The sequence below is a fragment of the Rhodococcus sp. NyZ502 genome (assembly GCF_041464245.1).
GTDB classification, from domain to species: Bacteria; Actinomycetota; Actinomycetes; order Mycobacteriales; family Mycobacteriaceae; genus Rhodococcus_F; species Rhodococcus_F qingshengii.
In genome coordinates, this window is record NZ_CP167155.1 from 6,118,987 (window position 1) to 6,176,657 (window position 57,671).

At 62.5% G+C, this 57,671-nt stretch carries 50 protein-coding genes (1 of these 50 running past the window's edge); 23 read left to right on the top strand and 27 right to left on the bottom strand.

Going from position 1 to position 57,671, the window contains the following annotated elements:
• Nucleotides 1-92: 92 nt before the first annotated feature.
• Nucleotides 93-1,208, bottom strand: a complete 1,116-nt coding sequence (locus ACBG85_RS28380) for an XdhC family protein (RefSeq protein WP_007735213.1) — start codon at nt 1,206-1,208, stop codon at nt 93-95.
• 282 nt (nt 1,209-1,490) lie between these two features.
• Here ACBG85_RS28380 and ACBG85_RS28385 point away from each other — a divergent pair, with 282 nt between their 5' ends.
• From ACBG85_RS28385 to ACBG85_RS28395, 3 genes are read left to right on the top strand one after another with little or no spacing between them, the layout of a single operon-like run.
• The gene (locus ACBG85_RS28385; RefSeq protein WP_042450600.1) at nt 1,491-2,678 is read left to right on the top strand and encodes a CaiB/BaiF CoA-transferase family protein; all 1,188 of its coding nucleotides are present in this window, start codon (nt 1,491-1,493) and stop codon (nt 2,676-2,678) included.
• Nucleotides 2,679-2,721: 43 nt separating this feature from the next.
• Nucleotides 2,722-3,381: a TetR/AcrR family transcriptional regulator gene (locus ACBG85_RS28390; RefSeq protein ID WP_003946066.1), complete on the top strand. Its 660-nt coding sequence runs from the start codon at nt 2,722-2,724 to the stop codon at nt 3,379-3,381.
• A complete protein-coding gene (locus ACBG85_RS28395; RefSeq protein ID WP_007735215.1) occupies nt 3,378-4,037 on the top strand; it encodes an enoyl-CoA hydratase-related protein in 660 nt (219 codons plus the stop codon). Before ACBG85_RS28390 ends, ACBG85_RS28395 begins: the two co-directional genes overlap by 4 nt.
• Here ACBG85_RS28395 and ACBG85_RS28400 read toward each other — a convergent pair.
• A complete protein-coding gene (locus ACBG85_RS28400) occupies nt 4,005-4,550 on the bottom strand; it encodes a hypothetical protein (RefSeq protein ID WP_372025654.1) in 546 nt (181 codons plus the stop codon). The two genes, ACBG85_RS28395 and ACBG85_RS28400, sit on opposite strands and share 33 nt — an antisense overlap.
• Nucleotides 4,551-4,647: 97 nt before the next feature.
• Here ACBG85_RS28400 and ACBG85_RS28405 point away from each other — a divergent pair, with 97 nt between their 5' ends.
• Nucleotides 4,648-5,379 (top strand): MBL fold metallo-hydrolase, encoded by a 732-nt coding sequence (locus ACBG85_RS28405; RefSeq protein ID WP_003946042.1) that lies wholly within the window; start codon nt 4,648-4,650, stop codon nt 5,377-5,379.
• Here ACBG85_RS28405 and ACBG85_RS28410 read toward each other — a convergent pair.
• Both ACBG85_RS28410 and ACBG85_RS28415 read right to left on the bottom strand, forming a co-directional pair.
• Nucleotides 5,371-6,762 (bottom strand): amidase, encoded by a 1,392-nt coding sequence (locus tag ACBG85_RS28410; protein WP_099696926.1) that lies wholly within the window; start codon nt 6,760-6,762, stop codon nt 5,371-5,373. The two genes, ACBG85_RS28405 and ACBG85_RS28410, sit on opposite strands and share 9 nt — an antisense overlap.
• Before the next feature lie 150 nt (nt 6,763-6,912).
• Nucleotides 6,913-7,224 carry a helix-turn-helix transcriptional regulator gene (locus ACBG85_RS28415; RefSeq protein ID WP_007735219.1) on the bottom strand — a complete coding sequence of 104 codons (312 nt, stop codon included), beginning with the start codon at nt 7,222-7,224 and terminating at the stop codon, nt 6,913-6,915.
• Between the two features lie 91 nt (nt 7,225-7,315).
• On the opposite strand from ACBG85_RS28415, the gene ACBG85_RS28420 reads away from it, so the two are divergent.
• Nucleotides 7,316-8,374: an SDR family oxidoreductase gene (locus tag ACBG85_RS28420; RefSeq protein WP_372025656.1), complete on the top strand. Its 1,059-nt coding sequence runs from the start codon at nt 7,316-7,318 to the stop codon at nt 8,372-8,374.
• Nucleotides 8,375-8,513: 139 nt separating this feature from the next.
• A complete protein-coding gene (locus ACBG85_RS28425; protein WP_372025658.1) occupies nt 8,514-9,812 on the top strand; it encodes a hypothetical protein in 1,299 nt (432 codons plus the stop codon).
• A 24-nt stretch (nt 9,813-9,836) separates the two neighbouring features.
• On the opposite strand, the gene ACBG85_RS28430 is transcribed toward ACBG85_RS28425, so the two are convergent.
• The 6 genes from ACBG85_RS28430 to ACBG85_RS28455 all read right to left on the bottom strand — a co-directional run bounded on the left by ACBG85_RS28430 (nt 9,837) and on the right by ACBG85_RS28455 (nt 16,930).
• Nucleotides 9,837-12,026, bottom strand: coding sequence for a transglycosylase domain-containing protein (locus ACBG85_RS28430; RefSeq protein ID WP_372025660.1), 2,190 nt, complete (start codon nt 12,024-12,026; stop codon nt 9,837-9,839).
• A gap of 112 nt (nt 12,027-12,138) precedes the next feature.
• Entirely contained in the window at nt 12,139-12,348 is a 210-nt protein-coding gene (locus ACBG85_RS28435) for a hypothetical protein (protein ID WP_019746112.1), read from the bottom strand.
• Between the two features lie 19 nt (nt 12,349-12,367).
• On the bottom strand, nt 12,368-13,204 hold the full coding sequence (locus ACBG85_RS28440; protein ID WP_003946046.1) for a carbohydrate ABC transporter permease: 837 nt from the start codon (nt 13,202-13,204) through the stop codon (nt 12,368-12,370).
• Complete coding sequence (locus tag ACBG85_RS28445) at nt 13,201-14,376, bottom strand: carbohydrate ABC transporter permease (protein WP_007735224.1); 1,176 nt, start codon at nt 14,374-14,376, stop codon at nt 13,201-13,203. The genes ACBG85_RS28440 and ACBG85_RS28445 overlap by 4 nt, the downstream gene beginning before the upstream one ends.
• A gap of 20 nt (nt 14,377-14,396) precedes the next feature.
• Nucleotides 14,397-15,686: an ABC transporter substrate-binding protein gene (locus ACBG85_RS28450; RefSeq protein ID WP_007735225.1), complete on the bottom strand. Its 1,290-nt coding sequence runs from the start codon at nt 15,684-15,686 to the stop codon at nt 14,397-14,399.
• A 170-nt stretch (nt 15,687-15,856) separates the two neighbouring features.
• Complete coding sequence (locus tag ACBG85_RS28455; RefSeq protein WP_003946073.1) at nt 15,857-16,930, bottom strand: ABC transporter ATP-binding protein; 1,074 nt, start codon at nt 16,928-16,930, stop codon at nt 15,857-15,859.
• 114 nt (nt 16,931-17,044) lie between these two features.
• Here ACBG85_RS28455 and ACBG85_RS28460 point away from each other — a divergent pair, with 114 nt between their 5' ends.
• From ACBG85_RS28460 to ACBG85_RS28470, 3 genes are read left to right on the top strand one after another with little or no spacing between them, the layout of a single operon-like run.
• Complete coding sequence (locus tag ACBG85_RS28460) at nt 17,045-17,869, top strand: DUF2786 domain-containing protein (protein ID WP_030537724.1); 825 nt, start codon at nt 17,045-17,047, stop codon at nt 17,867-17,869.
• Nucleotides 17,866-18,363, top strand: coding sequence for a TIGR04338 family metallohydrolase (locus ACBG85_RS28465; RefSeq protein ID WP_054781392.1), 498 nt, complete (start codon nt 17,866-17,868; stop codon nt 18,361-18,363). The genes ACBG85_RS28460 and ACBG85_RS28465 overlap by 4 nt, the downstream gene beginning before the upstream one ends.
• A 58-nt stretch (nt 18,364-18,421) precedes the next feature.
• Nucleotides 18,422-18,790, top strand: coding sequence for a helix-turn-helix domain-containing protein (locus tag ACBG85_RS28470; protein ID WP_003946041.1), 369 nt, complete (start codon nt 18,422-18,424; stop codon nt 18,788-18,790).
• Here ACBG85_RS28470 and ACBG85_RS28475 read toward each other — a convergent pair whose 3' ends face one another.
• Together ACBG85_RS28475 and ACBG85_RS28480 are read right to left on the bottom strand one after the other, a co-directional pair.
• Nucleotides 18,791-19,378 carry an ATP-dependent Clp protease proteolytic subunit gene (locus tag ACBG85_RS28475; RefSeq protein ID WP_003945993.1) on the bottom strand — a complete coding sequence of 196 codons (588 nt, stop codon included), beginning with the start codon at nt 19,376-19,378 and terminating at the stop codon, nt 18,791-18,793.
• A gap of 4 nt (nt 19,379-19,382) precedes the next feature.
• Entirely contained in the window at nt 19,383-19,991 is a 609-nt protein-coding gene (locus ACBG85_RS28480; RefSeq protein WP_116057617.1) for a ClpP family protease, read from the bottom strand.
• A gap of 296 nt (nt 19,992-20,287) precedes the next feature.
• Between ACBG85_RS28480 and ACBG85_RS28485 the strand changes: the two genes are divergently transcribed.
• Entirely contained in the window at nt 20,288-21,082 is a 795-nt protein-coding gene (locus tag ACBG85_RS28485; RefSeq protein ID WP_030537640.1) for an LLM class F420-dependent oxidoreductase, read from the top strand.
• On the opposite strand, the gene ACBG85_RS28490 is transcribed toward ACBG85_RS28485, so the two are convergent.
• The 3 genes from ACBG85_RS28490 to ACBG85_RS28500 are packed head-to-tail and all read right to left on the bottom strand — an operon-like array spanning nt 21,004 to nt 25,315.
• Nucleotides 21,004-22,233, bottom strand: coding sequence for a CaiB/BaiF CoA-transferase family protein (locus ACBG85_RS28490; RefSeq protein WP_116057616.1), 1,230 nt, complete (start codon nt 22,231-22,233; stop codon nt 21,004-21,006). The genes ACBG85_RS28485 and ACBG85_RS28490 overlap by 79 nt on opposite strands.
• Nucleotides 22,230-23,945 carry an acyl-CoA dehydrogenase family protein gene (locus ACBG85_RS28495; RefSeq protein WP_338926762.1) on the bottom strand — a complete coding sequence of 572 codons (1,716 nt, stop codon included), beginning with the start codon at nt 23,943-23,945 and terminating at the stop codon, nt 22,230-22,232. The genes ACBG85_RS28490 and ACBG85_RS28495 overlap by 4 nt, the downstream gene beginning before the upstream one ends.
• Entirely contained in the window at nt 23,945-25,315 is a 1,371-nt protein-coding gene (locus ACBG85_RS28500) for an MFS transporter (protein WP_338926764.1), read from the bottom strand. The genes ACBG85_RS28495 and ACBG85_RS28500 overlap by 1 nt, the downstream gene beginning before the upstream one ends.
• Before the next feature lie 146 nt (nt 25,316-25,461).
• Between ACBG85_RS28500 and ACBG85_RS28505 the strand changes: the two genes are divergently transcribed.
• Entirely contained in the window at nt 25,462-26,340 is an 879-nt protein-coding gene (locus ACBG85_RS28505; RefSeq protein ID WP_030537644.1) for a LysR family transcriptional regulator, read from the top strand.
• Here the strand turns inward: ACBG85_RS28505 and ACBG85_RS28510 are convergent.
• Genes ACBG85_RS28510 through ACBG85_RS28520 form a run of 3 tightly spaced genes read right to left on the bottom strand, consistent with a single transcriptional unit; the run spans nt 26,337 to nt 30,216 of the window.
• Nucleotides 26,337-28,028 carry an acyl-CoA dehydrogenase family protein gene (locus ACBG85_RS28510; RefSeq protein ID WP_372025666.1) on the bottom strand — a complete coding sequence of 564 codons (1,692 nt, stop codon included), beginning with the start codon at nt 28,026-28,028 and terminating at the stop codon, nt 26,337-26,339. The genes ACBG85_RS28505 and ACBG85_RS28510 overlap by 4 nt on opposite strands.
• Nucleotides 28,029-28,038: 10 nt before the next feature.
• Nucleotides 28,039-29,544 (bottom strand): class I adenylate-forming enzyme family protein, encoded by a 1,506-nt coding sequence (locus ACBG85_RS28515; protein ID WP_030537646.1) that lies wholly within the window; start codon nt 29,542-29,544, stop codon nt 28,039-28,041.
• A gap of 36 nt (nt 29,545-29,580) precedes the next feature.
• Nucleotides 29,581-30,216 (bottom strand): TetR/AcrR family transcriptional regulator C-terminal domain-containing protein, encoded by a 636-nt coding sequence (locus tag ACBG85_RS28520; RefSeq protein ID WP_030537647.1) that lies wholly within the window; start codon nt 30,214-30,216, stop codon nt 29,581-29,583.
• A gap of 176 nt (nt 30,217-30,392) precedes the next feature.
• On the opposite strand from ACBG85_RS28520, the gene ACBG85_RS28525 reads away from it, so the two are divergent.
• The 11 genes from ACBG85_RS28525 to ACBG85_RS28575 all read left to right on the top strand — a co-directional run bounded on the left by ACBG85_RS28525 (nt 30,393) and on the right by ACBG85_RS28575 (nt 42,580).
• Nucleotides 30,393-31,373 (top strand): helix-turn-helix domain-containing protein, encoded by a 981-nt coding sequence (locus ACBG85_RS28525; RefSeq protein ID WP_372025669.1) that lies wholly within the window; start codon nt 30,393-30,395, stop codon nt 31,371-31,373.
• A gap of 204 nt (nt 31,374-31,577) precedes the next feature.
• A complete protein-coding gene (locus ACBG85_RS28530) occupies nt 31,578-32,639 on the top strand; it encodes a phenylacetaldoxime dehydratase family protein (RefSeq protein WP_065351659.1) in 1,062 nt (353 codons plus the stop codon).
• Nucleotides 32,640-32,754: 115 nt separating this feature from the next.
• Complete coding sequence (locus tag ACBG85_RS28535; RefSeq protein WP_007735244.1) at nt 32,755-33,123, top strand: helix-turn-helix transcriptional regulator; 369 nt, start codon at nt 32,755-32,757, stop codon at nt 33,121-33,123.
• Between the two features lie 44 nt (nt 33,124-33,167).
• A complete protein-coding gene (locus ACBG85_RS28540) occupies nt 33,168-34,574 on the top strand; it encodes a substrate-binding protein (RefSeq protein WP_054187255.1) in 1,407 nt (468 codons plus the stop codon).
• A gap of 114 nt (nt 34,575-34,688) precedes the next feature.
• Nucleotides 34,689-36,254 carry an amidase gene (locus ACBG85_RS28545; protein WP_042450636.1) on the top strand — a complete coding sequence of 522 codons (1,566 nt, stop codon included), beginning with the start codon at nt 34,689-34,691 and terminating at the stop codon, nt 36,252-36,254.
• A 73-nt stretch (nt 36,255-36,327) separates the two neighbouring features.
• Nucleotides 36,328-36,951 (top strand): nitrile hydratase subunit alpha, encoded by a 624-nt coding sequence (gene nthA, locus ACBG85_RS28550; protein ID WP_042450854.1) that lies wholly within the window; start codon nt 36,328-36,330, stop codon nt 36,949-36,951.
• A 26-nt stretch (nt 36,952-36,977) separates the two neighbouring features.
• Entirely contained in the window at nt 36,978-37,616 is a 639-nt protein-coding gene (gene nthB, locus ACBG85_RS28555) for a nitrile hydratase subunit beta (RefSeq protein ID WP_065351660.1), read from the top strand.
• A gap of 98 nt (nt 37,617-37,714) precedes the next feature.
• Nucleotides 37,715-38,914, top strand: a complete 1,200-nt coding sequence (gene zigA, locus ACBG85_RS28560; protein ID WP_372025672.1) for a zinc metallochaperone GTPase ZigA — start codon at nt 37,715-37,717, stop codon at nt 38,912-38,914.
• A 31-nt stretch (nt 38,915-38,945) separates the two neighbouring features.
• A complete protein-coding gene (locus ACBG85_RS28565) occupies nt 38,946-39,860 on the top strand; it encodes an SMP-30/gluconolactonase/LRE family protein (RefSeq protein ID WP_054828106.1) in 915 nt (304 codons plus the stop codon).
• Between the two features lie 151 nt (nt 39,861-40,011).
• Nucleotides 40,012-41,829 carry an ABC transporter substrate-binding protein/permease gene (locus tag ACBG85_RS28570; protein WP_003946057.1) on the top strand — a complete coding sequence of 606 codons (1,818 nt, stop codon included), beginning with the start codon at nt 40,012-40,014 and terminating at the stop codon, nt 41,827-41,829.
• A 4-nt stretch (nt 41,830-41,833) separates the two neighbouring features.
• Nucleotides 41,834-42,580, top strand: coding sequence for an amino acid ABC transporter ATP-binding protein (locus ACBG85_RS28575; RefSeq protein WP_003946070.1), 747 nt, complete (start codon nt 41,834-41,836; stop codon nt 42,578-42,580).
• Here the strand turns inward: ACBG85_RS28575 and ACBG85_RS28580 are convergent.
• The 7 genes from ACBG85_RS28580 to ACBG85_RS28610 all read right to left on the bottom strand — a co-directional run bounded on the left by ACBG85_RS28580 (nt 42,566) and on the right by ACBG85_RS28610 (nt 48,074).
• Nucleotides 42,566-43,750: an RNA polymerase sigma factor gene (locus tag ACBG85_RS28580; protein ID WP_054187259.1), complete on the bottom strand. Its 1,185-nt coding sequence runs from the start codon at nt 43,748-43,750 to the stop codon at nt 42,566-42,568. The genes ACBG85_RS28575 and ACBG85_RS28580 overlap by 15 nt on opposite strands.
• 8 nt (nt 43,751-43,758) lie before the next feature.
• On the bottom strand, nt 43,759-44,166 hold the full coding sequence (locus ACBG85_RS28585; protein WP_003945999.1) for a YciI family protein: 408 nt from the start codon (nt 44,164-44,166) through the stop codon (nt 43,759-43,761).
• Nucleotides 44,167-44,318: 152 nt separating this feature from the next.
• A complete protein-coding gene (locus ACBG85_RS28590) occupies nt 44,319-44,933 on the bottom strand; it encodes a response regulator transcription factor (protein WP_003946002.1) in 615 nt (204 codons plus the stop codon).
• Nucleotides 44,930-46,072 (bottom strand): sensor histidine kinase, encoded by a 1,143-nt coding sequence (locus ACBG85_RS28595; protein WP_054782137.1) that lies wholly within the window; start codon nt 46,070-46,072, stop codon nt 44,930-44,932. The genes ACBG85_RS28590 and ACBG85_RS28595 overlap by 4 nt, the downstream gene beginning before the upstream one ends.
• A gap of 42 nt (nt 46,073-46,114) precedes the next feature.
• Complete coding sequence (locus ACBG85_RS28600) at nt 46,115-46,906, bottom strand: ABC transporter permease (RefSeq protein WP_003946064.1); 792 nt, start codon at nt 46,904-46,906, stop codon at nt 46,115-46,117.
• Nucleotides 46,903-47,841 (bottom strand): ABC transporter ATP-binding protein, encoded by a 939-nt coding sequence (locus ACBG85_RS28605; RefSeq protein WP_372025674.1) that lies wholly within the window; start codon nt 47,839-47,841, stop codon nt 46,903-46,905. The genes ACBG85_RS28600 and ACBG85_RS28605 overlap by 4 nt, the downstream gene beginning before the upstream one ends.
• Entirely contained in the window at nt 47,838-48,074 is a 237-nt protein-coding gene (locus tag ACBG85_RS28610; RefSeq protein WP_228401538.1) for a hypothetical protein, read from the bottom strand. The genes ACBG85_RS28605 and ACBG85_RS28610 overlap by 4 nt, the downstream gene beginning before the upstream one ends.
• A 234-nt stretch (nt 48,075-48,308) precedes the next feature.
• Between ACBG85_RS28610 and ACBG85_RS28615 the strand changes: the two genes are divergently transcribed.
• Nucleotides 48,309-50,390: a PhoX family phosphatase gene (locus ACBG85_RS28615; RefSeq protein ID WP_042450656.1), complete on the top strand. Its 2,082-nt coding sequence runs from the start codon at nt 48,309-48,311 to the stop codon at nt 50,388-50,390.
• Between the two features lie 79 nt (nt 50,391-50,469).
• Here ACBG85_RS28615 and ACBG85_RS28620 read toward each other — a convergent pair whose 3' ends face one another.
• Together ACBG85_RS28620 and ACBG85_RS28625 are read right to left on the bottom strand one after the other, a co-directional pair.
• On the bottom strand, nt 50,470-56,496 hold the full coding sequence (locus ACBG85_RS28620) for an isopeptide-forming domain-containing fimbrial protein (RefSeq protein ID WP_372025676.1): 6,027 nt from the start codon (nt 56,494-56,496) through the stop codon (nt 50,470-50,472).
• Between the two features lie 979 nt (nt 56,497-57,475).
• A protein-coding gene (locus tag ACBG85_RS28625; RefSeq protein ID WP_370334015.1) for a glycoside hydrolase family 25 protein crosses the window boundary here: on the bottom strand, nt 57,476-57,671 show its final stretch. The gene runs 500 nt beyond the window's last position; 196 of the gene's 696 nt are visible here — the last part of the coding sequence; its start codon lies beyond the right edge, outside the window — the gene reads right to left on this strand; its stop codon occupies nt 57,476-57,478.

Here is a 57,671-nt window from a genome sequence, read left to right on the forward strand (position 1 = left end):
CCTCGATTTCATTCGGATCACGGAAGATGGTTCACGAAAGAAACGATCCTATCCCCACCGAACACAAGATGTCCGAATTCAGCGCAGTCGACTCAGGCCGTTCGATGCAGGGCGGTCGGATTCTCCTGAGGTGGCGGGTGGATCGGCCCCTGCAGATCCCGCAGTTCCAAACCGGAGGCATTGCGAAGGGTCTTGGTCATCTCGGCGAGGATCGACACTGCAGTCTCCTCCGGTGTCCTCGCGCCGAGATCCAACCCGATCGGTGAGTGCAGACGCCCCAACTCGGCGTCGGTGACGCCTCGCTCCTTCAACAGCGCCACCCGACGCTCATGCGTCGCACGACTTCCCATCGCGCCGACGTACGCAGCCGGCGAACGCAGCGCGATCTCGAGCAGGGGGATGTCGAACTTCTCGTCGTGCGTGAGCACGGCCAGGACGGTTTTGTTGTCGATCGGTGCGGTTTCGAGGAACTTGTGTGGCCACATGACGACCAGATCGTGGGCGTCGGGGAAACGCGCCCGTGTCGCGAAGACCGGCCGTGCGTCCACGACGGTCACTCGGTAACCCGCAAAGGCGCCCAATGTACACATCGATGCCGCGAAGTCGATGGCCCCGAACACGTACATCCGCGGTAGTGGCGCGAAGATCTCGACCAGCAGGTCGTGCTGCGAATCGATGAGAGTTCCCGCCGGCGCGACAAAAGCGACGGACTCACCGGTGTCCATCGTGCGCAGCAGGATGGACACCTCGTCCTCCGTGGCATCCAGATCTCCGCTGCGTCGGCCGTGCTCGACGACGAGGTGCCGTGCCGGTGCTCCCGGACGCACTTCGGTGACCACGACGACGGGCGTATCGGCCTCGATCCGTTCACAAACCTGACCGAACTCGACGAAATCGGCTCCGACGGCCTGGACGAACACTTCGATGGTTCCGCCGCAGGTCAGCCCTACTCCGATGGCGTCGTCGTCGGAGACGCTGAAGACCTCGACGCGACTGGTGCCGTCGGCGAGAACCTCCTGGGCGATCTCGTACAGTGCACTCTCGATGCACCCGCCCGAGACGCTGCCGACCACCTCGCCGGAGCGTGAGACGGCCATCGAAGCACCGGGCATGCGCGGTGAGGATCGCCAGGTACGGACAACCGTCGCCAGTGCAAAATCCTCGCCGCGGGCGTGCCACTGCGCCAGCTGAGTGGAAATGTCGCGCATCGCCTCGCCTCCCGCTTGCATCGCCGTCCGTAGAGAGTTCACGGTATCGGCCCACCGCAATCCTGCCTGTCACACAATGCGCCTAAATCCGGGCCCTGCAGTTGTGCAATGTCGCCGTCGCATCACCTTGCGCTCTCGACCAGTGTTGTCACCGAGCCCAGCCGAAAGCAGGCCTGACCTTCATTCTTCCCCTCTCCGACGATCACTGCAGCGGCAATTCACGCAGATGGTGCGACGGATCGAGTGGGCGACGTTGCACACCACAGAACCGAGGTTTCTCCCATGGACCAATTGCTCAGCGGTATCAAAGTTCTCGACCTCACCCGTGCTCTCGCGGGGCCTCTGTGCACGTCGCTGCTCTCGGACTTCGGCGCCGACGTGGTCAAGGTCGAAACCCGTGGCTCCGGCGACAGTTCGCGTCAGTGGCCGCCGTTCGACGGCGATCGAAGCCTCTACTTCGCTTCCGTGAACCGCGGCAAACGGTCGATCGCCATCGACATGCGCAGTGACCGCGGGCGGAAACTGCTTCGCAGCCTGGCCCTCGACGCAGATGTGCTGGTCGAGAACTTCCGTCCGGGAGTACTGGCCGACATGGGGCTCGATCCCGACTCGCTCGAGCAGGAGAATCCAGGGCTCGTCGTGATGAGCATCAGTGGTTTCGGCCCGGTGGGCCCGGACCAGTTCGCGCCCGGACTCGATCAGGTGGCCCAGGGCATGTCCGGGCTGATGTCGGTCACCGGTGCCGGGGAACAGACCCCGATGCGGGTCGGTATCCCCATCATCGACACGGTCTCGGGCATCTACGCGGCACTGGGAATCACGGCGGCACTGGCTTCGCGCGGACGCGACGGTCGTGGGCACCGCGTGCAGACCTCGTTGCTGGAATCCGCGATCTCGATCATGACCTTCCAGGCGCAGGACTACCTGAGCACCGGGCGGGTTTCGACGCCGAACGGCAATACGCACCCGACGATCACGCCGTACGGCGCTTTCGACACTGCCGACTTCCCGATCAACATTGCCACCGGCTCGGACAAGCACTGGATCGCACTGTGCTCGGTACTCGGCGACCCCGAGCTCGCCTTCCGTACCGAATATGCCACGGGTAAAGAACGTTTGGTGCACCGAGACCAACTGACCAAAGAACTCGAGGACCTACTGACCACGAAGGGCGCAGCGCAATGGATCTCCGAGATCCGCGGTGCCGGAATCCCCTGCGGCCCCATCCATTCGATCGATCAGGTGTTCTCCGACCCGCAGGTCGAGGCATTGCAGATGGTCGAGCAGACCCAGAGCGCCGACGGAACGTCGATTCCCGTTGTCCGCGGACCGTTCTGGGTGGACGGCAAGACCCTTCCCGTCAGGAATGCGCCACCCATGACTCTCGGCGGTGACGCCGACGACGTACTCACCGACTTCGGCCTGCGCCCGGAGGAGATCGAGGATCTTCGCGCAAATTCGGTGATCTGACCGCACACTAGTAACAGAGCAGACGCTCTGTTACTGTGCGTTCATGCCTCGGCCACGCGTCCACGACCTCGACACCCTGCTCGACGCTGCCGAAAAACTTGCCGCCACTGCCGGGCCGAGCGCTGTCACGGTCCGGGCAGTCTCCGACGCCACCGGTGTATCCAACGGGGCGATCTATCACGCATTCGGCTCTCGCAGTGGACTGGTCGGTAGCGCGTGGCTGCGTGCTGCGCGACGATTTCTCGCGCTTCAACAATCGAGAGTGGACGACGCTCTCGCGGACCCGTCGCCGACTTCGGCGGTTTCCGCCGTCGTCGCGGCCGCCGAAGTTCCGGCCGTCTTCGCGCTCGACTACCCACAATCCGCGTTGCTGCTGTTGACGATCCAGCGCGACGAACTGCTCGGCACCGACGTCCCTGCCGACATCGCCGAGCAACTCACACAACTCGACCGGTCTCTGGTCGAGTTGTTCATCCGGTTGTCGACCGCGCTCTGGGGCCGCAAGGACGGCAGAGCCGTCGAGGCAATCGAGGCCTGTGTTGTCGGCCTGCCTACCGGATTACTCATTCATCCCGCCAAACGCGCCGACGGTTGGCGAGTCCCCGACGCCGCAGCACGCGCGCGGTTGGATGCCGCCGTTCGAGCGGTTCTGCATCTCGACCCACCACTGCCCAAGCCACGCAACAGGAAAGGCCAATCATGACCGCAACTCTGCGCTTCGAAGACAAGATCGCCGTTCTCGATCTCGGCGAGGACGAGAATCGATTCTCGCCGGAGTGGCTCGATTCCGTCGACAAGCTACTCGACCAGGCTTTGAGCGAAAGCGCACATGCCCTGGTCACCACGGCGACGGGCAAGTTCTACTCCAACGGACTCGACCTCGACTGGCTGGGCGCGAACGGCGACAAGGCGAAGTGGTATGTGCAGCAGGTGCAGTCGCTGTTCGCCCGGATGCTGACGTTCCCGATGCCCACCGTCGCGGCGATCAACGGCCACGCCTTCGGAGCCGGCGCCATGCTCGGCATCGCGCACGATTACCGCGTCATGCGCGATGATCGCGGCTACTACTGCTTCCCGGAGGTGGACATCAACATCCCCTTCACCGAAGGAATGGCAGCTCTCATCCAGGCCAAACTCAGCCCGGCGTCGGCAATCGTCGCCATGACCACGGGGCGGCGATACGGCGGAAGTGACGCATTCGCAGCCGGTTTGGTGGACTTCACCGCATCCGTCGACGCTTTGACCGCCAAGGCCATCGAAATGGTTGCACCGATCGGCCCGAAGAATGCGGGCACACTGGGGGCAATCAAGTCGACGATGTTCGCTTCAGTGGTCACCGCTCTGAACACCGACGGCTAGAAGCGACGGACTGTGTTCTCGCAGAGCCGCTTCCAGATCGTCGGCAACACTCTCGGGATCGCGGCCTTCGGTGCTCAGAACCACGTCGACTCCACTGAGCGTCGGCATCGAACCGGCCAGCAGTTGTGACGCCTCCACCAACTCGTCCAACCCGGCCCAGCCGGTCGGTTCACGCTCGATGATTCTGGTACGCAATGTATCCGGATCGGCCTCGAGGCGCGCCAGCAGGTGCCCCTCGGCGCCGGTCGCGGCCAGCAGGGCATGCCCGTAGTCGTCGTCTTCGACGGTCGCCGTGAGGAACAGGAGTTCGTACCCCGCTTCCCGGTACGACGCGGACAGCATCCCGACGTGTGCGATTGCCCGTTCGGTCCCCAGCGGCGGATAGCACCGCTCGAGTTCGTCCACCTCGATCATCGCGTTGCTCACCCCGGCCTCGCCGAGTCGATCGTGAAGCGCGGTCAGCACGGAACTCTTCCCCGCGCCCGGCGGGCCTGTCAGCAGCAGTACGAACACGTCCTCCACTATTGCAGAGCCTTGTGCAGGCGCGGGGCGGCGAGAAGGCTGAAGAAGACAGATTGACGTGTACAACAGCCCTGATCGGAGCACAGCGATGACCACCACGATCACCGAAATCGCGCCGGACATCTACCGACTGTCGACCTTCGTGGACGAAGCGAACCTCACGATGAACCAGTTTCTCGTCGACGGCGAGGAACCCTTGCTCTTCCACACCGGGCAGCGAGCGTTGTTCACCTCGGCTTCCGACGCACTCTCCACGCTGATCGACATCGACCGTCTGAAATGGATCACGTTCGGTCACGTCGAGGCCGACGAATGCGGGTCCATGAACTCCTGGCTTGCGGCGGCCCCCGAAGCGCAAGTTGCACACGGTGCGATGGGGTGCTTCGTCCAGGTCAACGATCTGGCCGATCGGGCGCCACTTCCCTTGCAGGACGGCGACGTACTCGAAACCGGCAGCCGCCGAGTCCGGCACATCGACACCCCACACGTCCCACACGGTTGGGACGCGGGTCTGATGTTCGAGGAGACGACGTCGACGCTGTTCTGCGGAGATCTCTTCACCGCGTTCGGGCACCACCCCGCGACCACCGAGCACGAAATCGTCGGTCCCGCTTTGGAAGCCGAGGACTTGGGCCACGCCACCTGCCTCACCCCGGATCTCGAACCCACGATCCGTGCCCTGGCCGACCTCGAGCCGCGGATTCTGGCGACCATGCATGCACCGACGTACTACGGCGATTGCGTCACCACTCTTCACGACCTTGCCGACTCGTACGCAACACGTTTCGCAGCCGAAACCGAAAGATGGAAGTCAGACTAGAGCTTGCGCATTCGACGTGATTCGCGCCGCCACGGACAGCGCAATATGCTCGTGGAACGGCCGGGCCACCACTTGCACTCCGACCGGTAAACCGTTGCGGGAGAGTCCTACCGGAACCACGACCGACGGAAGGCCGAGCACACTGATCGCCCGGCAACTCGCGAGCGCGTCCATCCACGTGAGTTTGCGACCGCCCACCTCGAAGCTCTCCACACCGAGCGGCGGAGCGAGCACCGACGCAACCGGCAGAATCAGGACGTCGCCCATCTCGTCGAGGAAGTCGGCGATCAACATCGCACGATCCGCCCACAGCGCTTCCACCTCGGCGGAACTGCGATCACGGCCTGCCGCAAGCATGGCGGTGATGTCCGCGTCGAAAGAGTGCGCTGAACCTGCGGCGAGAGAGTGGATGTCCGCGTGGGTCTCGACCGATCGCAACGCGCCGAAAAGCGCGTTGGCCCGCGGCAGAGCCAGACCGTCGTACTCGCTCGCGTCCAGGCTGATCGCCACCGTCCGAACCGCTGACCGGATTTCTTCGTCGACGGGAATCGTTCCCTCGCCGGTGGCCCAGCGGATGTCGAGGTCGTCGACGTCGACCGAATCAGGCTCGCTCCACGAGAAATGCGGCATCGACAGGACGCGCAACGCAAGCGCCGCATCACCGAGGTTGCGGGCCAGTGGGCCGATGGTCTGGATCGTGCCGTGCATCGTCGCAGGATTGGCGAGTACCCGTCCATCCGAAAGCACGCCGGGGTATTGCCCTTCAGGGTCGATACGGCCGAGCGTCGGGCGAACCGAAGTGAGGCCGGTGCAGTGGGCGGGCCAACGCACCGAGCCACCAAAATCCGTACCGAGTCCGAGCACGCTCATTCCGGCAGCAACCGACGCGGACTCGCCGCCACTCGATCCGCCGGGGGACCGGACGACGCCGTCCGGTCGCACCGGACTGGCCGTGGTTCCGAACAGTTCGTTTCGAGTCAGGCCGCACGCGCCGAATTCCGGGGTGTTGGTCTTGCCGATCAGAATTGCACCGGCAGCCTTGAATGCCGCGACGGCCGGGGCGTCGGCGGTCGGGATGTTGTCCGCCAGAGTGCGAGAACCGGCAGTGGTGCGCACGCCGGCAGTGGCGATCAGGTCCTTGACCGTGAACGGAACCCCGGCAAGGGGGCCGAGTGTCTCACCGAGAAGGCGTCGTTCGTCCAGGGCATCCGCGGCCGTGCGAGCCTCCTCGGCGCACACGGTGACCAGTGCGTTGAGTTCGTCATTGCATTCGTCGACCCGTGCAAGGTGGTCTTCGACGACGGTCCGCGCCGACGCCTGACCCGACCGCACGGCCTCGGCGATGGATCGGGCATTACGGCCCACCCAGCTCTCACGACTCATCGCACGCCTCTCCTTGCCAGTATCCTCTGCCGAGCCTAAGGACAACGAGCAACCCGAGAAACGACCACAATGCACATACCGACGGCGCCGGCGATGTGAGGTTTTGCCACAACGTTGGCGGCCCCGGAGGGATCGGTCAGGTGCTGGTACCTACAAACCCTGCCTGATGAATGCAGCAAGCTTCTCGATCTGTTGCTCGTTTCGTTTGTAATGCCGCCACTGACCGATTCGTGTGGTGGTCACCAGATCCGCGGCCTGGAGTGCGGCCATGTACTGAGACGCCGTCGATTGCGACACCTTCGCCCTCGCTTGTATGTGCTTGAGGCACACTCCGACCTCCTCAGCAGGCTCGAGCTGAGGGGGAAAGCTCCCGGGGTCTTTCAACCACTGCAGGATTTGCACACGCATCGGGTTGGCCAGCGCCTTGAACGCCGTTTCCCACTCGGTTGTTGCGTCTTCCATGTTCGTGAGCATACCGCTAGATCGCGAAATGCCGATATGTGTGGTTCACTCCCTATATCGCAACATCGCGATATACCAATGGGAGGCTGAAATGGTGCAGCACGACAAAGTGGCACTCGTGATCGGAGCCCGAGGCGTGATCGGTGGGAACTTGATCGATCACCTCGAGTCGACCGGAGAATGGAAGATCATCGGACTCTCGCGGCGAGGCGGTACGGACACCGACCGGGTCGAACACATCGCAGTCGACCTGCTCGATCCTTACCGGACTGCAGCAGCACTGAGCGGACTGGGCGACGTCACTCACGTCTTCTACGCCGCCTATCAAGACCGCCCGACATGGGCCGAGCTGGTTCCGCCCAACTTGGCGATGCTGGTCAACACTCTCGACGCCATCGAGCCCGTTGCGGGCGGACTCGAGCACGTCAGCCTGATGCAGGGCTACAAGGTTTACGGGGCACACCTCGGACCGTTCAAAACTCCGGCCCGCGAGAGCGATCCACCGCACATGCCACCCGAGTTCAACGTCGACCAACAGCAGTTCCTCGAACGCAGGCAGCTCGGCAAGTCGTGGACATGGTCGGCGATCAGACCCTCGGTCGTCTCCGGATTCGCACTGGGTAACCCGATGAACCTCGCGATGGTCATCGCCGTCTACGCGACCATCTCGAAGAAACTGGGTGTCCCACTCCGATTCCCCGGCAAGCCCGGCGCGTACACCAGCTTGATCGAGATGACCGACGCCGGACTCCTGGCCGAAGCGACGGTCTGGGCCGCGACCAACCCCGAGTGCGCAAATCAGGCGTTCAACATCAACAACGGCGACCTGTTCCGCTGGCAGGAGATGTGGCCGAAGATCGCAGCCTTCTTCGACATGGACGTCGCACCTCCGCTCCCGATGTCCCTCGATGTCGCAATGGCGGACAAGGAGTCGGTGTGGGATGAACTCGTCGAGGAACACCACCTTGCTCGGACCCCGTATTCCGATGTCTCGTCCTGGGGGTTCGGTGACTTCGTATTCGGATGGGACTACGACTTTTTCGCTGACGGATCGAAAGCTCGTCGGTTCGGATTTCACCGCCACGTCGACACCGAAGCGATGTTCCTCGACATCTTCGCCAATCTGCAAGCTCGGAAGATAATCCCCTGACTGAAACACGGTCACCCGGATCCTACGAACACTGTCACTGTCGGACCCCACGACTAACGTCGTAGGCGGGGTTTGAAAAGCAGGGGTTTCGGCGAGTCGTCGGTAGGGCCCCATGCGCCCCCGGACCAGAGGAGCGACGATGTCGGACAATACTTTCGATCTGGAAATCCTGAGTGCCTGGACTACTTTCGAGACTCATCTCGCTCGCTACATCTCCGTGATGGAGGACGACGACACCCTCGTGGTGGAGTCGCATTACGACAGCATGGACGAACTGGCCGACGCGCCCGCGTGCATCCAGTTCTTCGCATGGAACCAGACCTCCGTGCGCTGTGAAGTTCCTTCCAACAGGTTTCTACATCCACTGCGGATGCTCGAACCGGAAGACCATTCAGCGCTGCTCGACATGGGGTTCAACGCTCCCGATCTGTGCGAGCACGAACCCGAGGGCAATGGGTCCATGTCCTTCTACATCGACGTCGACCGCGCTCGTCCCGAGGAACTGGTGACAAAGGTGTTGCGCGTCTTCCGTGAAATGTGGAGCATTGCGCACCCGTCGTTCCTGCGTGCCAGCACCAGTGGGCGCGAGTCGACGCCGGCGTTCGCCACGACGCCGTCTCACGCTCCCTCGGGTTCGGGCGACATGCTGCGGATCCTGGTCGACGGGGCCGTCGAGCGCCTTCTCGGTCATCCGCCCAAGCGTGACGACGACGGCGATATCCCGCTGGTCCGCGGTGAGCAGGTCACCTATGTTCGTGTCCTCGAGGACGACGAGTACGTAGAGGTGTTCTCGCGGGTCGTGCATTCGGTGGAGAACCTCGAGAACGCTGCTGTAATTCTTGCTCAGCTCAATCGGCAATGGCCGACCATCAAGCTCATTCTCGTCGAGCAGAGTGTGCTGGGCGTGGTCCGCGTGGACGGCGCACCCTTCGTCGCCGAGCACCTGCTGCGGGCTCTGCGCTCGTTCGCCGAACTGGCCGAAGCATCCGACGAACTCGCCGAAGAACTGGGCGGGCAACCCATCCGCGCAACCGGAGACACCGCCTTCAACGACGGCATGGCCTCCGAGCACGAAGATCCCGGTGCCGAATACGAGTCACACGAGTGCCACGAATTTCCTCCGGCTCTCATGGCGCTCCTCGAACTCGACGCAGACGGAACGGGCGAGCTCAGCGCCGAAGAGGTTGCCGTGATCTGTGAGCACGACCGCGACACCATTCTCGACTACCTGCGGATCAGCCAGGAGCAGGAGACTGCCTGGCACGAGGCGTTGACCGAGTCCATCCGCCGCAAGGACGACGACACCGACCTGTGTGCGGGCGAGAAGCGCGCGTGGACGCACGCGATCCGCAACCTCAGGCGCGGACTGCGCATCGTCGTACTGCCCGCCAAGGATGCAGCGCCCACCCAACTCGGTCTCTTCGACGATCAGGCCTGAGAACCGGAAATCGGGCGCTGCTTGTCAGCCCGGTAGTGGGATGACGATGCCCGGCAGGATCTCGATCTGACGCGGCAACTGGGGGAGCGGCGGTACTTCGATCGGCGGTAGGCCGGGCACCTCGATGGGCGCCGGGGGAGCGACCGCGCCCGTCGTGGGCGTGCCCGTCCCGTCCCCCGAGGTCACGCCGGAGTTCGCGGGAACGCCGGCCTGCCCGCCGATGGGGTCCGGCCACGGGAAGCTCTCCCAGTCGGATCCCTTCAGCGCGCCGTCCATCGTGCTCTTCCAGATGTCCGCAGGCACTCCGGAGCCGTAGATCAAACCACCGTAGGAGTTGGTGATGGCCTGAGCGTCGGAAGTTCCGATCCACACCGCGGTGGACAGCGACGGCGTGTAACCGACCATCCACGCATCCTTGTTCTGGCCCGTGTCACCCAACTGCGCGGTACCGGTCTTGGCTGCAGACGGGCGTCCACCGGCAAGCGCGTGACCGTTCGAGTACGACGCGATCGGGAGCATTGCCTGCGTGACGTTGTCGGCAACGGCAGCATCGAGACGACGCTCACCGGGAGAGACCGGGCGATCGAGCAGGACTTCACCTTCGGCCGTCACGACCTTCTGGATGAAGTGCGGCTGCTGGTACACACCGGAATTGGCGAGCGTCGCGTAAGCGGACGCCATGTCGATAACGCGAGACTGATACTGGCCGAGCACGATTCCGTTCTCCGGCGGACCACCCTCCTGTGTGAGCGTCGGGTAGTCGAGTCCGGGAATGTGCTCGGGGATGCCGGCCAGGTGGGCGGCGTCGGCGATCTTCTGGGGACCGTTCTCCATCGAGAGCATCAACCGGTAGAAGCTGGTGTTCAGCGAACGCTTGAGTGCCTCGGCGATGGTGCATCGACCACAGGATTCGCCGCCGACGTTTCCGATGGTCACGCCGTTGATCGTGAGCGGTGAACTGTCGAACCGTGCGGACAGCGGAATGTCTTCCATCAATGCTGCGACCAGACCGAAGACCTTGAACGCTGAACCGGTCTGCAGCGGCGCCTGGGCGTAGTCGAAGCCGGCTCCGTCGTCACCGCCGTAATAGGCGTCGACGCCACCGGTCTTGGGGTCGATGGACACTACTGCGGTCCGCAGGTCTTCCGGCTCGCCCTCGAGATTCCGCCTGACGGCGTTCAGCGCAGCTTCCTGCGCAACCGGGTCGATGGTCGTCGTGATCTGCAGACCAGCGGTGTTCAGCGTCTGATCGCTGATACCGGCCTCGGCCAGTTCCTTGAGTACCTGGGTCTTGATGTGGCCTTCGGGTCCTGGCGCCTGGTTCAGATCGGTCGGCCGATTGGCGGGGGCGACGACCGGGAACTGCATCGCGTCGCGATCCGTCTTGGTCAGGCTGCCCAGTTCCACCATGCCGTTGAGAACGTAGTCCCAGCGCGCTTGCAGCGCGGACAGATTGGTCTCGGGGTCCAGGAACGACGGGCTCTGGATGACGGACGCGAGAACTGCGCCCTCCTCGACACTCAGCTCACTGACCGGCTTGTCGAAGTACGCGTTCGACGCGGCGGCGATGCCGTACGCACCGCGACCGAAGTAGATGGTGTTGAGATACGCGGCAAGAATGTCGTCCTTGGACCATTCGCGCGCCATCTTGGCGGAGATGACGAGCTCACGCAGCTTCCTGTCGATACTGCGCTTGTCACCGACCAAGACGTTCTTCACGTATTGCTGAGTGATCGTCGAACCACCGCCGGCGCTTTCCTTGCCCATCACGTTGTCGCGGGCAGCGCGAGCAAATCCGGAGATCGAGAATCCGGGGTTGGTGTAGAAGTTACGATCCTCCGCCGAGAGCACCGAATCGCGGACGTGAATCGGGATGGCCGACAACGCGACCTCGGTGCGGTTTCCCTCCGCCGGCACTACCTTGCCGAGCACGGTCGTGCCGTCGGCCATGTAGATGGTGGACACCTGATTGGTCTGCATGTCAGAGGGGCGCGGGACGTCGGTCCGGCTGTACGCGACAGCAAAAACCGACGCGGGCACGATGACCATCAGGAGCACGAGCACGTAGATGGTCCGCCGGACGTTCCGCCACTTCGAGCGCTGCTTTTTCGCGGGCTTGGCCGACTTGTTCGACCGGGGCGAATTAGCCGACTTGCCCGATCGAGCCGACGACTGATCGCCACCCGTCGCACTCGATCTGTTAGATGGACTCACTCAACACTCCCGGTCGTGGATCCGGACTTACCGGCACCATTCCACCAGGGTGATATCTCGATCAGATAACTCCCGGCAACTGCGATACCGAAATGTCACCCTACCGGGCTGGCTACTCGCGACGTTCTGCTCGGACCGCGTTCCGATATCCGCGGAACGCGAGCCCGAGAGCGACGACGCAACCGAGCAGCACCAAAGACGGCATCACGCCGGGGTCTCCCTTGACGATCGCGACCACAGCGCCGATCAACGCCATGAGGGCGAAGACCGAGATGAAGCCGGCAATCAGCTCCATACGCTGGGCGCGCGAAGCCCGCCTCATCGAAACCGTGCGGCCCGCATCACGACTTGACGCCGCCTGCGGTCAGACCGGCGATGATGCGTCGCTGGAAGATGAGAACCATGATGACCAGCGGGACCATCACGAGGGTTCCGCCGGCCATGATCGAGGTGTACGGCGTGACGAATGGGTCCGTTCCGGAGAATTTGGCCATCGCCACCGTGACGGGCGCGGTTTTGTCACTCGAGAGTTGGAGCGAGAGCAGGTACTCGTTGACCGTTGCGATGAAGGCGAGGATCGCGGTGGTGAACAGTGCCGGCGCGGCGAGCGGAAGCATGATCAGACGGAAGGCCTGGCCACGGGTTGCGCCGTCGATACGCGCCGCCTCCTCGAGCTCCCACGGAAGTTCGGAGAAGAACGACGTCAGCGTGTAGACCGTCAGCGGCAGCACGAACGAGATGTTCGGGATGATCAGCGCTTTGTAGCTGCCGATCCAGCCGATGTCGGTGAACAGCTGGAACAGCGGAGTCACGAGGGCGACGACCGGAAACATGGACGCGCCGAGGATGATTCCGGTGACGAAGTATTTGCCACGGAAATCGAAACGCGAGAGCGCGTACGCCGTGAACACGCCGATGACCAAGGCGATCAGCGTGGTCGCGCCAGCGATGATGAGGCTGTTCATCAGTGCACGGGTGAAGTTCACCTTGGCGTCGGGATCGAGCGCCGCGGTGAAGTTGGACAGCGTGAGATTGGTGGGCCACAGCGACGTCGAGAACGTGTCCGCGGGGTCGCGCAGCGCCGTCACGATCATCCAATAGCAGGGAGCGAGTCCCCACACGATGATCAGTACGACGCCGATGTAGGTGCCGATCTTGCCGCGTAGTGCCTTGTTCATACCGGCTCCCCCTTCCGCTGCTTTTCCTGCGTGCTGACCGCATTTGCTCCGAGGAATCGGACCAGGATGAAGGCCACAGCGAAGATGATGAGGAACGTGATGGTGGACAGTGCCGACGCCGAATTGGCGCCGACGCGCATCTGATCGACCACCAGAACCGAGATGGTGGAGGTGGCGGGATTGGATCCCATCATGATCGCGGGCAGGTCGTACATGCGCAGCGCGTCCATCGTGCGGAAGAGCACCGCCACCATGAGTGCGGGCTTGACCAGCGGAAGCGTGATCATGCGGAACCGCTGCCACGCCGTCGCACCGTCGACCTTGGCGGCCTCGTAGACGTCGGCGGGAATCATCTGAAGACCCGCGAGGATCAGCAACGCCATGAACGGCGCGGTCTTCCAGACGTCGGCGACGACGATCGCGAATCGCGCCGGCCAGGGGTCCGCCGTCCACAGGATGTTGGTGCCGAGGATCTTGTTGGCAATGCCGTCGTTGGCGAAGATGAAGAACCAGAGCTTCGCGGTGACGGCGGTGGGGATGGCCCAGGGAATCAGCACGGAAGCGCGGAGCAAACCGCGTCCGCGGAACGTCTTGGCCATGATCAACGCCATCGACAGACCGATCACCGTCTCGAGCAGGACGGTGACGACGGTGAAGCCGAACGTATTTCCGATCGACTGCCAGAACTGCGATCCGAGTGTGCCGGGCGGGCAGGGAATCGAGCCGTTGGCGGTGTTGCAGGACTGGGTGATCCAGTTCTTGTAGTTGTCGAACCACGTGAACTGACCGGTGACGAACATGCCGGTCTCGGGATCGAGCTTCTTGCCGTCGCTGTGCATCGACATCCAGATCGCTCGTCCGAGCGGATACAGAATGATGACGGCGAGAACGATCAGCGACGGTGCGACGAACGCCCACACCGGAACTCGTCGACGCTTCTTCGGCTTGTCGGCCGACGCAGGCGGGGGCGAGGTCGGCGGGGGTGGAGTAGCTGCAAGGTCAGGCAGAACCTTGGTCAGGGATGTCCCTGCTGCCTCGGATGCCGACGGCTCTTCTAGCGGTTCCGGTGCACGGTGTCTCCCACCAACGCCCGAACGGTCGGGACCGGTTGAACCGGCCCCGACCGTGGGGTTGGTAGGCACAGCCGCGGAAGGATCCTGCGGTTCTGCCATTGCTTATTGCTCCTGGTAGATCAGTTACCGGCGGTTTCGATGCCGGCCTTGGTGTCCGCCAAAGCCTGCTCGACGGTCTTCTCGCCGCGAATAGCAGCGTAGGTGTTGTCGGAGATCGACTTCGACACCTGCGTGTAGTACGGCGTGACGGGGCGCGGCTGAGCGGTGGCGAGTGCTTCCTTCAGGGTCGCGAAGTACGGGAACTGAGCGAGCACTGCCGGATCGTCGTAGACAGCCGAGAGGACGGGTGCGCCGCCGACCTCGGTGAAGTACGTCTGCGACTTCTTGGTCTGCATGAACTCGAGGAAGTCACGAGCCGTGGCGGGTGCGTCCGAGTACGCGCTGATGCCGACGTTGTAGCCGCCGACGGTCGAAGCGCCCGGTCCGTCGACACCCGGAAGAACGGTGTAGCCGTACTTGCCGGCAACCGAGGTCTTCTCACCGTCGACCGAGAAGCCGGACCACGTGCGCATGAAGAGTGCCTTGCCGTCGCCGAACGCGGTCTGCGACTCGCCCTCGGAGTAGGTCAGCGCTTCCTGCGGGATCGTGTTGTCGGCGAAGTTGTCGACGATCGATTGAACGCCTGCCTTCGTCTTGTCGTCGATGGCCGGGGTGAGTCCGTCCGGGCCGACCCACGGGCCGTCGAAGGCGTTGGTGATCTCGGTGGTGTTGACCGTCAGGCCCTCGTAGTTCTTGAACTGACCGATGTAGCAGGAGATGCCGGCTTCGACAGCCTTCGGGCAGTTTTCCTTGAGCTCGGCCCACGTGGTGGGAGCCTTCTCGACGAGGTCCTTGCGGTAGTACAGGAAAGCGGCGTTGGTGTTCTTCGGCGCTGCGTAGAGCTTGCCGTTGTAGGTGCCCGAAGCGACGGTCGACGGCAGGAGGCCGGACTCGTCGATCGCGAGGTCACCCTCGAGCGGCAGCAGCCAACCGTTTGCGGCGAACTGGGCGGTGTTGACGACGTCGACGCCGATGAGGTCGTACTCGTCGCTCTTGGCCTGCATGCGCTGGGTGATGTCGTCGACCTGCGCGTTGGCTTCCTTCGCCAGCGGCTTGAGCGTGACCTTCTCGTCCGGATGCTCGGCATTCCAGTCGGAGATGATGTTTTCGAGCGCCTCGTTCAGGGCATCCTGCCCCTCGACGATCGTGATGGGTCCGCGGCCTTCGCTCGAGGACGATCCCCCGGATGCGGCCGTGGTGCTGGTTCCGCTGTCCTTGTCCGAATCGGACGAACAGCCTGCCAGTACCAGCATGGACGCTGCCGTGGCTGCAATTGCAGCGCGGCGCATCGCCTTCGAGTTCAGAACCATGGATTCGCTCCCCGTATGTGTATGACAAATAGACGGTCACCGAGAGCCTGCTCACGGCATGCGCCATGAGTGCCGGCTCCCGGCATCGGCCCCTACTGTGGCACGAGACACCCCTACTTGTGGGTATTACGCCGAACCTGAATCGGTCATGTGTCGTTTGACAGGTCCACCTAACCCAGGCGACGCCCGTCGGTGGTGGCAAAAATGTGCACCTTCTCGGGGTCGACGCGCAGGTTGACGCGCTCGCCCTTCTGCGGCGGATTGCGCCAGTCACCACGCGAGACGATCTGCTGCAACCGTCCGCCGATCGTGGTCCGGCCGTAGACGTAGGCGTCCGAGCCCAGTTCCTCGACGACGTCGACCTCCATCGGCAGGCCTTCGGCTGCGATCTCGAGGTGCTCGGGGCGAATACCCAGAACAACCTCGGTTTCGACGACGCCGTTCATCGTCTCGCGCGGAACCGGAACGATCCCGTCACCGAATGCGACGCCGCCGTCGACGACGGGGAGGGTGAAGAGGTTCATCGCGGGTGAACCCATGAAGCCGGCGACGAAAACGTTCTTCGGCTTGTTGTACAGCTCGCGCGGCGAGGCGCACTGCTGCAGGATTCCCTTTTCGAGGACGGCGACGCGGTCACCCATCGTCATGGCCTCGACCTGGTCGTGGGTCACGTAAACCATCGTCGTCGCGAGGCGTCGTTGCAGCTGAGCGATCTGCGTACGTGTCTGCACACGGAGTTTTGCGTCGAGGTTCGAGAGCGGCTCGTCCATCAGGAAGACCTGCGGCTGGCGAACGATGGCGCGGCCCATCGCCACTCGCTGACGCTGGCCACCGGACAGCGCCTTGGGCTTGCGATCGAGGTACGGCTCGAGATCGAGCATCTTCGCGACCTCTTCGACGCGGGCGCGGATCTCCGTCTTGTTGGTTCCGGCGAGCTTGAGCGCAAAACCCATGTTCTCGGCCACCGACATGTGCGGGTACAGCGCGTAGTTCTGGAAGACCATCGCGATGTCGCGCTCTTTCGGCTCCTGACCGGTGACGTCGCGGTCGCCGATGAGGATGCGTCCACTGTGGACGTCTTCGAGCCCGGCGAGCATGCGCAGGGTGGTCGACTTTCCGCAGCCGGAGGGTCCGACGAGGACGAGGAACTCGCCGTCCTCGATCTCGAGGTCGAGCTTGTCCACTGCCGGAGTGTTCGATCCGGGGAACAGGCAGGTGGTGCTCTCGAAAGTCACTGAAGCCATGACGGGGTTGATCCCTTCTACCGGCAGGAACGTGCCGGACGATCCAAGTCGAGGGTGAGCGTGTGCGCTAGCAGCATAAACGTCCGTGTCGGCGCGCGAGCGTAGTCTTTCACGGTGAGTTCGGAGAAGATGCTGACCCGCATCGGTGCGCTGCTTCGCCAAGCGGAGTCCACCGACAATCCACACGAAGGTGAAGCCTTCATGGCTGCCGCTCAGCGGTTGGCCACCAGTTCCGCGATCGACCTGGCGGTCGCGCGTGCGCACACCGCGTCTTCGGAAAAGCGTGCGACGCCCACTCAACGGCTCATCACCATCGGCGAACCGGGCAAGCGCGGACTGCGAACGTACGCCCAGTTGTTCATCGCCATCGCCGCTGCCAACGACGTGCAATGCGACATCGCGCAGACGTCGGCCGTCATCTACGCCTACGGCTTCGCCGGCGACATCGACGTGTGTGAGGCCCTGTATTCGAGCCTGCTCTTCCAGATGGTGCGTGACTCCGACGCGTACGTGCGTTCCGGGGCGTACCGCGGCGAAACGTCCGTGCGGACCGTCGTCGAAACTCGTGGACGACGACGCGTCAGCACGCAGGTCCGCAAGCCGGTCGCCGGAGTGACGGCGCGCCTGAACTTCCAGATGGCGTACGCGTCCCGCATCGGCGCTCGGTTGGCCGAGACGAAGCAGGAGACGGAGAAGACTGCGATCGCAGAATCTGCCACGTCGTCTTCCGAAACCGCACTCGTGCTGCGTAACAAGGAAATCGAGCTGAAGGACTACTACTCGTCCAACTCCAAAGCGCGTGGGACGTGGCGGGGCGGCGGCCGCGCAAGCGCCGGGCATTCCTCGCATGCTCGACGAGCGGGTGATCGGGCTGCGCGCTCCGCACGTCTGGGGAACCTTCCGGAGATCGGCGGGGTGCGCGGGCAGCTGGACTCGTGAGGGATACGCAGCGGAGCGCCGTCTACGAGGCAGAGACGTTGGTGCGCACCATGTTCGATCGCGCCGACGAGCGTGGACTTCGGAGCGTCGAGGTCATGGGTTCCACCATCACCTTGCCGGTCGAGCGCAAATTCGGTTCCGTGGAGTCGGTCCAGGCGTACTGCGATCAGCTACTCGGGCTGAATTGGGTACGGGAGACCTGGACTCGCGCAACCATTCCGGTGTCCGTACGCTCCCGCGGCGGCAATGCCGCCGCTCACTACTCGAACGACGTCATCGCCGTCCCGGACGACCGTGACGGCCGGTGGGCGCTACGCGAATTCGTTGTCTTGCACGAACTTGCGCACCACCTCGGCGACCCCGCCTCCGACGAGGCTTCCCACGGGCCCGAGTTCGTCGACCGCTACACGAGCCTTGTCGGCGAGATCATCGGGCCCGAGGCGGCCTTCGTTCTTCGAGCGATGTTCCTTGCCGGTGGTGTTCGAACGGACTAGATGTCAGCCCTCGGCGAACCCGGTGGTGTCCGTACCGGTCGGCTGGAATACTCGGCCTATGGATGCGCCGCGCAGACTGGTCCTGGTCAAGGGTGAGTCGGAACTCCCCGATCCGGCTGTTGCCGTGCGCAAACCCCCACTGATTCGTGAAGCCTACGGACGAGTGCTGCGGGAGGTTCGACGCGATCAGGACCGAACTCTCGACGACGTAGCCGCAAAGGTCGGGATGTCGAAGCAATACCTCTCCGAGATCGAACGGGGCAAGAAGGAACCGTCGTCGGAAATTCTGCGCGCAATCTGCGAAGCGCTCGGGATGCCGCTCGAGCACCTGCTGTTCCGAGCGGGCAACCGGATCGTTGCGCTCAACTCCCTCACCTTCGGGCACTCTCCCGCACCGATCTCGGGTCCCGTCCTGATGGCGGCCTAGTCAGTTCCCTTCGATGAGGGTGTCGGCCAGCCCGTAGGAAATTGCGTCGTCGGCGGTGAAGATCCTGTCGCGATCGGTGTCCTTACGCAATCGCTCGACGCTCTGACCGGTGTGCTTACTCAGAATCGCCTCGGTCTGCTCCCGGATTCGCAGGATCTCGGCTGCTTGAAGCGCGAGGTCCGAGATGGTGCCACTACCTTGCGTCGACGGTTGGTGCAGCAGCACCCGCGAATGGGCAAGAACATGCCGATGGCCTGGAGTGCCGGCGGCCAGAAGCACTGCAGCAGCCGAAGCCGCTTGACCCATGCAGTACGTGGAAATCGTCGGTTTCAAGAACTGCATGGTGTCGTAGATCGCGAGCATCGCCGTGGTGGAACCGCCGGGAGAGTTTATGTACAAACCGATTTCGCGATCCGGGTTGTCGGCTTGCAGATGCAGCATCTGAGCCATCACGACGTTGGCGACGCCGTCGTCGATCTCTGTGCCGAGAAAGACGATGCGCTCGTTGAGCAGCCTGCTGAAGATGTCGAAAGATCGCTCACCCGTTGGTGTTCGCTCGATGACACTGGGAATCGTGTACTGGGACATGACGTCACAATCCGATCTTGGGGAAGGTGGCTTGCGGTGCTATCTCGGCGAAGGAGGTCACGACGCGGTCGACGATTCCGTACTCGCGCGCCTGCTCGGCGGTGAACCAGCGATCCCGATCGCTGTCGGTCTCGATCTCTTCGACGGTCCGGCCCGTTTCGGCGGCGAGGATTTCCTGCGATTGACGCTTCATCAGCTCGAGACTCTCGGCCTGGATCGCAATGTCCACCGCAGTGCCACCGATACCTGCCGAAGGTTGGTGCATCATGATGCGGCTGTGCGCCAAGCTGATTCGCTTGCCGTGGGTGCCGGAGCAGAGAAGCACCTGGCCCATGCTGGCCGCGAAGCCCATCGCGACCGTCACGACGTCGTTGGGGATGAGCTTCATCGTGTCGTAGATGGCCAGACCGGCAAACACCGACCCGCCAGGTGAATTGATGTAGAGCACGACGTCGCGCTTGGGGTCGGTGGTGGCGAGGAGCACCAGTTCCGAACACACACGTTCGGCCATGGCGTCGTTGACCTCGCCGGTGAGCAGAATGGTTCGCTGTCGGAAGAGCCTGTCTGTCAACAGGTCACGGTAGCCGGTATCGGCGGGCGCTTCAGTAGTCATGAATCCATTCCTACCGGCGCTGCAGTGCCGCGGCCCCGCCTGTCTGCTGTGGGCAGACCACCCCTGTTTTTACCCGCCGCCTTTGCCCGCCCCCCCTTTTTGCCCGCCCCCTTTGACTGCCCCCCTGTTTGAGCGAACGGCACGTTCAGTCGATCTAAGGCGCCGAAAGTACCGTTCGCTCGAAAAGGGGTGGGCACAAGATCGGGCAAACCCGTCACCGACGGCGGCGGTAGCGGTACCGCGCACACCCGGCCATGATGGGAGAAGACAACCATTCCTCTCGTCAGGAGCGTGGCATGACTCGTCCGGTACGCATCGGTGTTCAACTCCAACCCCAGCACGCACCCGATTACGGGTTGATACGCGACGCCGTCTTGCGGTCCGAGGACGCCGGGGTGGACATCGTCTTCAACTGGGACCACTTCTACCCGTTGACCGGCGATCCCGACGGCGCCCACTTCGAATGCTGGACCATGCTCGGCGCCTGGGCCGAGCAGACCGAACGCGTCGAGATCGGCGCCCTGGTCACCGGTGGTGGCTACCGCAATCCGGATCTGCTGGCCGACATGGCGCGAACCGTCGACCACATCAGCGGTGGGCGCCTGATCCTCGGTATCGGTGCCGGCTGGTTCGAGAAGGACTACGACCAGTTCGGATACGACTTCGGCACTCCCGGTTCACGGCTGAAACTGCTTGGCGAATACCTCCCCCGCATCACGGGCCGCCTGGCGAAGGGCAACCCGCCGCCGACGCGCAACATCCCGGTCCTCATCGGCGGTGGCGGCGAGAAGAAGACCCTGCGCTTGGTCGCCGAGTACGCCGACGTCTGGCACAGCTTCGGCGACCGTGAGACACACCTGCGCAAGTCAGACATCCTCTCCGACCACTGCGCCGACGTGGGCCGGAACCCGCTGGAAGTAGAGCACTCGGTTCCGTGGCCTGGGCTCGAAAATGCAGCCGACCTGGTCGCCGACGGTGTCTCACTCTTCACCGTCGGCGTCAGCGGACCGGACTACGACCTCACGACGCTTGCCGAGGCCATCGGTTGGCGCGACGACAACACGCCGCCTGCGTTGAGCGGGCTGGCCTGAGCGGTACCAAGGACTTCGTCGTTGTCGGCGCCGAGAACGGGCGGCGCCGACGTCAGACGTGGCCTCTGGCCGGAGAAGTTGACCGGAAAGGCCACTTGCTTCAACGGTCCGAGCGTCGGATGGTCGACGGTTCCGACCATGCCGAGCGCGGCGGTGTGGGGATCGGAGTAGATCTCGTCGAGATGCCGGATCGGTGAGACCGGTACGGCGCGTTGGGCGAGAAGAGCGCACCAGTGTTCGACGGTCTCCGATGCGAAGGCGCTGGTGAGTTCTCGTTCCAGACTCTCGCGGTTCTCCACTCTGTCGCGGTTGTGGGCAAAACGCGAATCGGTGACCAGTTCACTCCTTCCGATGGCCTCGGCCAGCGACGCCCACATCGCGTCGTTGCCGACAGCGACGACGAAGTACCCGTCGCTGGCAGGAAATGCTTGATACGGAGCAAGATTCGGATGACCGGAGCCCAACGCAGTCGGGCGCTCACCGGTGGCGAAGTAACTGGTCGCCCAGTTCACGTGCATCGCGAGTTGGCACTCGTACAGCGAGGTGGTCACGTACTGTCCGCGCCCGGTCCGGCCTCGCTCGACCAATGCAGCCAGGACACCGACCAGTCCGAACAGCGCTGCGCCCAAGTCTCCCAACGCAAACCCGGATTTCATCGGAGCACCACCCGGTTCACCGGTGAGCGACATGAGCCCACCCGCGGCCTGCGCGATCATGTCGTACCCCGGTTCGTCGCGCAGCGGTCCTTCTTCACCGAAGGCAGAGATGTGCAGGGTGATCAGATGCGGGTATCGCTCGGACAGTGCCTGGTAGTCGAAGATCTTCTGTAATCCGCTGCCCGGCTTGAAGTTCTCCACGACCACATCGGTCTCTTCGAGCATGCGGTGGATGATCTCCTGTCCTTCGGTGGACTTGAGGTCGATCGTGACCGACTTCTTGCCGCGGTTGATCGCGAGGTAGTAGGCGGCATCTACGCCGACGAAGGGAGGCCCCCACGAACGCGTGGGGTCGCCGCCTTCAGGGTGTTCGATCTTGGTGACGTCGGCTCCGAGATCGGCAAGCGACATGGTTGCGTACGGCCCGGCAAGGATCTTCGACAGATCGAGCACGCGGACACCAGCCAAGGGTGTGGGGCCTGTTGGAGAATTCACTGGTGAACCCCTGCTACGGAGAGGAACTCGGCTACGACGTCACGTGCATCATCCAGCTCGACGTCACCGCCGTCGGTGATCACGTCGAGATTGCCGAGTGCAGCCGACGGCACCTTCCCCACAAGACCGGCCAGGTAGGAATTCGCCACCAGCAGTGACCGGTACCCATTACCGTGTCGGATGCCGTGGTCCGCAAGGTCGAAGAGCAGGGTCGCCATGACGGTACGAGCCAACTCGTCGGAGTACCTTGCACTCGCAGCCTGCGCGGCATCGTCAGATCCGGAGATCAGACGATCTCCTTCATCGACCAGTTCCTCCCAGCGCCGCAACAGAACTCCGGACCCGGCTTCGCAATCCGGTCCGACGGTGGACAGGATGTCCGTCATCGCTCCCGCGACGGTGCGGTGCGAGTTGAACTTACGTAGGCACCGAAGTACGTCCAGCGCAATGACATTGCTCGACCCTTCCCAGATCGATCCGAGGTGAGCGTCCCGGACGAGTCGCGCGTTGGCCCATTCCTCGATGTAGCCGTTTCCTCCGCGCACCTCCATGGCCTCGCCGGTGACCACCCGCGCGCGTTTGCAGACAAAGTGTTTGGCGATCGGTGTCAGTACTCTGATCAGTGCGCGCGCCTGTTCGTCGCCGCCGTCTGCAGCCTGAAGACACTGTGCGCTGTAGGCGACGAGAGCCAGCGAAGCCTCGGCATCGAGCGCAAGGGGGACAAGTGTCGCCCGCATCAGCGGCTGGTCGAAGAGCCTCTTACCGAACACGACTCGGCTCTTCGAATGTTCGACGGCTTCACGGACTGCTCGGCGCATGAGAGCGCTCGAACGCATCGCATTGGAGAGGCGAGACGTGTTGACCATCTCCGCCATCTGGCGGAACCCTCGATCGAGTTCACCGACCTGGAGTGCGTGCGCGCGGTTCAGCGTCACCTCGCCGCTCGGCATTGAACGCGTACCCAGCTTGTCCTTGAGACGATCGATCGTGAGGTTGTTGCGCTCGCCGGATCCCAAGGTCTTGGGCACCATGAACATTCCGACTCCACGCGTCGAACCATCCTGTCCGCCCGGGAATCTTGCGAGGGTGATGATCACATCGGCATCCGGGTTGGAGGCGAACCACTTCTTGCCCGTCAGAACCCATCCGTCACCGTCGCGCTCGGCGCGTGTTTCGGTGCAGGCGATGTCGGTGCCTGCCTGAATCTCGGTCATGAACATCGCACCCGTCTCCGCCTGCTCGGGGTCCGTCGACGTCAACGCGTCGATCCAGGGCGAGAACACGGCCGGATCACCGAACATACGCAGGGTCCGCGCAGCAGCATCTGTCATCGACACCGGGCAGGCCAGCCCGAACTCTGCCTGCACGAAGATGTACGACGCGAGGTACTTCGCGAGTGGCGGATGCACGGAGTCCCATCCGTGCAACCCTTTTCGGTGCGACATGGCGGACAGGCCGTACTCGTTGTACGCCGCCCGGCACAGTTCCAGGTAGGCCGGGTGATAGGAAATCCGGTCGACGCGGTCACCGGCCTTGTCGAATTGCTGCAGCACCGGCGGGTTCTTGTCTGCGATGTCGGCAAGCTCGGACAAACGGCCGGCTGCATCTCGGCCCAGTCGGTCGAGCAATCCGTTCAACGTCTCTCGGTCCGCCCCGGCGGTCCATCTGTCCACTACCGCTGTCAGAGCGGGGTCGGTGTGTGCAAAGTTCATCAGTGGTCAACGCCTTTCAGGGTGAAAGCATCGGTCATGTTCGAGGAGCTCGTCGACTCCAGCCCTTGCCCGTGCAGCGCACTCCTGCGCAACAATGCAGTCATACAGACAAGGGAGAGAACGACATACACGAGCCCTAGAGCTACGACCGGCCAGATCGAGTTGGTTCGCGTCAGCAGATACTGGCTGACCATCGGGGCCGTTCCGGCAAAAATGGCGGTCGACAATTGGTACGACAGAGAGATGCCGGTATACCGAACATTGGTGGGGAAAACCTGCGCCAGGATGCCGGCCAACGCGGCGTAATACATTGCGTGAGGCGCCGTCGCGAGGACCATCCCCAGAATCGCCAAGGGCACGGAGCCCGTCTGAACCAGCACGAACATCAGTGGTAGGAGCACGATCTCCGGAAGCAGCATCCAACGGACCGCTTTCGACGGATCGATCCGCGTGGCCAGCACAGCGCCGAAAGGCTGTACGAGCGCCTGGGCTACCAGTGCCACGGTGATCACGAGGAGGAAGTCACTACGCTCGAAGCCGAGATCCGTTGTCGCCCAGGAGAGCGCAAAGGTTGTCTTGACGTACGTGATGGCAACACCGGCAACCACAGCGCCGACGCCGAGGGCAAGTTCGACGGGATGCGACCGCAACACTTCGACCAGCGGCATCCGTGTACGCTCCTGTGCCGCAACAGCCTTCTTCATCTCGGGCGTCTCGGAGATGTGCAGACGGATGTAGAGAGCGACGATCACCAAAGCTGCGGATCCGAGGAACGGCAGACGCCAACCCCACGACTCGAACACGGAATCCGACATCAACGTCAGGCCGAGGAAGGCCAGCGTCGCGAGCAGGTTGCCGACCGGTGAACCCTGCTGCGCAAACGCGCCGTAGAGCACCTTCTTCTTCGGGGGAGCGAACTCGGTGGCGATCAATACGGCGCCACCCCATTCGCCGCCCATGGCGATGCCCTGGAGAACACGCAGTGCCACAAGCAGTATCGGCGCCCAGATCCCGATCTGGGAGTACGTAGGGAGGAGGCCGACACCGACAGTTCCCAAGCCCATGAGCGCGAGGGTGATGATCACGGCGTTCTTGCGACCGAACTTGTCTCCGAAATGACCGAACACCACTCCGCCGACCGGACGAGCCACGAATCCCACGGCAAAAGTCGCGAAGGCTGCGAGTGTCCCCACCGCCGGCGACGCATCCGGGAAGAACAGCGGGCCGAGCACCAAGGCGGATGCGGTTCCGTAGATGTAGAAGTCGAACCATTCGATGGTCGTTCCGACAAACGCCGTGATTCCGGCCTTGCGTGCCTGTTTGGTGTTGTATTCAGGCGGATTGGTGTCTTGACCTGGGTGTTGATCCACGGTTCTCCCTGATTCTCGCGTCGGGCATCACCAAGGGATGCAATGTGAGGCGTGAATCACTATCGTCCGAAATCCATGTAGAGTCCAAGACTTAGTTCGACTTATTTATGTGGGAGAACCACATAATAAAACCCGGGAGGAGCGACGTGGAACTGCGTCAACTGCGCGCGTTTCTCGCAGTCGCCGACGAACTTCATTTCGGCCGGGCCGCCGAGCGACTCCACATCGGGCAGTCCCCGCTCAGCCAGACCATTCGGGCGCTCGAGCGTGAACTGGGCACCGACCTGTTCGTCCGGACCACCAGATCAGTGCAACTGACAGCCGCCGGCGAAGCCTTGGTCACGCCCGCACGGATCATCGAAGCGCAGATCGCCGTGGTACGAGAAATCGCATCGGCCGCGTCGACTGGCGAGACGGGCCGTGTCACAGTGGGTTTCGGTGGAACAGGCGGCTACACCGTCCTGTCGGCCCTCACACGGTCCTTGGCCGACTCCCATCCGGGAATCGAACTGGAACTACGGCCGCAGATGTACTCGGGTGAGGTGCTCGACGCTCTCCGACGCGGAGCACTGGACATGGGCATAGTCGGCCTGCCCATTCCGCGCGGATTCGAGACTCACACTGTGCGGGAGGAAACCTTGATGGTCGCGGTTCCGGCCAGGCATCACCTCGGTACGCATGACTCGGTGTCACCGGAAGACCTGGCAACCGAGCGATTCGTGATGTATCCCGCCGAGCACGGCTCGGTGGTGCGCGATGCAACGTTGTCCGTTTGCGCCACAGCAGGTTTCACGCCCACCATCGCACACGAAGCCCCCGATCCGTACAGCCTGTTGGCCATGGTCGGAGCGGGGGTCGGGATCGCCGTCGTCGTGGAGTCGACGGCGCATCTGTCCATGGACGGGGTCGTGTACCTGCCGATCGCCGGGGCCACGCCCACGCTGAAAATCGCGATGGCATGGCGACCCAACAATCCGACGCCGGCAGTACACACCGTCACCAGGGTACTGAGGGAGCAGCCTTAGGCTCTCGCGAGAACTCCGGCGAAATCTGTTCCCACAGGCAGAGTTCCGTACTCGTGACCACGGTCGGCGCCGAGGCGAGCGGCAATGAACGCATCGGACGAGGCGGCCGGGGAGTGGCGCACCATGAGCGAAGCCTGCAGTGCCAACGCCATAGCCTCGACGACGGTCCGAGCGCGGAGTTGAGCGTCGGCAGGTGCCATCGTGGCGAGCTCACCGAGTTGGCGTCGTACCCGATCGAGGTGCTGATCGAGGACCGGGTTGTTGCCGCGGGCGAGGTTGACCTCGTGGTCGAAGGCGGCAACGGAGTCGGGTTCACGGGTCATCGCGCGCAGGACGTCGAGCGCGATGACGTTGCCCGACCCCTCCCACACGGCCATGACGGGCTGCTCACGGTAGCGACGGGCAAGCGGGAAGTCCTCGGTGTAACCGTTGCCGCCCAGGCACTCGAGGGCTTCGTAGGAGTGGTGCGGGCCGCGCTTGCAGATCCAGTACTTCGCAACAGCTGTCGCGAGTCGGCGGAACGCCTTTTCCTGCTCATTCGCGTCCTCGTCCTGCGCACGGGCCAATCGCAGTGCGGTGATGGTCGCGGCCTCGGATTCGAGAGCCAGGTCGGCGAGCACCGACGTCATTGCGGGCTGATCTGCCAGGACGGCACCGAAAGCGTTGCGGTGCCGTGCATGCCACACCGCTTCGGCGACCGACTGACGCATACCTGCCGTGCTGCCCAGGATGCAGTCGAGTCGCGTCTGGGACACCATTTCGATGATGGTCCGCACGCCACGACCCGGTTCGCCGATCATGGTGCCGACGGTGCCGTCGAGTTCGATCTCGGACGACGCGTTGGACTTGTTGCCCAGCTTGTTCTTCAGACGCTGGATACGGAAGACGTTGCGTGTGCCGTCAGGCAGGATGCGGGGGAGAAGGAAGCAGGAAAGTCCCTCGCCGGCAGCACCTTCGGCCTGAGCGAGAACCAGGAAGGCGTCGGACATCGGCGCGGAGCAGAACCACTTGTGTCCGGTGAGGAGGTAGTCCGCACCCGGGCCGCCACGTCCGGCCGGCTTGGCGATGGTCGTGTTGGCTCGCACGTCGGAGCCACCCTGCTTTTCCGTCATCGACATTCCGAAGATCGCGGATGCCTTTCCGGGAGCATCCAACTCGGGGGTGTAACTCCGAGAAAGGGCACGCGGGGTCCAGATGGCGGCTACATCGGGTTGCAGCTCGAGCGAGGGGATCACAGCGTGCGTCATGGAGATTGGGCACGCGTGGCCCGGTTCGACCTGGGAGAACAGCATGAATGCCGCGGCCCGAGCCACGTTGGCACCCGGCTTGGGGTCAGCCCAGGCAGAGGTGTGAGCACCGTGCGCAACGGCGGCAGAGATGATCCGGTGATACGACGGATGGTATTCGACCTCGTCGATGCGGTTTCCCCAGCGATCGAAGGTCTTCAATTCGGGGATCACCGTGTTGGCCAGCTCGGCGTCGTGCTGGAACCCGGCACTGCCGACCAGTTCACCGATATCGGTGAGTTCACTGGTGGCCCAATCGGCGTCGTGACGCGCGACGCCTTCGGCCAGGACCGTATCGAGCAGGAACTCGTTGACGTCCGTGCGCGGTACCGACTGGTTGAGCACTGCATGGGTGCGATGCGGAGCCGGGTGGGTGACGGTCTTCTCGGAAATATCAGTCATGACAGGCCTTTCAGCTCGCTGCGCGGATGAGGTGCTTCTGGATCTTGCCGGTCGGTGTACGCGGAAGAATCGTCGCGAACACCACTTCACGCGGAATCTTGTAGCGCGCCAACTTGTCCGAGAGGTAGTCCTTGATGTCGTCGGCGCTGATTACATCCGGTTCACGCCAGACGACGTGCGCGACGACGGTCTCGCCCCATTCTTCGTTGGGTTTTCCGACAACGGCGACGTCGACGACGTCCGGGTGGCCGGAGATCACGTCCTCGACCTCCTTGGAGTAGACGTTCTCGCCGCCCGTGATGATCATGTCCTTCGCGCGGTCGACGATGAAGAGGTAACCGTCCGCATCCTTGCGCGCCAGATCGCCGGTGCGATACCAACCGCCGTCGGCAAAAGCAGCCTTCGTGGCAGCGGGGTCGTCGAGGTACCCCTGCATGACGGTGTCGGCGCGCAGCCAGATCTCACCGATCTGATCGGGCTCCGCGTCGGTGCCGTCATCGGCAACCAGGCGCAGGTCGACGCCGGCCAGCGCGACGCGGCCGATCGAGCCCGCCTTGCTCAACTGCTCTTCGGGGTACAGCACGGTGCCCACTGGCCCGGTCTCGGTCATGCCGTAGACCTGCCGGAATTCGGTGGTGCCGTACGACTCCACCAGTCGCCGAGCGACATCCGCGCCGATCGGTCCCCCGCCGTACAACCACGCACGAACGCTTCCGAGGTTGTAGTCGGCAAAGTTCGGCACGAGGTTGAGTGCAGTGGTGTAGATGACCGGCGGGCCGAAGCAGAGGGTAATGCGTTGTTCCTGAACTGTTTCCAGGAATTTGACGGGATGGTACTCGCGCAGCAGCACGACGGTTCCGCCCATGTAGAGCGTGGACATGAACCAGTTGTTGAGCGGGGAAGCGTGCCAGATCGGGACGGCCATGAGCAGTCGCTCGTCCCGAGTCGTCGACACGGCGAGGGCCGCGGTGACGGCAACACCGACGACGTTGCGGTGGCTGTGGACGCAGCCCTTGGGCGAGCCGGTAGTCCCCGAGGTGTAGAGGATTTCGGCCGGATCGTTCTCGTCGATGTCGATACCGTCAACGCCGTCCTGGCGGGTGATGGCGTCGTCGAAGAAGTCGAAACCGTCTGCGACAGAGTCCGTGCTGATCAGCTTGGCCGTTGTCTCCAGTCGACCGACAACCGGCGCCAACTCACCGTCGAAGACGCACACCGACACCTTCGCGTGTCCCAGCACGTAGGCAACTTCCGGAGTCTGCATCTTGTGGTTGATGGGGACCACGACGGCGCCCAAGCGCCAGGCACCGAGCATCGCGTACACGAATCCCGGAGTGTTGTAACACATCAGCGCGACGCGGTCGCCCGGCTGCACGCCCAGCGACTGCAAATAGCCTGCGGCGCGTCGACTTCCGTCCTGAACCTGGGAGTACGTGTGATCGTGACCGTCGAATATCAGGAAGGGTTTGTCCGGGGTCTTGGTGACGTTGCTGTCGAATACGCGAACGATATTCATCGAAGTCCTTGTCGGAGAATCACGCTCGAAGAGAGTTCATTCCATCGAGCTGTTGAGTACGGCGTCGGGTATCTGGAGGGTGGCGAAGATGACGGCAACCGCCTCCTCGAGGGAGTAGCCGAAGCTCTCGCCGGTGGCAGTCTTCTGGATGACGAGGCCGAAGATCGCAGACCAGAAGGCCTTGGACTCGACGTCGATGCCCGCGCGCAGCTGCCAGCCGGTGCGGATCAAGGTACGGAGGAGGGCGGTTTCGCCCGAGGAGTGCAGAGTGCGAAGCGTTTCGGAGATCAGGTCGCGGAGTTCACCACGACGACCCGTCATCATCATCGCTTCCACGAAGAGTTCGACGCTGGGAGCGCCCGAGCCCAGGAGGGATCCGACCAGCTTCTCGGTGTAATCGCCGACCGTGTCGGCGTCAGCGGCATCGACCTCGGCACGCTTGCCTGCGCGCAGAACGGCCGCGCACGCCACCTCGACGAAGAGCTTTTCTTTGGAGCCGTAGTAGTAGGTCACCTGGTTGGGATGGGCGCCGGCGGCCGTGCAGATCTGCGCGATGGAGACGCTGTCGCCGTGCTCGAGGAACAGCTCGGTTGCGGCGTTGAACAGCGCCATGCGCGTCTGCTTGCCCGACTCACGCGTCGCGCGCGCTGCGGGAACTGCCTCGGTGGCCATCACGAACTCCTACTTGTTTGTACGACAAACAATAACTCGGCGTTGTTTGTATGGCAAACAATTTCTTCCCGACGCGATGACATGTCGACTTCTATCGACATGTCTGATGTGCGGGATTACTCTCTGAACATCGAGCACCCGAGAACTTCGGCTTTTCTGCGAGGAGGCGCCCTGCAATGCTCGCGCGATCCGGCTTCTCCCTGCCCACACGCACGACTCTCACGGGCGACTGGGCAGATTTGTTGCGCGAGCATTTTGTCGCGCTCGACGTATCCGATATCGGAGACGGCGATCGATTCAGCGGGGCCGTCCACTCGGCCCAACTCGCACACGTTCGGGTATCCGCAGTTCAATCGATGGAACAACGAATAGTCCGTAGCAACAGCCTCATCAAAAGCGACGGCGCGGACTATCTGCAGATCGGGATGATCCGCCGCGGTAGCGCGGTAGTGCGCCAAGACGACCGCGAATGCGTCCTGCGACGTGGCGACTACGTCCTGTACGACACCACGCGCCCCTTCGATTGGCAGATCGAGGGACACGCACACGACGGCATCTGGGGACTCGAGGTGTTCACCTGGCCACGGTCGTACCTGTCGCTCAGCGACGCGGAGGTCACGAGCCTGACCGCCATCGCCTTCGACGGACACGCGGGCCTGAGTGGCCTGCTCGGTCGCTTTCTTCACGATCTTGCCTCCGTCCGCATGACGTCCGACGCAAGCGGAGACGAAGAGGAAGTCGTCAACGAGATCGGCAACCTGGTCAAGTCCGTTCTTCACACAACTGCGCGACCGATCACCTCGCGGCGAACCAGCCTCTACGAATCCGCCCTGTCGGTCATAGACGCCCGCATCGCAGACCCGGCCCTGTCTCCGGTGGAAATCGCGGGATCGGTCAAAGTCTCCATTCGGCAGTTGCACCGAGCCTTCGCCGAACACGGCACGACGGTGTCACGGTCGATTCGCAGCCGTCGACTCGACGGTTGCCGTCGTGAGATCGTGCAACGACACGGAGTAGAGCGGTCGCTGACCCAGATTTCTCACCGCTGGGGATTCACCGACCTGGCCGCCTTCAGTCGAGCCTTCAAGGCGGAATTCGGGATCAGCCCGCGGCGGTACCGGTCGCAAGCAGCGGCCCCCACAAGTACTACCCGCTGATCTGTAACATCTTCGGACACTTACCCATTGAACATGGTGTTCAAAATTTTCTGTCGCCGAAGCGTATCCACAATTCTTGGCACGGTAGGCCAAGCATCGGGCGCTGACGGCCAAGTTTGCTCGGCTGAGCGGGCGTAGATTTTCGGCACGGCGTTGCCAAGTGCCAGGCACCCGATTCGACCACCTACATCACAGGGAGCACTCATGGAATCTGCAATCGGCGAACACCTTCAATGCCCGCGCACTCTGACCAGGCGGGTTCCGGATACCTATACGCCACCGTTTCCCATGTGGGTCGGGCGCGCAGACGACACATTGCACCAGGTCGTGATGGGCTATCTCGGCGTACAGTTCCGCGGCGAGGATCAGCGCCCGGCAGCACTGCAGGCGATGCGGGATATCGTCGCCGGCTTCGACTTGCCGGACGGACCGGCACACCACGATCTCACCCATCACATCGACAACCAGGGCTACGAGAACCTGATCGTGGTCGGTTACTGGAAAGATGTTTCTTCCCAACATCGTTGGAGCGCATCACCTCCAGTATCCTCCTGGTGGGAGTCCGAAGACCGCCTGTCGGACGGATTGGGGTTCTTCCGCGAGATCGTGGCACCGAGAGCCGAACAATTCGAAACGCTCTACGCGTTCCAAGACGACCTCCCCGGAGTGGGAGCTGTCATGGACGGTGTCAGCGGCGAAATCAACGAGCACGGCTACTGGGGTTCGATGCGCGAGCGGTTTCCGATCTCCCAAACCGACTGGATGCAGGCCTCGGGCGAACTACGGGTCGTCGCCGGTGACCCCGCCGTAGGTGGACGCGTAGTAGTGCGGGGACACGACAACATCGCACTGATCAGGTCCGGGCAGGACTGGGCCGACGCGGAAGCAGACGAGCGCAGCCTCTACCTGGACGAAATCCTGCCCACTCTTCAATCGGGCATGGACTTCCTCCGCGACAACGGCCCGGCCGTCGGGTGCTACAGCAACCGATTCGTACGCAATATCGACATCGACGGAAACTTCCTCGACTTGAGCTACAACATCGGCCACTGGGCCTCCCTCGACCAACTCGAACGGTGGTCGGAATCCCACCCGACCCATCTACGGATCTTCACGACGTTCTTCCGGGTGGCCGAGGGCCTGTCGAAATTGCGTCTCTACCATGAGGTCTCGGTATTCGATGCCGCCGATCAGCTCTACGAGTACATCAATTGCCATCCCGGGACCGGAATGCTGCGCGACGCGGTGATCACCGCCGAGCACTGACCGAAGTCGCCGGCAATCTTCGGCCACATTCTTTCCCTCGGAGGCAACTCGAGATATGTTGACGGGTGTCGACATATCTCAGTAGAGACCATCGAGGAAGCGCGGACAGCAGACAGTGACTACTCAACGAAACGAAGAGTTGGCGTTTGCTGTGCTGGCCGACCAAGTGCGTCGACAGATTCTCGACACGCTGGCTACACACGGCGAGTGCAACGCGGGCTTCATCAGCGATCAAATTTCGACGGTCGGTCGCACCACGGTATCCACACATCTCAAGGCGCTGCGGTTGTCCGGCGTGATCGTCGAACGGCGTCAAGGACGTCATCGCCTGTTCTCGATAGATCCATCGGGGCCCGCCAACGATGCACTCCAGTTCCTGCGCGACGTCCTCGGGCGAGCGCTGGAAGCAGGTTCGAACGCCTCCGAGTTGCCGGCCACTGCGACTGAGGATTCAGACGTCGCATCGGTGCGTCGCCGAGCGTGAGGCCTTGTTGAGCCCCAGCACCTATTTCAGGCAGGAAGTAGAACGTGCCAGGTCTCTCCGTAACGGCACAGATCGTGACGACCGACCCACCAGGGTCAGCCTTCGAGCGCCTCGAAACGGGGCAACTGCTCGAACTCGAATGTGAGCAACTGACGGTCGGGGCCGCTGCCGCCATCTCCCTTCCCGTCGGCGACGGCGCACGCGCAGATCCAGTCGGAATGCCGATCACGCTGTTGGGATACGTCGCCGGCGTGAAGCGGGGCCGATCGGTCGTGATCGTGCACCACCAACCGTGGCGCGGCCGCCTGACGATCCGGTTCTTTCCCGACGGCGCCGGGACCCGGATCGTTCTCGAGTCCAGCCTCGATCAGGACGGCATTTCCTGGCTTGCCAACAAGCGCGGATTCGCTCCACCCGAACCTCCGCGTTCCGACCGACATCGGATCGGGCTGCTGGTCAGCAAATCCGGCCCGGCAGCTGTATTCGCCCAGGCGACAGAAACACTCGCAGCCCTGGCCGTGGAAGAAATCAATGCCGACGGCGGCATCGGCGGCGTTCTCGTCGACTTGGTGATCGGCGATGACGCTTCCGACTCGGCGGCCGGAGCGGCGACCGCACTGCGATTGGTGAAAAGCGGATGTCGCGCCGTTTTCGCGTGCGTGACATCGTCGACCTTCAATGCCGCTGCATCTGCATTGCAGAACACCGGTGTGCTGTTGGTGCACACAGTTCTCAACGAGGGAGGTCGATCGCGTCCGGGAGTCCTTCGATTGGGTGAGCGACCACTCGACCAGACGCGAGCAGGTATACCCGCAATGATGTCCGAGACCGGTTCTCGCACTTGGTTCCTGGTCGGCCAGCAGTATTCGTGGTCGTTCGGAGCGCATTGGGCGGCCCGGCGTGTGATCGCCGAATCCACAGGTTCGGTGGCCGGCGAAGTCTACGTACCGTTGGGGACAACCGACTTCTCACGCATCATCGAGTCGATAGCCGACTCCGGGGCCGAACTGATTCTTTCCACCCTGGTGGGCCATGACGAGGTCTTCTTCGAACGACAATGCGCCCAGCACGGACTGCGGGCCACCACGCGGACGTTTGCATTGGTCCTCGACGAGGCCACTCAGCAGCTCATCGGCAATTCCGATGCCGACGGAGTCTGGGCGGCATTCGGCTACTTTCAATCCGCAGCCGGCGATCACGACCTCGAAAAGCGATACAGCGCGAGCTCGAACGAACTCCTGCCTCCGCTCAGTTCCCTGTCGGAGACAACATACGAAGCGATCGTCGCTTACGCACGCGCAGTCGAACGAACGTCGGCAGGCGATCCGGAAACAGTACTTCGGCAGCTTGTCACGACATCGAAAAGCTCTACGAACAACGGCGTTCCACTGCATCGACCGATTCTGCTCGCTGAATCACGCCGTGGGCGCCTGTACCCCCGCTCTCTCTGAGCGCGCGTAACCCGAACTTAACGAGTCAATATGTCGATACCTATTGACGCAATTATGGATCCGGCCCTAGTCTGAAAGACAAGTGAAGCCGATCACATCAGGAGCACACTTCTCATGGCGACAATCCGACCTGACGACAATGCAATAGACACCGCCGCAAGGCATTACGGCATCACTCTCGACCAATCAGCCCGGCTCGAGTGGCCGGCACTGATCGACGGAGCACTGGGCTCCTACGACGTCGTCGACCAGTTGTACGCCGACGAGGCAACCCCGCCGACCACGTCACGCGAGCACACGGTGCCAACAGCGAGCGAAAATCCTTTGAGCGCTTGGTATGTGACCACAAGCATCCCGCCGACGTCGGACGGCGTCCTGACCGGCCGACGCGTGGCGATCAAGGACAACGTGACCGTGGCCGGAGTTCCGATGATGAACGGGTCTCGGACAGTAGAGGGGTTCACTCCGTCTCGCGACGCGACTGTGGTCACTCGACTACTGGCGGCCGGTGCAACCGTCGCGGGCAAAGCTGTGTGTGAGGACCTGTGTTTCTCCGGTTCGAGCTTCACACCGGCAAGCGGACCGGTCCGCAATCCATGGGACCCACAGCGTGAAGCAGGTGGATCATCGGGTGGCAGTGCGGCTCTCGTCGCAAACGGTGACGTCGATTTTGCCATCGGCGGGGATCAGGGCGGATCGATCCGGATCCCGGCGGCATTCTGCGGCGTCGTCGGACACAAGCCGACGTTCGGGCTCGTCCCGTATACCGGGGCATTTCCCATCGAGCGAACAATCGACCATCTCGGCCCGATCACACGCACGGTCCACGATGCCGCACTGATGCTCTCGGTCATCGCCGGTCGCGACGGTAACGACCCACGCCAAGCCGACAGCGTCGAAGCAGGTGACTATCTGTCCACCCTCGACTCCGATGTGGATGGTCTGCGAATCGGGATCGTTCGAGAAGGTTTCGGGCACGCGGTCTCACAGCCCGAGGTCGACGACGCAGTCCGCGCAGCGGCACACAGTCTGTCCGAAATCGGTTGCACGGTAGAGGAAGTAAACATCCCGTGGCACCTACATGCTTTCCACATCTGGAACGTGATCGCCACGGACGGTGGTGCCTACCAGATGTTGGACGGCAACGGATACGGCATGAACGCCGAAGGTTTGTACGATCCGGAACTGATGGCACACTTTGCTTCTCGACGCCTTCAGCACGCCGACGCTCTGTCCGAAACCGTCAAACTGGTGGCTCTGACCGGCCACCACGGCATCACCACCCTCGGCGGCGCGAGCTACGGCAAAGCCCGGAACCTCGTACCGCTCGCCCGTGCCGCCTACGACACTGCCTTGAGACAATTCGACGTCCTGGTGATGCCCACACTGCCCTACGTCGCATCCGAACTACCGGCGAAGGACGTGGATCGTGCAACCTTCATCACGAAGGCTCTCGGGATGATCGCCAACACAGCACCGTTCGACGTGACCGGACATCCGTCCCTGTCCGTTCCCGCCGGCCTGGTGAACGGGCTTCCGGTCGGAATGATGATCACCGGCAAGACCTTCGACGATGCGACGGTCCTCCGGGTCGGGCGCGCATTCGAAAAGCTTCGCGGCGCGTTTCCGACGCCTGCCGACCACATCTCCGACTCTGCACCACAACTCAGCCTCACCTAGTTCTGTATCCGCACTTGCACAACAAATTCCACCGATTCACACATGATCAGCCCGCATAGAAAAGGTGAACCAGATGTCAGTAACGATCGACCACACAACGGAGAACGCCGCACCGGCCCAGGCGCCGGTCTCCGACCGGGCGTGGGCCCTGTTCCGCGCACTCGACGGTAAGGGATTGGTACCCGACGGTTACGTCGAGGGATGGAAGAAGACCTTCGAGGAGGACTTCAGTCCAAGGCGCGGAGCGGAATTGGTCGCGCGGGCGTGGACCGACCCCGAGTTCCGGCAGTTGCTTCTCACCGACGGTACCGCCGCGGTTGCCCAGTACGGATATCTGGGCCCCCAGGGCGAGTACATCGTGGCAGTCGAAGACACCCCGACCCTCAAGAACGTGATCGTGTGCTCGTTGTGTTCATGCACCGCGTGGCCCATTCTCGGCCTGCCCCCTACCTGGTACAAGAGTTTCGAATACCGTGCGCGAGTGGTGCGTGAGCCACGGAAGGTTCTCTCCGAGATGGGAACCGAGATCGCGTCGGACGTCGAGATCCGCGTCTACGACACCACCGCCGAAACTCGCTACATGGTTCTCCCGCAACGTCCCGCAGGCACCGAAGGCTGGAGCCAGGAACAGCTTCAAGAGATCGTCACCAAGGACTGCCTGATCGGCGTCGCAGTCCCGCAGGTCCCCACCGTCTGATCACCCCGACAAGAAAGAAGCACACCATGGATGGAGTACACGATCTTGCCGGAGTTCAAGGCTTCGGCAAAGTCCCGCATACCGTCAACGCCGACATCGGCCCCACCTTCCACGCCGAGTGGGAACACCTGCCGTACAGCCTGATGTTCGCCGGTGTCGCCGAACTCGGGGCATTCAGCGTCGACGAAGTTCGATACGTCGTCGAGCGGATGGAACCACGCCACTACATGATGACCCCGTACTACGAGAGGTACGTCATCGGCGTCGCGACACTGATGGTCGAAAAGGGAATCCTGACGCAGGAAGAACTCGAAAGCCTTGCAGGGGGACCGTTCCCACTGTCGCGGCCAAGCGAATCCGAAGGGCGTCCGGCACCCGTCGAGACGACCACCTTCGAAGTCGGTCAGCGAGTACGCGTGCGCGACGAGTACGTTCCGGGGCATATTCGAATGCCTGCGTACTGCCGCGGACGAGTGGGAACCATCTCTCATCGGACTACCGAGAAGTGGCCGTTTCCCGACGCAATCGGCCACGGGCGCAACGACGCCGGCGAAGGACCGACGTACCACGTGAAGTTCGCCGCCGAGGAATTGTTCGGTAGCGACACCGACGGCGGCAGCGTCGTAGTCGACCTTTTCGAGGGTTACCTCGAGCCTGCGGCCTGATCGTCCAACATTCCGGGCGGCGGTCACGCGATCACAGCGTTTCGCGTGACCGCCGCCTGATCACAGCAATTCTCTCATTCGGAAGGACACTGGAAATCATGGTCGACACACGACTTCCGGTCACGGTGCTGTCAGGTTTCCTGGGCGCCGGGAAGACGACACTACTCAACGAGATCCTGCGAAATCGAGAGGGTCGGCGGGTCGCGGTGATCGTCAACGACATGAGCGAAATCAACATCGACAGTGCAGAAGTCGAGCGTGAGATCTCGCTCAGTCGCTCCGAGGAGAAACTGGTCGAGATGACCAACGGCTGCATCTGCTGCACTCTGCGAGAGGATCTTCTTTCCGAGATCAGTGCCTTGGCCGCCGATGGCCGATTCGACTACCTACTCATCGAATCTTCGGGCATCTCCGAACCGCTTCCCGTCGCAGAGACGTTCACATTCATCGATACCGACGGCCACGCCCTCGCCGACGTCGCCCGACTCGACACCATGGTCACCGTCGTCGACGGCCACAGTTTTCTGCGCGACTACACGGCTGGGGGCCGCGTCGAAGCCGATGCCCCGGAAGACGAACGAGACATCGCGGATCTGCTTGTCGATCAGATCGAATTTGCCGACGTCATCCTGGTGAGCAAGGCCGATCTCGTCTCGCACCAGCACCTGGTCGAATTGACCGCAGTCCTGCGCTCTTTGAACGCATCCGCTGCGATAGTTCCGATGACGCTCGGTCGCATCCCACTCGACACGATTCTCGACACCGGTTTGTTCTCGCTCGAAAAGGCTGCACAGGCCCCCGGATGGTTACAAGAACTCCAAGGTGAACACATCCCCGAAACCGAAGAGTACGGAATCAGTTCGGTGGTGTACCGCGAGCGCGCACCCTTCCACCCCCAACGGCTGCATGATTTCCTCAGCAGCGAGTGGACCAACGGAAAGTTACTTCGGGCCAAGGGCTACTACTGGAATGCCGGCCGGTTCACCGAGATCGGGAGTATTTCTCAGGCCGGTCATCTCATTCGCCACGGATACGTCGGCCGTTGGTGGAAGTTTCTACCCCGTGACGAGTGGCCGGCCGACGATTACCGTCGTGACGGAATCCTCGACAAGTGGGAAGAACCCGTCGGAGACTGCCGACAAGAACTCGTCTTCATCGGCCAAGCCATCGACCCGTCTCGACTGCACCGAGAACTCGACGCGTGTCTACTCACCACAGCCGAGATCGAACTCGGGCCAGACGTGTGGACCACCTGGAGCGACCCTCTGGGCGTCGGCTATACCGACCGGACCGTTTGATATTGGTCCGGTTTGCCGTAAGTTGTGCGCAATGGGGGTATCACGCAACCGAACTCGGGCGTTGTTGATCGTCGCGGCGATCGCAGCCGGGACCGTGGCCGCAGCTACGCCGGCGGGGGCCACCTGGACAGTCGCGCCGATGTGCGGCGAGTGGCGGGTCGAAACCGTAGCGCAAGGGTTGGAACAGCTCGAAAACCTCGAGCCCGATGACAACGGCGGGTTCTACCTCTCCGGCGAGTCGAAGATCTATCACGTCGACGCCGCAGGACAGGTACGAACTGTCCTCGACGACATGGCTGCCCCTGGCGGTTTGCAACTCGACGGTTCGAGGCTGTCCTTCCTCACCAGACAGGACGGCAAGCTGTGGCACCTGGACACCTCGACGGATCAGCTGTCCGCACCCGTCGACTTCGCGGGCAACGGCCTGCTCCGGCTTCCCGACGGCGATCTGCTGACCACGTGGGTCGGAACAGAAGGAGGTCCGCCAAAGGGCGTCTCGCGCTATCTGCACGACTCCGGAGCCGTCGTTCCCAATTGGTCGACAGTGCCGCGTTCGGAGGGACTCGCGCTCAGTCCGGATCATCGAGCCGTGTACACCGATGACCTGTTCACCGGTCAGATCATTCGAGTGCCCTTGGATACCCCTGACGCGTGGACAGTTGTAGCGACGGTCCCGAGCCTGATACCCGGACTCGACGATCTGACCATGTCGCAGGATGGAATGCTCTACGCCGCTGCTCACGTCGAAGGCTCGATCTATCGCGTACACCCTGAAACCGGCACTTCCTGCGTCGTCGCTTCGGGTCTGTCGAATGGGTGGAACGGGCCGAGTTCAGTGCGTATAGGACAGGACGGCGACGGCTGGGCGCTCTACGTCACCGGCTTCGACGGAACGCTGCGTCGCCTGGTACCTCCGTCGGGCGTCGAACTCGCACCCGTCCGCTGACGCCGATCTCTTCGGCACGAGATTCCCCGACCTGGCGATACTTAAAATCACGCTGATTTGAAGGCATGCCCGCAGCGCAACGGCCCCTTGTCCGAAAACTGTCAACAGTTCTACACGGAGAAATGGCTACCCTTAGGTTTACGCTGCACGCATGTTTTCTTCCGTCGCAGCGAAGATCCGCCTGGTGGTGGCACTGCTCCTCACTGCCCTCCTGGCGCTGACTCTGTCATCGTGCTCGAGTGGCTCGGATTCGTCGGCAGCCCCCACAGACCTGTGTGCACCTCCAGGAGTGGGAGCTGCAACCGCGGCGCCCACCAATCTGGACGCGGCAGCGGGTGCGGGCGCCGAAGACCGCTACACCACGGCCACCGTCACCCCGGTCGATCAGATCGACACCTCGAAGCTGAATCTGATCAAACCCGGGGTCATCACGGTCGGCACGCTCGGTGACGCGCCCCCGAGCATCTGCGTCAACTCCGAGAATCAGTACACCGGATACGACAACGAGCTGTTGAAGGCCGTCGCGGACAAGCTGGGCCTGAAGGTCGAGTTCGTCGGCACCGAGTTCGCCGGGCTTCTCGCCCAGGTTGCCGGTCGACGCTTCGACGTCGGCTCGTCGTCCATCACCACCACGGACGACCGTCGCAACACCGTCGGCTTCACCAACGGTTACGACTTCGGATACTTCTCCCTCGTCGTGCCTAACGGCAGCCCGATCACCGGCTTCGGAGACCTGGACGCATCAAAGCGCATCGGCGTCGTACAGGGAACCGTGCAGGACGACTACGTCGTGAACACGCTCAAGCTCGATCCCGTGAAGTTTCCCGACTACGCCACGGCGTACGCGAACCTCAAGTCCGGACAGATCGACGCCTGGGTAGCTCCGTCTCAGCAGGCCGAAGGTGCAATCGCTCCCGGTGATCCGACCTCGATCATCCAGAACACCTTCTCGGTCAACAACTTCGTCGGCTGGGCGGTGAACAAGGAAAACCAGCCGCTGATCGACGCCCTCAACTCCGGCCTCGACGCAGTCATCGACGACGGAACCTGGTCTCAGCTGTACGCCGACTGGGTACCGCGCCAACTCCCTGAAGGCTGGAAGCCCGGATCCAAGGCCGCGGCCACTCCGGAACTGCCCGACTTCGCAGCCATTGCCGCGGAAAACGCAGCAAACGGCGACGGTGGCGATACCGCGTCGTACCAACCGAAGTCGACGCTCGAACAGCTCAAGGACACGTTCTTCGACTGGGATCTGTACAAGAAGGCATTCCCCGATCTCCTCAAGACCGGTCTTCCCAACACCCTGATCCTTGCGCTCGCGTCCGGCATCATCGGCACGATCCTCGGCATGCTGCTCGCTGTCGCCGGTATCTCGCGCACCCGTTGGCTGCGCTGGCCGGCCCGCGTCTACACCGACATCTTCCGTGGCCTGCCCGCAGTCGTCATCATCTTGATCATCGGGCTCGGCGTCGGACCGATCGTCAAGGGAATCACCGGTAGCAATCCGTACTGGCTCGGTGTCGCAGCGCTGTCACTGCTCGCGTCGGCATACATCGGTGAGATCTTCAGATCCGGAATCCAGAGCGTCGAGTCCGGGCAGCTCGAGGCTTCACGTGCCCTCGGTTTCAGCTACCGAAAGTCCATGTCGCTGGTCGTCATCCCGCAGGGTGTACGACGCGTTCTGCCGGCGTTGATGAACCAGTTCATCTCGCTGATCAAGGACTCGTCGCTGATCTACTTCCTCGGTCTCCTCGTCACCCAGCGGGAACTCTTTGCCGTCGGACGTGATCTCAACGCCCAGACCGGCAGCCTGTCCCCGCTCGTTGCGGCAGGCTTGTTCTACCTTGCTCTGACCATCCCGCTGACGCACCTCGTCAACTACATCGACAACCGACTCCGGACCGGACGCGCCGACACTTCAGGCACGTTGGATCCGCTCGAGCAGGCCATCGTCGTGGAAAGGGGCTGAGGACATGACCACCAGCTCTGAACTGAAGTCCGTATCGCTCACCGGCAAGGACCTGCATCTGTCCTTCGGCACCAACAAGGTGCTTCGCGGCGTCAACCTGCACGTCGACGCCGGAAACACCGTCACCGTCATCGGGCCCTCCGGTTCGGGCAAGTCGACGCTCCTGCGCGTGCTGAACCGTCTGCACGAGCCCGAGCAGGGTGACGTGCTGCTCGACGGGAAGTCCGTCCTGAAGGACAACCCCGACGAGCTACGCCAGCGGATCGGCATGGTGTTCCAGCACTTCAACCTGTTCCCACACAAGACCGTCGCCGAGAACATCGCACTCGGGCCGAACAAGCTCAAGGGTTTGTCGAAGGAGCAAGCTCGGGCGCTCGCGCTCGAGCAGCTGGATCTGGTGGGGCTCAGGGAGAAGGCCGACTCGCGGCCCGGCAACCTTTCGGGTGGTCAGCAGCAGCGCGTCGCCATTGCCCGCGCCCTGGCGATGAAGCCCGAGGTCATGTTCTTCGACGAGGCGACGTCAGCTCTCGACCCCGAACTGGTCAAGGGTGTTCTGGCATTGATGGCCGATCTCGCGAAGTCCGGCATGACCATGGTCGTCGTGACGCACGAAATGGGTTTCGCGCGTTCCGTTTCCGACAAGGTGCTGTTCATGGATCGCGGCGCCGTTGTCGAAACCGGTACTCCGGAACAGCTTTTCGACGATCCCGAAACAGATCGACTGCAGGCGTTCCTCTCACAGGTTCTCTGACTCAGGGGCGCTTGCAGGGGATCGACGGGCGTTGATCCTCGACGCCTGAAGCATCAGATGGTCGCGTTCGGCGAGGTTGGATGCCTTGTGCGCTGCATCGGCATACAACCTCGCCGCCGACTCCAGGTCTCCGTCGCGTTCACGCAGATAGGCCTCGACTGCGGCATGGCGTGGAAGTGAATCGTCCAGCGCTGCAAGAGCTGCCAATCCGGCGCGTGGCCCGTCCGCCTCGCCGACCGCCACCGCTCGGTTGAGCCGGACGATCGGGCTGTCGGTCAGGGCTGCGAGTTCGTCGTACCACTCCACGATCTGCACCCAATCGGTCTCGTCTGCTGTGAAAGCGTCGGCATGGAGTGCGGCAATGGCGGCCTGGGCCTGGAACTCACCGAGCCGGTCGCGGGCGAGAGCTGACTGGAGGATTGCGACTCCTTCGGCAATCGAATCGGTGTCCCACCGGCTGCGATCCTGCTCGGCTAGCGGAACCAGACTGCCGTCCGCGGCAGTTCGCGCGGCTCGACGAGCGTGATGGAGCAGCATCAGTGCGAGCAACCCTGCGACTTCGGGGTGATCGATCGCGGCCGCCAACTGCCGGGTGAGCCGGATGGCCTCGGCAGCCAGGTCGACGTCGCCGGAGTACCCCTCGTTGAAGACCAGATAAAGGACACGCAGGACGGTGGCGACATCGCCGGGTTGCTCGAACCGGACGCCGGAGACCGTGCGCTTGGCTCGGCTGATGCGCTGAGCCATAGTCGCCTCGGGCACCAGGTAGGCCTGCGCAATCTGGCGGGTGGTCAGCCCGCCGACAGCGCGCAGCGTGAGTGCGACGGCGGACGACGGCGTCAACGACGGGTGCGCGCACAGAAAGTAGAGCTGGAGTGTGTCGTCCACGCCCGGCACCGACCCGCTGACCGGCCGCTCGCCTGGCTGCTCGTCAGCCAGAAACTCCCGCTTACGGCGAGCCGCATCCGAACGGATCCCGTCGAGGAACCGCCGCCAGGCCACCGTGACCAGCCAGCCCTTCGGGTCCCGCGGCGGGTTGTCCGGCCAGACCCTGACCGCCTCGAGCAGAGCGTCCTGCACGGCGTCCTCGGCCGACGCGAAATCTGCTCCGCGGCGGACGAGGATGCCGAGCACGCTCGGAGTCAGACTCCGAAGCAGGGCGTCGTCCATGACAGGTTTCAGTCCGTGATGGTCGGCGGCTCGGTCAGGAACGGGCGCAGTTCGAGCCATTCGTGAATCGGCTTCCCGCCTGCGCCGGGCGCGGCCGAGAGCTCGCCGGCCAATTGGACGGCACGGTCGTAGTTGTCGACGTCGATCACCATCCAGCCGGCAATGAGGTCCTTGGTTTCCGCGAACGGACCGTCGGTGACCGGGGGGCGACCCTCACCGTCGTATCGGACAAAGGTGCCCTCAGGAGCGAGAGCCTGACCGTCGACGAACTCGCCCGCCTTCTCGAGCCGATCCGCGAAGTCCTGCATGTACTTCACGTGGGCAGTGATCTCGTCCGGCGTCCACTGGTCCATCGGCACGTCGTTGACTGCAGCCGGAGCGCCGCGGTAGTGCTTGAGCAGCAAGTACTTGGCCATCGTGAATCTCCTCTGTGTCGGTGCCACCCATTCTGGTCGCACTTCACTACAGGGACGAAGCAAGTCGGGGATTCTCGACATTGCGGGGCCTTCGGCCCTGTGCGCCTTTTTGGTAGTGCCCGCAACCAGAAAGGCGCACGGGGCCGAAGGCCCTAAATCCACCCCTGCCGGCGGGCGATCACTGCGGCTTCGTGCCGATTGGCTGCACCGAGTTTGGTGACAGCTGACGACAGATAGTTTCGGGTGGTACCCGCAGACAGGTGTGCCCGGGAAGCGATCTGCTCGATGGATGCTCCGTCGGCCGCGTACTCGAGTACGTCCGCTTCGCGCGGAGTAAGCGGTGAGTCGCCGGCGCCGATTGCCTCGGCAGCCAACGACGGATCGACGTACCGCCCGCCCGCGTGGACGCTGCGGACCACCTCGGCGAGCGTCGCCGCAGGCGTCGTCTTCGGCAGAAATCCTCGGACGCCTGCTGACAGTGCCTTCTTCAGATACCCGGGACGCCCGTGGCTCGTCACGATGATCGAGACGCACCCCGAGACCGTCTGCGCAATCTGTTGCGCCGTCTCGATGCCGTCGATACCTGCCATTTGAAGGTCGAGCACGGCTACGTCAGGTTGATGTTTTGCAGCAGCGACCACGGCATCCTCGCCGGATTCGGCTTCCGCGACGACAACGATGTCGTCCTCGAGCGACAACATCATGGCCAGAGCCGAGCGGATCAGGTTCTCGTCGTCGGCCAGCAGTACCTTGATCGGCTCGGTCACCGAGACTCCTTCGTTCGGGACGGAAAGTGGGCGGTGAGGGTGAAGCGATCTTCGTCCTGCACGGTTTCGACAATTCCTCCGACGGCGCCGACGCGCTCGCGCAATCCGTTCAGGCCGGTTCCGTTGTTCGGCTCTGCGATCCGTGCGCCGTCGTTGGCGATCACGACGCCGTCCGCGAACACTTCGATGCTGCAATTCTCGGCACTGGAGTGCCGGAGAATGTTGGTGACGCCTTCACGGACGACCCAGGCGGCAGCTTCGGCCAGTTCCACCGGCAGCTGATCTGCCGATCCACGTATCGCAGTGGAGATTCCGGCGGCCTCGAGCAGAGACTGCGCACCGGCCAGCTCGGACGCCAAGGCGATGGACCGGTATCCCCGAACCAACTCGCGCGCTTCGTCGAGTGAATCTTGCGCAAGTTCGCGTACTTCGTCCATCTGCGCGGCGGCACGATCGTCGCCGCGCCGTGAAAGAGTAGCTGCAAGTTCACTTTTCACCGCAATTGCAGACAGTGCCCGCCCGACGACGTCATGGAGATCGCGTGAAAATCGCAACCGTTCCTCGGCGACGGACAGAGCGGCAGCGGCTCCGCGTGCCTCGTCCAATTCGGTGACCATCCGCAGCAGCCACACCGACATGTAGACGGTCAGCCCCATGAAGGCGGCGACGATTCCGACGGACACGCCGCTTTCCGGACCCGCAAGCAGTCCCAGTACAACCCCGGCGGCCACCGAGCCCACGATCAGCCAGCGCAACGACGTCAACCCCGCAAGGGGCACGACAAGGATTGCCGCCAGCCAGAAGTACGGGCCGTTCTCGCCATTGCTTCCCAAGGCAATTCCCGCCGAGCAGAACGCCGACAACGTCATCACGGCAAGAGGAATCTGGACGGGCTTGGCCACGACTCCGCCCAGATCAGGCATCCGAGACACGGCGATGACGCACGCAACGGCACTGATTCCGAGGAAGACACCCGACAGGTACCGATCCGCAACGACCTCGGTGACCGCACCGAAGCCACCGAAAACCACTGCGACCATGATGAACGATTGCCGCGTGTAGAGGCGAACCTTGTCGACGTTCGACGCGGTTCGCCACGTCCGTCTCGGATTCCAGCGTCCGAAGTTCTGCGCGATCATGCCCACTACCTTCTCAGAGTTCTACGAACGCTTCTCAGAGTTCTACGAACGCGGTTCCCAGCGGAAGTGGACGTTCGCGATCAGAACCGAACCGACGATCCACGCCAGCATGACCAACAACGGTTGCGCAGCCGAACCGAAGGTGTCGACAAATCCCGCTGCCGCACCGGGCGCATCGCCCAGATCAGCCAGTTCGCCAGTGGTCCGCCCCAGCCATCCGAGATTGAGAAGGTCGACTACCGCGGCCAGCGGAGTGAAATCGAGAATGCGAGCAACGTTGTCCGGCACGACATTCCTGATCGAAGACATACCTGCCGTCGCCAGAATCAGAATCGGCATGCAGGTGATCTGCGCCGCCTCTGCATTTCGCGTTACAGCCGAAGTGATCAACGCCAGCGCCGTGAAGAGCGCGGCGCCGCCGATCACCGCGACCAGCACCAGGACCGGATTGACCGGAGCACTACCGCCCAGAACCATCACGGCGATTCCGATCACCACCGTCAACAGGCCGGTGAGAACCCACGACGGCACTGCCGGGCCCGCGAGGATCTCGGCGTCGCTGCATTCCCCTGTCCGTAGTCGCTTGAGAACCAACTCGTCACGACGCGTCGCGTACACCGACAGGAGGTTGTAGAAGACCACGAACACGAGCAGGAAGAGTGCAAACACCTCGAGGCCTGCCGACACCGACTTGTCGGACAACCCGCCATCGCGCGACAGGTACAGCATCCCCACGGGAAAGATCAACGGGAGGACGATTGCGTTGAAGAGCAACAGTCGATTTCGTCCCAGGAGCGTAAACTCCGAACGAGACAGGGTTGCTATGCGGTTCATGCCGACGCTCCTTCGAGAGTTGCGTGATGATCGAATTGGTCTGCAATGGAGAGGAATACGGTCTCCAGGGATGCCGCGCGGGCATCCAGTCCGGTCAGCAGGATGTTGTTGTGCTGTCCCCACAGCAGCAGTTCCGTCAGCGTCTCCTGCACTGTGCGAGTGGTGATCACCACCAGATCGTTTTCGACGCGTACCTCGGCGCCGGCCAGGGCCGGGAGCGGAAGACCGGGACGGTGCAGTTTGATCTGAGCGGGATGATCCGCAACGACGTCCGCCACGGTTCCGCTGCGCACCACCGATCCTCGGTGCATGATCGCCAACTGGTCGCACAGGGACTCGGCTTCGTCCAGGTAATGCGTCGTCAACATGATGGTGACGCCCGACGCTTTCAAGTCAGCGATCAATTGCCAAGTGTTACGTCGACTTTCGGGATCCAAACCAGTAGTCGGCTCGTCGAGAAACAGGACGAGTGGCCGGCCGATGATCGCGCACGCCAGATCCAGTCGCCGCGCCTCACCTCCCGAGAGGAACTTCACGCGGGTATCACCACGGTCACGCATGTCCACGCGCTCGAGCACCTCGTCCACGGGCAGCGGATTCGAGCAGGTTCCGGCCCACATCGCCAAACTCTCACGAGCAGTCAGGTCTTGGGGCAAGCCACCCTTCTGGAGCATGATGCCAAGCGACGGGCGAATCTGCTTGCGGTTGCGCACCGGATCCATGCCCAGAACGCGCACCGTTCCGGCACTGGATCGTGAAAGACCCTGAATCACTTCGAGAGTGGACGTCTTGCCGGCACCATTGGTTCCGAGGAGGCCGAACAGCTCGCCTTCCTGAACACTCAGATCCAGATTGCGAACAGCATCGAACGCCTCCTTACCGGAGCCGTAACGCCGCGACATTCCGACTACGTCGATCACGGGATCGCCCTTCATCGCTGCGCCTCCGCTCGGTTCCAGCCGCGCAGTCCGATCACGAATCGGATACCCGCATAGACAGCGAGAGCGGCAACAAGAATCCAGAACACGGGATTGGAGCCGATGATCGCGAACAGCACTCCGATGATCGCAATATTCACGACGATCACAACAAGTTCGCGGCCCATCGTGGGTGCGGGTCCGATGTCCATCAGGTCCGTCAGGAGGCTTCCCTCATGTGGTTCTCTCATGCATCCAAGCTTCGCCGGAAGTCAGAGCCGAAAACAGTGCACTGCGTCATCACCTGCGGTGACACCGTCACGGATCAGCGATGACAAATGTCATGCGACGTCCCCGCGGGGACGCGTCGTAAACCGCGGGTAAGGGTCACCTCGTTGTTTTGCCGTTCATTTTTACGTTCCTTTACCCTTGCTTAGAGCTTCTACGGTTCCCGAAGTCCGTACATCGAATCTCGGGAGTTCACGGTGGCTATCAAGCCTTTGGCCTTGTTCGTCAAACACGACGGCGTGTCTGCGCGCGCGTCGATCACCTGCCAGTACAAGTGCGGAAACGCGTGCTCTCACGAGGTCCCCAACACCTCGGGCGGCGAGTACTTCCGCGACATCGCACGCACAGCGCTGAGTCGTCGCGGCTTGCTCCGGGGCAGCGGCATGGCAGTCCTCGCGGTGGGAGCGGGCAGCGCCCTCGTTGCCTGTTCGGACGAATCCGCAAGTGCCGAACCGGGAACCGGATCGACGAGCGGCAGCAGCAGCGGATCGACACCAGCGGGGACGAACTTCGGCGCCGTCGCGCCCAACAAGGAAGACAAGGTCACCGTCCCTGACGGATACGATCAAGCCGTCGTGATTCGCTGGGGTGACGCCGTTCTCGCCGGCGCCCCGGCTTTCGACTTCGACAAGCAGACTGCGGCAGCGCAGGAACTGCAGTTCGGATTCAACAACGACTTCGCCGGATTGCTCCCGGTCGACGGGCAGCCCAACACCTACCTACTCGTGGTCAATCACGAATACTCCACCGAGCCGGCGATGTTCCGCGGCTACGATGCGGAGAACCCGACCGAGGAGCAGTTCAAGATCGGCCTCGCCAGCCACGGACTGTCGGTCGTGCAGGTCAAGGGCGAATCCGACAACGGCAAGCTGGTACCGGAGATCGGATCGAACAACCGCCGCATCACCGGAACCACGGAATTTGTCGTGACCGGCCCCGCTGCAGGTAGCGACTTCCTCAAGACGAGTGCCGATCCCACGGGAACCAAAGTGCTCGGCACCCTCAACAATTGCGCCGGCGGCGTCACCCCTTGGGGCACAGTGCTTTCCGGCGAAGAGAACTTCAACCAGTACTTCGCGAACGCCGAGGGTGTCACCGATCCCACGGTGGCAGCACGGCTGAAGCGCTACGGTCTTGCCGGTGCCGCTTCCGAGCGCAAGTGGGAACGCTTCGACAAGCGGTTCGATCTGGTCGCAGAACCCAACGAGGTCAACCGATTCGGATACGTCGTCGAGATCGATCCCTGGGATCCGTCGTCGACTCCGATCAAGCACACAGCGCTCGGACGTTTCAAGCACGAAGCCGCCACCATTTACATCACGGCGGACGGCACCGTCGTCGCCTACAGCGGCGACGACGAGCGCTTCGACTACATGTACAAGTTCGTCTCCAGCCGAAAGATGCAGGACGGCAAGAGTCAAGCAGCCATGCGCCACAACATGACTCTGCTCGACGCCGGAACACTGTACGTCGCAAAGCTCAGCGGAAACTCCGCCGGCGAGATCGACGGCAGCGGCAAACTTCCGTCGGACGGCAAGTTCGACGGAACCGGCGAGTGGGTAGCCATCCTGCGCACCGGCGAAGACGGCAAGGGCGAATCGCTGGTAGACGGTATGAGCGCCGAAGAGGTCGCCGTCTTCACCCGCCAGGCCGGTGACAAGGTCGGGGCAACGAAGATGGATCGCCCCGAGGACTTCGAGGCAAACCCGAAGAGCGGCAAGGTTTACGTCGCACTGACCAACAACACCAAGCGCGGAGTCGACGGTGGCGCCGCGGCCGACGAGGCGAACCCGAGGAACAACAACAAGAACGGCCAGGTCCTCGAAATCACCGACGACCACGCCGGCACCACCTTCGGCTGGAATCTTCTTCTCGTCTGCGGAGATCCGGCCACAGCCGATACTTACTTCGGCGGGTTCGACAAGAGCAAGGTCAGCCCCATCTCATGCCCGGACAACCTTGCCTTCGACCCGCACGGCAATCTGTGGATCTCCACCGACGGCAACGCACTCAAGTCCAACGACGGGCTGTTCAGCGTTGTCCTCGAAGGCGAAAACCGCGGTGAGACAAAGCAGTTCCTCACCGTTCCCGTCGGCGCCGAAACCTGCGGCCCCATCGTGGACGAGAAGCGCGTCATCGTCTGCGTCCAGCACCCCGGCGAGACCGACGACGCCAGCATCGAAAGCCCCGCATCCCATTGGCCCGACGGTGGTTCTTCCCAGCCTCGCCCGTCGGTAGTTGCAGCCTGGAAGAAGGACGGATCTCGGCTCGGCTCGTAACACACACGAAAACGACTGTGGGGCAGATCGCATACTCTGCGATCTGCCCCACGTCGTTTACCTCAGATTCTCAAGAGAATCAGTTGTCACCGTCCTCGCGACGCTTACGCGTCAGGAGAACAACACCCGTTCCCAGCGCCAGCAGCAGAACCAATCCACCTGCTGCGAGCAACCCGGTGTTCACGCCACTCTCACCAGCGCCACCACCCGAGTTGATCGTCCCGCCCTGAGGAGCAGACGGCTTCGGCTGACCCGGCTGACCCGGGTTTGCTGTCGGCGGCTTCGGCTGACCCGGAACCGTCGGCGGTACGACGATCGGAGGCACAACGACGATCGGGGGAATGATGATCGTCGGTGTAACCGGCACCGTCGTGTTCGGAACCGTCGTGGTCGGCGGAACTGTCGTGACCGGCGGCGTTGTCGTCGGCGGCGTCGTTGTCGTCACGCCACACGGATCCACAATCTCTTCCGCGACAACTTCTTCTGTCGTGGTCTCCTCTGTGGTGGTCTCCTCCGCGGTGGTGGATTCCTCCGTACCGGTCACATCAGCGTCACCGGCAGTGATCGCGCTAGCCGTCGTCGTCGCAACCGTTGTCGTCGGAACCATCCGCGTGGTCGTCGTCGGAGGAACACAGGGCTCCGTCGTGACCGGCGGCGTCGTGGTGGTCGTCGGCGGCACCGTAGTGGTGGTCTCCGGCGGGTCTATCGGGTGTTCGGTGCAGAGAGCGTCGCCCGGGACACAGTCCACTGGCGGGTTCTCGCCACCAACCACCAGGTAGTTGTTCAGGACACCCGGAGTGAATCCGGGACCTGACAACGTTCCGATCTCAGGATTGACCTTGACGGTGTACGTCACTGTCGCGGTCTCGCCCTTGGCCAGCTTTCCGGTGACCGTGAAGACGTTGTCGACGACACCCGAAACAACCAGCGTGGAAGTGGTAGCCGGATCCTTCGTCATTACTGCATCGTCGAGAACGTCGGTGAGATCGTCGTAGAAGCTGACCTCACCATCCGCGGTGCCCACATTCTTGAACGTGAGCGTGTACGTGATCTCCTGGCCGCCAACCACACGGTTCGTGGTGGACGGAACAGAGGACTTCAGTACCTCGATCGCGGGTGTGCCATCCACCGGATGCTCGGTCGTCACCGGCGGAGGAGTGATCTCCGGACCCGTCGGCGGCTTCGCAGTACCAGTGACCTTGTTGTTGATCAGAACCCCGCCGGCAACACCATCGTTGATCTTCACCTGGTAGGTCAGGACAACCGACTTACCGGCTTCCAATGCACCGGTCCAGGTGAGCGTGGTGCCCGACAGGGTCGGAGCAGCACCGTCGACACCGTCAACAGTCGCCTTCAGCGAACCGTCCACCAACGTCGCGTTGTCGAGAACCTTCGACAGATCATCGGTCAACACCACCGGATCAAGAGTCGTGTTACCCGTGTTGGAACCGGTCACGGTGTACGTGATCGTCTGACCAGCAGCAACATTGGTACCCGACGCAGGATCGGCAGCCTTCGCGACCGTGAACCCCGGAACCTTCACCGGATGCGTCGTGCACAGCTGCGTCGCCGGATCACACACCTCCGGAGGATCAACCGGCGGAGTCGTCCCCGGAACAACGAAGTTGAGCACCGTGTTGTCGGCATTCGCCGCAACGCGATCGGCATCAGCCTTGACCGTGACGGTGTACGTCACCGTCTTGCTCTCACCGGCCGCAAGGGATCCCGTCACCGAGAAACCATCCGTGCCGACCATCGCAGCAGTCAACGGAGCATCAGCACTCAAGCTGCCCGCAACCAGATCAGCATCATCGAGCAGACCACGCAGATCATCGAAGTGCGCGACCTCACCCGCACCGTTACCGGTGTTCGAGAACGTAAGCGTGTACTTGATGTCCTGACCGGCAACAACATTCGAACCCGACACCGGATCAGAAGACTTCACCACAGCAATCTTCGGAGACAGAACCGGATGCTCCGTCGTCACCGGCGGAGGAGTGATCTCCGGACCCGTCGGCGGCTTCGCAGTACCGGTGACCTTGTTGTTGATCAACGTGCCACCGGCAACACCGGCATTGACCTTGACCTGGTAGGTCAGAACAACCGACTTACCAGCTTCCAATCCACCAGTCCACGAGAGCGTCGTACCCGACAGGGTCGGAGCAGTCGCGTCGACACCGTCGACCGTTGCCTTGAGCGAACCGTCCACCAACACCGCGTTGTCGAGAACCTTCGACAGATCATCGGTCAACACCACCGGATCAAGAGTCGTGTTACCCGTGTTGGAACCGGTCACCGTGTACGTGATCGTCTGACCAGCAGCAACATTGGTACCCGACACCGGATCCGCAGCCTTCGCGACCGTGAACCCCGGAACCTTCACCGGGTGTTCGGTCGTCACCGGCGGAGGAGTGATCTCCGGACCCGTCGGCGGCTTCGCAGTACCGGTGACCTTGTTGTTGATCAACGTGCCACCGGCAACACCGGCATTGACCTTGACCTGGTAGGTCAGAACAACCGACTTACCAGCTTCCAATCCACCGGTCCACGAGAGCGTCGTACCCGACAGGGTCGGAGCAGTCGCGTCGACACCGTCGACTGTCGCCTTGAGCGAACCGTCCACCAACGTCGCGTTGTCGAGAACCTTCGACAGATCATCGGTCAACACCACCGGATCAAGGGTCGTGTTACCCGTGTTCGTACCGGTCACGGTGTACGTGATCGTCTGACCAGCAGCAACATTGGTACCCGACGCAGGATCGGCAGCCTTCGCGACCGTGAACCCCGGAACCTTCACCGGATGCGTCGTGCACAGTTGCGTCGCCGGATCACACACCTCCGGAGGATCAACCGGCGGAGTCGTCCCCGGAACAACGAAGTTGTTCACGAACACCCCACCGACCACATCGGCATTGACCTTCACCGAATACGTCACCGACTTGCTCTCGCCGGCCGCCAAGGTTCCCGTCACCGAGAAACCATCGCCGCCGACCATCGTCGCAACCAACGGAGCATCAGCAGTCAAACCACTCAATGCACCCTTGTCCACAACCTGACGCAAATCATCGAAGTACGCCACCTCACCCGCACCGTTACCGGTGTTCGAGAACGTAAGCGTGTACTTGATGTCCTGACCGGCAACAACATTCGAACCCGACACCGGATCAGAAGACTTCACCACAGCAATCTTCGGAGACAGAACCGGATGCTCCGTCGTCACCGGCGGAGGAGTGATCTCCGGACCCGTCGGCGGCTTCGCAGTACCGGTGACCTTGTTGTTGATCAACGTGCCACCGGCAACACCGGCATTGATCTTCACCTGATAGGTCAGAACAACAGACTTACCCGGCTCCAGAACACCAGTCCACGAGAGCGCCGTCCCCGAGAGCGTCGGAGCAGCGGCAGCAGCACCGTCGACTGTCGCCTTCAGCGAACCGTCCACCAACGTCGCGTTGTCGAGAACCTTCGATAAATCATCAGTCAACACAACAGGATTGAGCGTCGTCTTACCGGTGTTCGTACCGGTCACCGTATACGTGATCGTCTGACCAGCATTGACGCCGGTACCCGACGCAGGATCCGCAGTCTTCGCGACAGTGAAACCGGGAACCGAGTGATTCGTCTCAACCGGCGGCGGAGTGATATCCGGACCGGTCGGCGGCTTCGCAGTACCCGTGACCTTGTTGTTCAAGACCGTACCCGCAGCGACACCGTCGTTGACCTTCACCTCGTAGGTCAGGACAACCGACTTGCCGGCTTCGAGAACGCCAGTCCACGAGAGCGTCGTACCCGACAAAGTCGGAACAGCCACGGAAGCTCCGTCAATGGTCGCCTTCAGCGAACCAGGAACGACAGCAGCATTATTGAGGACCGCACCCAGATCGTCATTGATCTGTACCGGATCAAGCTTCGTCTTGCCGGTGTTGGTGCCGGTGACGGTGTACTTGATCGACTCGCCGGCCTGAACCGTCGAACCGGAGATCGGATCGGCAGTCTTCGCCAGCGTAAAACCTGGAACCGAGTGATTCGTTTCCACCGGAGGAGGAGTGATGTCCGGACCGGTCGGCGGCTTCGCTGTACCGGTGACTTTGTTGTTCAGAACCGTTCCCGCGACAACGCCGGCATTGACCTTCACCTGGTATGTCAGAACAACAGACTTACCGGCCGGGAGATTCGCGGACCACGACAAAGTGCTGCCCGACAGAGTCGGAGCAGCAACAGGAGCACCGTCGATGGTCGCCTTCAGCGAGCCCGGTACGACAGCAGCATTGTTGAGAACCGCACTCAGATCGTCTTTGATCGTCGCGGGAGTCAGGGCCGTCTTGCCGGTGTTGGCACCGGTGACGGTGTACGTAATGGTGTCGCCGGCCTGAACCGTCGAACCGGAAACCGGATCAGCCGTCTTGGTCAGCGTGAAACCAGGCATGGGATGCGTCGTGCAGAGATTGGTTGCAGGATCACATGTTGTGGGGGGAGTTGTAGTCCCCGGAACCAGATAGTTGTTCAGAACTTTGTTGCCGCCGTCTTTGACAGTGACGGTGTATGTGACTGTCCCCTTGCCGCCGGCCGGCAACGTGCCGCCGACCTTGATCTTGTCGGCGCCGTTCAATGCGGCGGTGAGTCCGCCGGTTGCAGCACCGACCGCAACTGTTCCGTCATCAATGACGTCGGCGAGGTAGTCCGTGTAGTCGATCGTTGCCGGCGCAGTGCCCGGATTCTCGAAATTCAGAGTGTAGGTGATTGATTGGCCGATATTGACCGTCTCACCGGTAGGTGGTGACGACGACTTCTTCACGAGAACCGGGGTGTTCTTGACCTTGCAATACACGTTGTCACCCGGTGTAAGTGCTGCCTGCGCAACGTCACCGACCCTGAGGGCCTGGGTCACGCCGTTTACCTGGCAATCCCACGATGTCGCATAGTTCGCGGTCTTGGTCGCCGAGGTAGTTGGCTTCTCCCAGAACGTGACAGGGGTGGGCGTGGTATCTGCGAGGAGCGTCCGCCAGCCAGTCGATGCCGTCGTATCAGTCGCACCGGTCGTGGTGCTCTTGATCTCGGTTGCTGCAGCGGCGCCTGCATCAGCGTGGTGTCCGGTGCTCATGCCGATAGTGAAATCGTCACCGGGGGTGACGCGCGTGAGGTCCTTGTCGATCTTGACCTTCGACAGCAGCACACCGAACGCCAGGCCCTGACGCGAGGTCGCCTGAACGGTATTTCCGAAAGTGGCTGCGAAACTTGTCGGAGCAGTCGATGCAACGACCAGCGTTCCGGGCGTGCGCCCCTGGCCATTGACGTTGTTCCACGAATCGCATCGGACGGTATTGGCTGGCATACCCGTCAGCCCACCGTCACAGGCCCGAATTCCGGGGTAGGCAGGATCACTGTCGTCACCGACGGTACGTGCGATCTGCCGTAGAGGCTTGTCCGAATTGAAAGTGAGGAATTCACGGTCGTTCGTAGTATTGATATTCGCGTCTGTCGACTCAGCGTCGGCTGCTACGAGCCCGTAGTTGTTGACGGCGCCATTCGGCCCCGTCATCACGATGTTCTTCAGCGAGACTGTTCCACCGGACTGACCAGCGGTGGCTGAGGTTTGGTAGATCGCCGGCTTGATCGTCGTCGGCACACCCGTGTACGCGGAAGTTCCCAACGCTGCATAGTGCAACGTGGGAAATGCCTTCGTTTCGATCCCCTGGTGATTCTTTCCTGCAACCGAGTCAGTGAGGAAGGCCTTGAAGTTGATCTTGTAACCGTCGGTGAGCTGGATTTCCATCGACTGCCCTGCCGCAGAAGCAGCCGTTGCCGCATCGAGCGTCGACATATCGATCCAGCAGATGTTCTGCGAGAACGGACCGGCGCCGGGGGCGCTGAATGCGCAGCCTTTTGCAGGCTGTTCATCCGGAAGAACAGCGGCGCGAGCCGGCGCCTGAGCCTGAACGGGGCCGCCGAGCGTCGCGGCCGGCTGCGCTGACGCAACCACTGCCGTCGCGCCGGAGATACCGAGAATCATCGCGATGGCGGTCCATACCACCGTCCACGCTCGCACCCAGGGCGGGAGCCCTGCGGTGAATATGGCCGACCTTGTCGGCGGTATGTCGTTAGGCATTTCTTACTCCCCAGGATGTGCCTGATCGATGTTCGATGGACGGAGATGCGAGAGCGCTGGCGCGAACTCCCGGTTGATCGGTTGGTTCGGGTCGATGCGCCTGTTTTCGGCTGATCGACCTCACACCGGACGCTGTTGCCGGTCCTGTCATTCGAGCTCCTCTTCGGAAACACCTGCGTGTTGGAAGAGCCGCCCTGAACAGGACCTTGACCCTCGAAATCCGCGCAAATCGAGAGCAACCTTCCAGTTATCAGGAACAAGATAACAGATAACCGGGAGCTTGCCCATCGAAAGTCGGACAAAGCAGACCGATCGACGTTTTTGTTCGTAGATCGGACAAGCTTCGAGGAGCAGTGTTGTCCGAGCGGACAATTCAGCCCTCGGAGTGCGGCACCGCGGCGAAGGCGATGACATTCAACGTTTCCGCTGACCAGATCGGGTGACGACCAACCTCGAAGAAGATATGGAATCTGGACAAATGCCCAATATGGATAAGGCCTGTTGGATGCGCCACAGACCCTCGAACGACGTTCGGAAACCCCGTCCTGCATGGAGTCCGATCACGCGTGCGAGTCCGTCGAAATTGATCGAATTGATCCAGACCACACCCAGCGACTGCTGCCGGTAACGAAGCATCCCGAGGCTCCGATAATTGGATTGCGAGGCACCAACTTCGCCCGAAACCGGGCGGCCGCCTTCGATTCAAACCCAACTTCAAGTCCGTTTTGTAGCTTTTCAGGCAGAGCAGTTCTGCTCATTTTCTGCCATAGCTATTTTCTGATCCTGCTCAGCTAGTCGAAAGTTCAGCGACCGTGGCTACCGCCCGGCAGAATTCTCGTAACTGACGAGCAACAACCGGACTAACCAGCCAAGCGTCACAAGAGTGCCAAATAGGGCCCTTCCGCGTGCCTCGAGGCAAATGCATCGAGGGCGAAAGGGCCCGAACCGGGCACCACGGAGCCAAGGGCCCCGCCGCAAACTAGCTGCTGCCGAACCCCACACTGTTGGCGTAGCGATCGAAATCGCCCTGGGCTCCGCTGTAGACGTTGATATCAGTGTTTCCGGTGATTCCGGGGATGCGTCCGGTGCTGGTGTACTGCCAGAAAGTCCAGTTGGACCAACCGCCGGGTAGCGGCCCCGGTGCGTTCTGCCCGTTGTAATCGGCGATCCACAGC

Bases quoted from the DNA above. Each gene is read 5' to 3' on its own strand.
- ACBG85_RS28605 (WP_372025674.1), bottom strand. From the start codon at position 47,841: ATGAAGGGCGATCCCGTGATCGACGTAGTCGGAATGTCGCGGCGTTAC.
- ACBG85_RS28390 (WP_003946066.1), top strand. From the start codon at position 2,722: ATGCCTCGGCCACGCGTCCACGACCTCGACACCCTGCTCGACGCTGCC.
- ACBG85_RS28455 (WP_003946073.1), bottom strand. From the start codon at position 16,930: ATGGCTTCAGTGACTTTCGAGAGCACCACCTGCCTGTTCCCCGGATCG.
- ACBG85_RS28515 (WP_030537646.1), bottom strand. From the start codon at position 29,544: ATGAATATCGTTCGCGTATTCGACAGCAACGTCACCAAGACCCCGGAC.
- ACBG85_RS28600 (WP_003946064.1), bottom strand. From the start codon at position 46,906: ATGAACCGCATAGCAACCCTGTCTCGTTCGGAGTTTACGCTCCTGGGA.
- ACBG85_RS28450 (WP_007735225.1), bottom strand. From the start codon at position 15,686: ATGGTTCTGAACTCGAAGGCGATGCGCCGCGCTGCAATTGCAGCCACG.
- ACBG85_RS28480 (WP_116057617.1), bottom strand. From the start codon at position 19,991: ATGACTACTGAAGCGCCCGCCGATACCGGCTACCGTGACCTGTTGACA.
- ACBG85_RS28585 (WP_003945999.1), bottom strand. From the start codon at position 44,166: ATGGCCAAGTACTTGCTGCTCAAGCACTACCGCGGCGCTCCGGCTGCA.
- ACBG85_RS28415 (WP_007735219.1), bottom strand. From the start codon at position 7,224: ATGGAAGACGCAACAACCGAGTGGGAAACGGCGTTCAAGGCGCTGGCC.
- ACBG85_RS28410 (WP_099696926.1), bottom strand. From the start codon at position 6,762: ATGAGTCGTGAGAGCTGGGTGGGCCGTAATGCCCGATCCATCGCCGAG.
- ACBG85_RS28520 (WP_030537647.1), bottom strand. From the start codon at position 30,216: ATGGCCACCGAGGCAGTTCCCGCAGCGCGCGCGACGCGTGAGTCGGGC.
- ACBG85_RS28445 (WP_007735224.1), bottom strand. From the start codon at position 14,376: ATGGCAGAACCGCAGGATCCTTCCGCGGCTGTGCCTACCAACCCCACG.
- ACBG85_RS28580 (WP_054187259.1), bottom strand. From the start codon at position 43,750: ATGGACGACGCCCTGCTTCGGAGTCTGACTCCGAGCGTGCTCGGCATC.
- ACBG85_RS28530 (WP_065351659.1), top strand. From the start codon at position 31,578: ATGGAATCTGCAATCGGCGAACACCTTCAATGCCCGCGCACTCTGACC.
- ACBG85_RS28525 (WP_372025669.1), top strand. From the start codon at position 30,393: ATGCTCGCGCGATCCGGCTTCTCCCTGCCCACACGCACGACTCTCACG.
- ACBG85_RS28595 (WP_054782137.1), bottom strand. From the start codon at position 46,072: ATGATCGCGCAGAACTTCGGACGCTGGAATCCGAGACGGACGTGGCGA.
- ACBG85_RS28610 (WP_228401538.1), bottom strand. From the start codon at position 48,074: ATGAGAGAACCACATGAGGGAAGCCTCCTGACGGACCTGATGGACATC.
- ACBG85_RS28395 (WP_007735215.1), top strand. From the start codon at position 3,378: ATGACCGCAACTCTGCGCTTCGAAGACAAGATCGCCGTTCTCGATCTC.
- ACBG85_RS28570 (WP_003946057.1), top strand. From the start codon at position 40,012: ATGTTTTCTTCCGTCGCAGCGAAGATCCGCCTGGTGGTGGCACTGCTC.
- ACBG85_RS28385 (WP_042450600.1), top strand. From the start codon at position 1,491: ATGGACCAATTGCTCAGCGGTATCAAAGTTCTCGACCTCACCCGTGCT.
- ACBG85_RS28380 (WP_007735213.1), bottom strand. From the start codon at position 1,208: ATGCGCGACATTTCCACTCAGCTGGCGCAGTGGCACGCCCGCGGCGAG.
- ACBG85_RS28495 (WP_338926762.1), bottom strand. From the start codon at position 23,945: ATGAACTTTGCACACACCGACCCCGCTCTGACAGCGGTAGTGGACAGA.
- ACBG85_RS28470 (WP_003946041.1), top strand. From the start codon at position 18,422: ATGGATGCGCCGCGCAGACTGGTCCTGGTCAAGGGTGAGTCGGAACTC.
- ACBG85_RS28435 (WP_019746112.1), bottom strand. From the start codon at position 12,348: ATGAGGCGGGCTTCGCGCGCCCAGCGTATGGAGCTGATTGCCGGCTTC.
- ACBG85_RS28485 (WP_030537640.1), top strand. From the start codon at position 20,288: ATGACTCGTCCGGTACGCATCGGTGTTCAACTCCAACCCCAGCACGCA.
- ACBG85_RS28420 (WP_372025656.1), top strand. From the start codon at position 7,316: ATGGTGCAGCACGACAAAGTGGCACTCGTGATCGGAGCCCGAGGCGTG.
- ACBG85_RS28575 (WP_003946070.1), top strand. From the start codon at position 41,834: ATGACCACCAGCTCTGAACTGAAGTCCGTATCGCTCACCGGCAAGGAC.
- ACBG85_RS28565 (WP_054828106.1), top strand. From the start codon at position 38,946: ATGGGGGTATCACGCAACCGAACTCGGGCGTTGTTGATCGTCGCGGCG.
- nthB (WP_065351660.1), top strand. From the start codon at position 36,978: ATGGATGGAGTACACGATCTTGCCGGAGTTCAAGGCTTCGGCAAAGTC.
- ACBG85_RS28440 (WP_003946046.1), bottom strand. From the start codon at position 13,204: ATGAACAAGGCACTACGCGGCAAGATCGGCACCTACATCGGCGTCGTA.
- ACBG85_RS28475 (WP_003945993.1), bottom strand. From the start codon at position 19,378: ATGTCCCAGTACACGATTCCCAGTGTCATCGAGCGAACACCAACGGGT.
- nthA (WP_042450854.1), top strand. From the start codon at position 36,328: ATGTCAGTAACGATCGACCACACAACGGAGAACGCCGCACCGGCCCAG.
- ACBG85_RS28425 (WP_372025658.1), top strand. From the start codon at position 8,514: ATGTCGGACAATACTTTCGATCTGGAAATCCTGAGTGCCTGGACTACT.
- ACBG85_RS28545 (WP_042450636.1), top strand. From the start codon at position 34,689: ATGGCGACAATCCGACCTGACGACAATGCAATAGACACCGCCGCAAGG.
- zigA (WP_372025672.1), top strand. From the start codon at position 37,715: ATGGTCGACACACGACTTCCGGTCACGGTGCTGTCAGGTTTCCTGGGC.
- ACBG85_RS28510 (WP_372025666.1), bottom strand. From the start codon at position 28,028: ATGACTGATATTTCCGAGAAGACCGTCACCCACCCGGCTCCGCATCGC.
- ACBG85_RS28620 (WP_372025676.1), bottom strand. From the start codon at position 56,496: ATGCCTAACGACATACCGCCGACAAGGTCGGCCATATTCACCGCAGGG.
- ACBG85_RS28405 (WP_003946042.1), top strand. From the start codon at position 4,648: ATGACCACCACGATCACCGAAATCGCGCCGGACATCTACCGACTGTCG.